General features: G+C 72.8%; 37 protein-coding genes (1 of these 37 running past the window's edge). 15 read left to right on the top strand and 22 right to left on the bottom strand.

The genetic code is table 11. The features are described 5' to 3' along the window. The 4 genes from smpB to ftsE all read right to left on the bottom strand — a co-directional run. Nucleotides 1-29, bottom strand: the beginning of a protein-coding gene (gene smpB / locus ABT118_RS31305; RefSeq protein ID WP_350677137.1) for an SsrA-binding protein SmpB. 451 nt of this gene lie to the left of the window's left edge; 29 of the gene's 480 nt are visible here — the first part of the coding sequence; the start codon lies at nucleotides 27-29; its stop codon lies off the left edge, out of view. A 277-nt stretch (nucleotides 30-306) separates the two neighbouring features. Continuing rightward, nucleotides 307-1,413, bottom strand: coding sequence for a S41 family peptidase (locus ABT118_RS31300; protein WP_350677130.1), 1,107 nt, complete (start codon nucleotides 1,411-1,413; stop codon nucleotides 307-309). Nucleotides 1,414-1,448: 35 nt separating this feature from the next. Beyond that, complete coding sequence (ftsX, locus tag ABT118_RS31295; protein WP_350677125.1) at nucleotides 1,449-2,354, bottom strand: permease-like cell division protein FtsX; 906 nt, start codon at nucleotides 2,352-2,354, stop codon at nucleotides 1,449-1,451. A gap of 60 nt (nucleotides 2,355-2,414) precedes the next feature. Further along, the gene (ftsE, locus tag ABT118_RS31290; RefSeq protein ID WP_184919059.1) at nucleotides 2,415-3,104 is read right to left on the bottom strand and encodes a cell division ATP-binding protein FtsE; all 690 of its coding nucleotides are present in this window, start codon (nucleotides 3,102-3,104) and stop codon (nucleotides 2,415-2,417) included. 439 nt (nucleotides 3,105-3,543) lie between these two features. On the opposite strand from ftsE, the gene ABT118_RS31285 reads away from it, so the two are divergent. Then, on the top strand, nucleotides 3,544-3,738 hold the full coding sequence (locus ABT118_RS31285; protein ID WP_350677118.1) for a hypothetical protein: 195 nt from the start codon (nucleotides 3,544-3,546) through the stop codon (nucleotides 3,736-3,738). Between the two features lie 61 nt (nucleotides 3,739-3,799). Here ABT118_RS31285 and prfB read toward each other — a convergent pair whose 3' ends face one another. The 3 genes from prfB to ABT118_RS31270 all read right to left on the bottom strand — a co-directional run bounded on the left by prfB (nucleotide 3,800) and on the right by ABT118_RS31270 (nucleotide 8,241). Next, entirely contained in the window at nucleotides 3,800-4,909 is a 1,110-nt protein-coding gene (prfB, locus tag ABT118_RS31280; RefSeq protein WP_350677113.1) for a peptide chain release factor 2, read from the bottom strand. Between the two features lie 9 nt (nucleotides 4,910-4,918). After that, a complete protein-coding gene (locus tag ABT118_RS31275) occupies nucleotides 4,919-6,217 on the bottom strand; it encodes a serine/threonine-protein kinase (RefSeq protein WP_350677109.1) in 1,299 nt (432 codons plus the stop codon). Nucleotides 6,218-6,408: 191 nt separating this feature from the next. Then, nucleotides 6,409-8,241, bottom strand: coding sequence for a serine/threonine-protein kinase (locus tag ABT118_RS31270; RefSeq protein WP_350677103.1), 1,833 nt, complete (start codon nucleotides 8,239-8,241; stop codon nucleotides 6,409-6,411). 262 nt (nucleotides 8,242-8,503) lie between these two features. On the opposite strand from ABT118_RS31270, the gene ABT118_RS31265 reads away from it, so the two are divergent. Further along, nucleotides 8,504-11,239, top strand: coding sequence for an FHA domain-containing protein (locus tag ABT118_RS31265; RefSeq protein ID WP_350677097.1), 2,736 nt, complete (start codon nucleotides 8,504-8,506; stop codon nucleotides 11,237-11,239). 142 nt (nucleotides 11,240-11,381) lie between these two features. Here ABT118_RS31265 and ABT118_RS31260 read toward each other — a convergent pair whose 3' ends face one another. The 5 genes from ABT118_RS31260 to ABT118_RS31240 all read right to left on the bottom strand — a co-directional run bounded on the left by ABT118_RS31260 (nucleotide 11,382) and on the right by ABT118_RS31240 (nucleotide 20,623). Then, the gene (locus tag ABT118_RS31260; RefSeq protein ID WP_350677092.1) at nucleotides 11,382-12,323 is read right to left on the bottom strand and encodes a CU044_5270 family protein; all 942 of its coding nucleotides are present in this window, start codon (nucleotides 12,321-12,323) and stop codon (nucleotides 11,382-11,384) included. Next, nucleotides 12,323-12,940 (bottom strand): RNA polymerase sigma factor, encoded by a 618-nt coding sequence (locus tag ABT118_RS31255; RefSeq protein WP_350677088.1) that lies wholly within the window; start codon nucleotides 12,938-12,940, stop codon nucleotides 12,323-12,325. The genes ABT118_RS31260 and ABT118_RS31255 overlap by 1 nt, the downstream gene beginning before the upstream one ends. A 97-nt stretch (nucleotides 12,941-13,037) precedes the next feature. After that, a complete protein-coding gene (locus ABT118_RS31250) occupies nucleotides 13,038-17,978 on the bottom strand; it encodes an NAD-glutamate dehydrogenase (protein WP_350677082.1) in 4,941 nt (1,646 codons plus the stop codon). A 273-nt stretch (nucleotides 17,979-18,251) separates the two neighbouring features. Beyond that, nucleotides 18,252-19,877 (bottom strand): L-glutamate gamma-semialdehyde dehydrogenase, encoded by a 1,626-nt coding sequence (gene pruA / locus ABT118_RS31245; protein ID WP_350677180.1) that lies wholly within the window; start codon nucleotides 19,875-19,877, stop codon nucleotides 18,252-18,254. Nucleotides 19,878-19,969: 92 nt separating this feature from the next. Then, nucleotides 19,970-20,623 carry an HAD family hydrolase gene (locus ABT118_RS31240; RefSeq protein WP_502884744.1) on the bottom strand — a complete coding sequence of 218 codons (654 nt, stop codon included), beginning with the start codon at nucleotides 20,621-20,623 and terminating at the stop codon, nucleotides 19,970-19,972. A gap of 267 nt (nucleotides 20,624-20,890) precedes the next feature. Between ABT118_RS31240 and ABT118_RS31235 the strand changes: the two genes are divergently transcribed. Continuing rightward, the gene (locus tag ABT118_RS31235) at nucleotides 20,891-29,854 is read left to right on the top strand and encodes a SpaA isopeptide-forming pilin-related protein (protein WP_350677078.1); all 8,964 of its coding nucleotides are present in this window, start codon (nucleotides 20,891-20,893) and stop codon (nucleotides 29,852-29,854) included. Nucleotides 29,855-29,919: 65 nt separating this feature from the next. On the opposite strand, the gene ABT118_RS31230 is transcribed toward ABT118_RS31235, so the two are convergent. Further along, nucleotides 29,920-31,041, bottom strand: coding sequence for a Dyp-type peroxidase (locus tag ABT118_RS31230; RefSeq protein ID WP_350677070.1), 1,122 nt, complete (start codon nucleotides 31,039-31,041; stop codon nucleotides 29,920-29,922). A 97-nt stretch (nucleotides 31,042-31,138) separates the two neighbouring features. On the opposite strand from ABT118_RS31230, the gene ABT118_RS31225 reads away from it, so the two are divergent. Continuing rightward, on the top strand, nucleotides 31,139-32,404 hold the full coding sequence (locus ABT118_RS31225; RefSeq protein ID WP_350677063.1) for a right-handed parallel beta-helix repeat-containing protein: 1,266 nt from the start codon (nucleotides 31,139-31,141) through the stop codon (nucleotides 32,402-32,404). Nucleotides 32,405-32,411: 7 nt separating this feature from the next. Here the strand turns inward: ABT118_RS31225 and ABT118_RS31220 are convergent, their stop codons facing one another. Beyond that, entirely contained in the window at nucleotides 32,412-33,131 is a 720-nt protein-coding gene (locus ABT118_RS31220; protein ID WP_350677057.1) for a hypothetical protein, read from the bottom strand. 282 nt (nucleotides 33,132-33,413) lie between these two features. Here ABT118_RS31220 and ABT118_RS31215 point away from each other — a divergent pair, with 282 nt between their 5' ends. Then, complete coding sequence (locus ABT118_RS31215) at nucleotides 33,414-35,363, top strand: alkyl/aryl-sulfatase (RefSeq protein ID WP_350677052.1); 1,950 nt, start codon at nucleotides 33,414-33,416, stop codon at nucleotides 35,361-35,363. A gap of 32 nt (nucleotides 35,364-35,395) precedes the next feature. On the opposite strand, the gene ABT118_RS31210 is transcribed toward ABT118_RS31215, so the two are convergent. Beyond that, entirely contained in the window at nucleotides 35,396-35,905 is a 510-nt protein-coding gene (locus ABT118_RS31210; protein ID WP_350677046.1) for a DUF6912 family protein, read from the bottom strand. 85 nt (nucleotides 35,906-35,990) lie between these two features. Next, on the bottom strand, nucleotides 35,991-36,995 hold the full coding sequence (locus tag ABT118_RS31205) for a patatin-like phospholipase family protein (protein WP_350677043.1): 1,005 nt from the start codon (nucleotides 36,993-36,995) through the stop codon (nucleotides 35,991-35,993). A gap of 282 nt (nucleotides 36,996-37,277) precedes the next feature. Between ABT118_RS31205 and ABT118_RS31200 the strand changes: the two genes are divergently transcribed. Continuing rightward, the gene (locus ABT118_RS31200; RefSeq protein WP_350677039.1) at nucleotides 37,278-37,748 is read left to right on the top strand and encodes an Rv3235 family protein; all 471 of its coding nucleotides are present in this window, start codon (nucleotides 37,278-37,280) and stop codon (nucleotides 37,746-37,748) included. A gap of 54 nt (nucleotides 37,749-37,802) precedes the next feature. Here the strand turns inward: ABT118_RS31200 and secA are convergent, their stop codons facing one another. Next, nucleotides 37,803-40,568, bottom strand: a complete 2,766-nt coding sequence (gene secA / locus ABT118_RS31195) for a preprotein translocase subunit SecA (protein ID WP_350677034.1) — start codon at nucleotides 40,566-40,568, stop codon at nucleotides 37,803-37,805. Nucleotides 40,569-40,837: 269 nt separating this feature from the next. Here secA and ABT118_RS31190 point away from each other — a divergent pair, with 269 nt between their 5' ends. Together ABT118_RS31190 and ABT118_RS31185 are read left to right on the top strand one after the other, a co-directional pair. Further along, entirely contained in the window at nucleotides 40,838-42,022 is a 1,185-nt protein-coding gene (locus tag ABT118_RS31190; protein ID WP_350677027.1) for a winged helix-turn-helix domain-containing protein, read from the top strand. Between the two features lie 99 nt (nucleotides 42,023-42,121). Then, nucleotides 42,122-43,912, top strand: coding sequence for a flavin monoamine oxidase family protein (locus ABT118_RS31185; protein ID WP_350677022.1), 1,791 nt, complete (start codon nucleotides 42,122-42,124; stop codon nucleotides 43,910-43,912). A 21-nt stretch (nucleotides 43,913-43,933) separates the two neighbouring features. Here the strand turns inward: ABT118_RS31185 and ABT118_RS31180 are convergent, their stop codons facing one another. Continuing rightward, nucleotides 43,934-44,665: a response regulator gene (locus ABT118_RS31180; RefSeq protein ID WP_502884743.1), complete on the bottom strand. Its 732-nt coding sequence runs from the start codon at nucleotides 44,663-44,665 to the stop codon at nucleotides 43,934-43,936. A 166-nt stretch (nucleotides 44,666-44,831) separates the two neighbouring features. Then, complete coding sequence (gene hpf / locus ABT118_RS31175; RefSeq protein ID WP_350677018.1) at nucleotides 44,832-45,524, bottom strand: ribosome hibernation-promoting factor, HPF/YfiA family; 693 nt, start codon at nucleotides 45,522-45,524, stop codon at nucleotides 44,832-44,834. A gap of 364 nt (nucleotides 45,525-45,888) precedes the next feature. On the opposite strand from hpf, the gene ABT118_RS31170 reads away from it, so the two are divergent. Further along, a complete protein-coding gene (locus ABT118_RS31170; protein WP_350677011.1) occupies nucleotides 45,889-46,584 on the top strand; it encodes a ComF family protein in 696 nt (231 codons plus the stop codon). Nucleotides 46,585-46,600: 16 nt separating this feature from the next. Here ABT118_RS31170 and ABT118_RS31165 read toward each other — a convergent pair whose 3' ends face one another. The 3 genes from ABT118_RS31165 to mtrA are packed head-to-tail and all read right to left on the bottom strand — an operon-like array spanning nucleotide 46,601 to nucleotide 51,240. Continuing rightward, on the bottom strand, nucleotides 46,601-48,466 hold the full coding sequence (locus ABT118_RS31165) for an LpqB family beta-propeller domain-containing protein (protein WP_350677008.1): 1,866 nt from the start codon (nucleotides 48,464-48,466) through the stop codon (nucleotides 46,601-46,603). Then, on the bottom strand, nucleotides 48,444-50,504 hold the full coding sequence (mtrB, locus tag ABT118_RS31160) for an MtrAB system histidine kinase MtrB (RefSeq protein ID WP_350677003.1): 2,061 nt from the start codon (nucleotides 50,502-50,504) through the stop codon (nucleotides 48,444-48,446). Before mtrB ends, ABT118_RS31165 begins: the two co-directional genes overlap by 23 nt. A 58-nt stretch (nucleotides 50,505-50,562) precedes the next feature. Continuing rightward, nucleotides 50,563-51,240 (bottom strand): MtrAB system response regulator MtrA, encoded by a 678-nt coding sequence (gene mtrA, locus ABT118_RS31155; protein WP_057236786.1) that lies wholly within the window; start codon nucleotides 51,238-51,240, stop codon nucleotides 50,563-50,565. 215 nt (nucleotides 51,241-51,455) lie between these two features. Here mtrA and ABT118_RS31150 point away from each other — a divergent pair, with 215 nt between their 5' ends. The 6 genes from ABT118_RS31150 to ABT118_RS31125 all read left to right on the top strand — a co-directional run bounded on the left by ABT118_RS31150 (nucleotide 51,456) and on the right by ABT118_RS31125 (nucleotide 57,563). Then, the gene (locus ABT118_RS31150; RefSeq protein WP_350676990.1) at nucleotides 51,456-52,604 is read left to right on the top strand and encodes a hypothetical protein; all 1,149 of its coding nucleotides are present in this window, start codon (nucleotides 51,456-51,458) and stop codon (nucleotides 52,602-52,604) included. A gap of 4 nt (nucleotides 52,605-52,608) precedes the next feature. Further along, entirely contained in the window at nucleotides 52,609-53,271 is a 663-nt protein-coding gene (locus ABT118_RS31145) for a DUF4129 domain-containing protein (RefSeq protein ID WP_350676985.1), read from the top strand. After that, nucleotides 53,268-54,470 (top strand): DUF4350 domain-containing protein, encoded by a 1,203-nt coding sequence (locus ABT118_RS31140; protein WP_350676978.1) that lies wholly within the window; start codon nucleotides 53,268-53,270, stop codon nucleotides 54,468-54,470. The genes ABT118_RS31145 and ABT118_RS31140 overlap by 4 nt, the downstream gene beginning before the upstream one ends. Before the next feature lie 71 nt (nucleotides 54,471-54,541). Further along, nucleotides 54,542-55,507: an AAA family ATPase gene (locus tag ABT118_RS31135; protein ID WP_350677170.1), complete on the top strand. Its 966-nt coding sequence runs from the start codon at nucleotides 54,542-54,544 to the stop codon at nucleotides 55,505-55,507. Nucleotides 55,508-55,534: 27 nt separating this feature from the next. Continuing rightward, nucleotides 55,535-56,845, top strand: coding sequence for a DUF58 domain-containing protein (locus tag ABT118_RS31130; RefSeq protein ID WP_350676973.1), 1,311 nt, complete (start codon nucleotides 55,535-55,537; stop codon nucleotides 56,843-56,845). A 106-nt stretch (nucleotides 56,846-56,951) separates the two neighbouring features. Then, nucleotides 56,952-57,563, top strand: a complete 612-nt coding sequence (locus ABT118_RS31125) for a hypothetical protein (protein WP_350676969.1) — start codon at nucleotides 56,952-56,954, stop codon at nucleotides 57,561-57,563. The last annotated feature ends 108 nt before the right edge of the window (nucleotides 57,564-57,671 follow it).

The raw sequence follows: 57,671 nt of genomic DNA, 5'->3' as shown, positions 1-57,671 counted from the left end.
ATCAGCTTCTTTCCTGTTTCCTTAGCCATAGCGCCGATCATTCTCGCATCCCGGACGACCGGTCGGCAGCCCCTTTACCGCCGGTGCGTCACGCCGCGGGCTCGAACGAGACCGTTACCGCCACCGGGCAGTGCGCCTCCCGGTCCCGCACCGACGGCGTGCTGCCGGTGACCACGGCCGGGCTCCGCCCCTCCGGGGCCGCCGCGCGGATCCGGAGGGCCCCCGCCCCGTGGTCTCCAGGGCGGAGCAGTCCACGTCCTTTGCCCCCGGCGTCGCCACGAACACGAACCGGTGCAGGGAGGGGGCTTATCCGCGGCCCAGGCCGGAGAGGACCGTGTCGGCCAGCCGGACGGTGTCGGCGGGCGTGCCGCCGGCCGGGCGGGGGACGTCCGGGGTGAGGCCGGTGCCGTCCGGGGAGCGGCCCGCCGGGGTGAAGTACCGGCCCACCGTCAGTTCGAGCACGGCGCCGTCGGCGAGGCGGCTGGGCTGCTGCACGGTGCCCTTGCCGAAGGTGCGGGAGCCGACCAGGACGGCCCGGCTGCGGTCCTGGAGGGCGCCGGCGAGCAGTTCGGCGGCGCTCATGGTGCCGCCGTCGACCAGCACCACCAAGGGGGTGGCGGTGTCCCCGCCGGGCGCGGCGGTGAGCTGGCGCCGCTCGCCGTGCTCCAGGTAGGAGCCGACCGGGCCGCCGTCCAGGAAGAGCCCGGCGGTGGCGGCGGCCTCGTCGACCAGGCCGCCGGAGTTGCCGCGCAGGTCGAGCAGGACGCCCCGGGCGCCCCTGGCGGCGGCGGCGACCTGTGCGGCCACCCCGGCGGTGAAGCCGTGCACGGCGATCCGGACCACACCGGGGCGCGGCTGGTCCACCGTCACGTCACGGGCCACCAGCTCGGCCCGGTGCAGGGTGAGTTCGCGCTCCTCGCCACCGGGCCCGCGCAGGGCCAGCGCGACGGTCGAACCGACCTCGCCGCGGAGCCCGGCCACCACCTCGGTGACCGGCAGCCGGTCGGCCGGAGTGCCGTCGACCCGCAACAGCCGGTCCCCCACGGCGATCCCGGCCCGTTCGGCCGGACCGGCCGGGGCCACCTGGGCCACCGTGGTGGCCCCGTCCGGCGCCCGGTCCACCGAGAGGCCGACCCCGCGGTACCGCCCCTTGGTGAGGTCGGTGTACTCCTCCGGGCTGTAGTACGCCGCCCAGCGGTCGTCCGCCCCGGCGAGCAACTGCTCGGCCTGCTGCCGGGACAGGTCCGCGCCGGCCAGCGCCCGCCCGCCCAGGGCATCCGACGAAGCAGCCGGACGGCCCTCCACCGGCGGCTCGCCCCAGGCACCCGTGGCGGCCCCGCCGAGCAGCACGGTGCCGAACACCAGCGAGAGCATCGCTCCCTGGCGTACCCCTCTGCGCAGCGTCACCGGCATGGCATCGGAGTCTAGGCGCCGCATCGGAGCGGGCGTCAGACCTTCAGGTACTTCCGCAGGGTGAAGAACGCCGCGATCGCGGCCATGCCCATACCGACCACGACCAGCAGCGGGATCACCGAGAGCACCGAGGAGAGCCCGATGAAGTGGATGAACTCCACCCGCTTGGCCAGGAATCCCTGCACGAAGAAGTGCCCGCCGACCAGCAGCCCGGAGGCCAGCGCGGCCCCCAGCAGCGCGGCGAACGCGGCCTCCGCGATGAACGGCATCTGGACGTAGAAGTTCGAAGCACCGACCAGGCGCATGATGCCGGTCTCACGCCGTCGGCTGAAGGCCGACACCCGGACGGTGTTGACGATCAGCAGCAGCGCGACGAAGAGCATCAACACCATGATCACGAACGCGGCCGTCTGCAGACCGTTCAGGAGCCCGAACAGGTTCTCCAAGATCTTCTTCTGGTCCTGGACGGACTTGACCCCTGGCAGGCCGGCGAAGGCGCTCTGCATCACGTCGTACTTGGTCGGGTCCACCAGCTTGACCCGCCAGGACTGCGGCATCGCCTCCGCGCCCACCGCGACGATCAGCGGGTTGTCCGGGTTGAGGTCCTTCCAGTGCTTGAAGGCCTCGGCCGAGCTCTCGAAGCTGAAGTTCTGCACCAGCGGCATCTTCTCCAGCTTCGCCTTCACGTCGGCGATCTGCTGGTCGGTGGCGGCACCGGCGGCGCACTGGGCGGACTTGGAGTCCGACTTGGTGCAGAAGTAGATGCTCACCTCCACCTTGTCGTACCAGTAGTCCTTCATCGAGTTGACCTGGTCACGGACCAGCAGGCTCGCCCCGGCCAGGGCGAGCGACAGCGCGACGCTGACCACGACCGCGATGGTCATGGTCAGGTTGCGGCGGAGACCGACGCCGATCTCCGACAGAACGAACTGGGCACGCATGGCTTTGTCTCACTCCAGGAGGTGTTGCGGTAGTGCGGACAGGCGGACGGGGCGTCAGGCTCAGTGCTGGTAGCCGTAGACGCCGCGGGCCTGGTCGCGGACCAGCAGCCCCTTGTCGAGCTCGATCACCCGCTTGCGCATCTGGTCCACGATGGCCTGGTCGTGCGTGGCCATCAGGACCGTGGTGCCGGTGCGGTTGATCCGGTCGAGCAGCTTCATGATGCCGACCGAGTTCTGCGGGTCGAGGTTTCCGGTCGGCTCGTCCGCGATCAGCAGCATCGGACGGTTCACGAACGCGCGGGCGATCGCCACCCGCTGCTGCTCACCGCCCGAGAGCTCGCCGGGCATCCGGTCCTCCTTGCCGCCGAGGCCGACCAGGTCGAGCACCTCGGGGACGACCTTGTTGATGGCGCTCTTCGGCTTGCCGATGACCTCCAGGGCGAACGCCACGTTCTGCGCCACGGTCTTGTTCGGCAGCAGGCGGAAGTCCTGGAAGACGGTGCCCAGCTGACGCCGCATGTGCGGCACCTTCCAGTTGGACAGCTTGCCGAGGTCCTTGCCCAGGACGTGCACCTCGCCGACGCTCGGCCGCTCCTCGCGCAGGCAGAGCCGCAGGAAGGTCGACTTGCCCGAGCCGGAGGAACCGACCAGGAAGACGAACTCGCCCTTCTCGATCTCCAGCGAGACGTTGTCCAGGGCAGGGCGGTTCTGCTTGGGATAGGTCTTGGAGACGTTGTCGAATCTGATCACGGCTGCATCACGGGGGCCATCCTAGGTGGAACGGCGACCTGTTCGGCCGAACTTCCGTGACCCGATCGTTACTTCGGGCCCGAAGGCTGGCCGGACGGCACCGTTCCTCGGTCGGTTCCACTCCCGCGACAGGCCGGAAGCGGACGGCGGAAGCAGCCGAGTGCCGCTTCTCCGGTCTCGGACCATACGCGAAGCACATCCGGGCCCGCAGGCCCAGCCCGCCGGTCCGCCTGAGAATTGGTGGTGAATGTTCTGCTTTGCCCGGATAAATGCGAGCCATGTCACAGACCTGCTTACGGTTGACCGGTCAGACCCCGCCACGCGCGGGCCGGATCGTCCGGAACCTGGCACAGTGGTAGCAGAGAGCGGCCGTATGGGGCAGCCGAAGGAACCGGAAGCCCACCCGGCGCGTTGCTGTAAGCAGCAAGGAGGAGATCGCATGACGTGCGACCATCTGGTGTGCGCCAACTGCAACGGCCGCGTGAGTGACGGCCGGTGCCCCGTCTGCCGCGCCAACCGGGCCCGGATGCAGGACCAGCAGGGCCCGTTCGCCGCACTGACACCCGCCACGCTGCTGGCGCTGCTGGTCGGCCTGCTGGCCGTGGCCCTGATCGCCCGGCAGGCCCTGGCCTGACCCACCGCGACAACGAGAAGGGCCCCGGGACGACGTCCCGGGGCCCTTCTCAGATGCCTGCCTACGCGGCGGCCTCACGCTGCTTGCGCCAGCGGATGCCCGCCTCGATGAAGCCGTCGATGTCCCCGTCCAGCACCGACTGCGGGTTGCCGACCTCGAACTCCGTCCGGAGGTCCTTGACCATCTGGTACGGGTGCAGGACGTACGAGCGCATCTGGTTGCCCCAGGAACTGCCGCCGTCCTTGAGCGCGTTCATCGCGGCCTTCTCCTCCTGCCGGCGCAGCTCGAGCAGCTTCGCCTGGAGGACGTTCATCGCCGAGGCCTTGTTCTGGATCTGCGAGCGCTCGTTCTGGCACGAGACCACGGTGCCGGTCGGCAGGTGGGTGATCCGGACCGCGGAGTCGGTGGTGTTGACGCCCTGGCCGCCGGGGCCGGAGGCGCGGTACACGTCGATCCGCAGCTCGCCCTCGTCGATGTCGACGTGGTCGGACTGCTCGACCACCGGGAGCACCTCGACGCCCGCGAACGAGGTCTGGCGACGGCCCTGGTTGTCGAACGGCGAGATCCGGACCAGGCGGTGGGTGCCCTGCTCGACCGAGAGCGTGCCGTACGCGTACGGCACCTTCACGGTGAAGGTCGCGGACTTGATGCCGGCCTCCTCCGCGTACGAGGTGTCGTAGACCTCGGTCGGGTAGCCGTGCCGCTCGGCCCAGCGCAGGTACATCCGCATCAGCTGCTCGGCGAAGTCGGCGGCGTCCACGCCACCGGCTTCGGCGCGGATGTTGACCAGGGCCTCGCGGGAGTCGTACTCGCCGGAGAGCAGGGTGCGGACCTCGAGCTCCTCGACCGCCTTCTGCACCGAGGTCAGCTCGGACAGCGCCTCGGCGAGGGTGTCCGCGTCGTTCTCGTCCTCGGCCAGCTCGAACATGATCGAGAGGTCGTCCACCCGGCCGCGGAGGGTCTGCACCCTGCGCAGCTCGCCCTGCAGGAAGGAGAGCCGGCTGGTGACCGCCTGGGCGTTGGCCAGGTCGTCCCACAGGTTGGGGGCGGCTGCCTCCTCCTCCAGGACGGCGATGTCGGCCCGGATCTTGTCCAGGTCGAGGACGGCCTCGATGGACCCCATGGTCGTTTCGAGGGACTTGATTTCTTCGGAAGGATCGACGGCTGCCACGCCACCAGCCTAATGGTTCGGGGCCGCCGACCGTGCATGGGTACCGGCGGCGGGCCCGGCCGGCCAGGCTGCGGCGGCCCCGGCCCTGCTCTCGGGACGGCCCGGGCGGTCGGCGGCGAAGGCCGAGTACGCAGCCGCGGCACCGGCCAGCAGCAGCACCACCGCGAGCAGCACCGCGTACAGCCGCCGGCGCCGGACCAGCGCCCGCCGTCCCTTCCGGTGCCCGCTCGCCGGGGCGGCCTCCCGGCGCTGGGCGTGCGACTCGGCCGCGTACGAGGCCAGCTCCTGGGCGGACGGGCGGCGCAGGCTGGTGTGGGTGTCCCGGGTGGAGTCCGGCGACGGGGTCGGGACCAGCGGGACGGCCGGGCCCCGGCGGCGGCGGTGCACGCCCGGGCCGGTGTCGGCCTCGGCGTAGACGGCCTCGCCCGGGGTGATCAGCTCCTCCGCCGGGGCCTTGCCCTGCGGCGGGACCGGCGAGGGCAGCCCGGCCAGGTACGGGAGCTGCTCGCGCAGCCGGTCGGCCAGCTCGGCGGCCCGCAGCCGGGAGGCCGGGGCCTTGGCCAGGCACTCGCCGATGATCCGGGACAGACCCTCGGGCAGCCCGGGGATCGGCGGGACGGTCTCGGTCACGTGCCGGCGCAGGACCGCGCCGGTGTGGCCGCCGCCGAACGGGGTGAAGCCGGTGAGCAGCTCGTACAGCACCGTGGCCAGCGCGTAGATGTCGACGGCGGCGCGCGGCTCCAGGCCCTCGATGATCTCGGGGGCCAGGTAGTCGGGGGTGCCAATGATCCGGGTCGCCCTGGTCCGGCGCGGGGCGTCGACCAGGCGGGCGATGCCGAAGTCGGTGAGCTTGGCCCGGGGGGCGCCGCCGGGACCGGGCTGGGCCCCCAGGTCGAGCAGCACGTTCTCCGGCTTGACGTCCCGGTGCACGATCCCGGCGGCGTGCGCCGCGGCCAGGCCGTCGGCCACGTCGGCGATCACCGAGACGGCGGCCATCGGGGTCAGCGCGCCGTCCCGCTCCAGCCGGGAGCGCAGGTCGGTGCCCTGCACCAGTTCCATCACCAGGGCCAGGTCGTCCCCGTCCACCACCATGTCGCGGACCCCGACCACCCGGGGGTGGTCCAGGCTGGTGAGTGCGGTGCGCTCCTGGATGAACCGCCCGACGAGTACCTGATCGGAGGCCAGATCCTCACGCAGCAGCTTGACTGCCACCGGCCCGTCCGGGCCCTCGCCGATCCAGACGGTCCCGGCGGACCCCCGGCCGATCACCTGGTGGACGGTGTAGCGGCTGCCGATCTTGCGTGCCAATGCTGCTGCTCCGTAGGCGGCGGGAGCGCGCTGTCGCGCCGCGCGCTCGGTAGGTCGGTCTTCAGCCCACCAACCTACGCGCCCGGGGGCCGTTCGGGGGACGCCGAAGGGCCCCGGAGCGCCACTGCACGCAGGAAAAATTCTGAATTATCGACAAAGAGTCTTTCCCGTCGGCGGCCTGGGCGCCCGGGCTACTGACCGCCCGTCAGGTTGCCGACCCAGTCGCTGGCCTGGCCGAACCAGTCCTGGACGTTCTGCCACCAGATCGGGAGGTCGGTGAAGTTCCAGAGCGCGACGGCGCCCACGGCCAGCACCACGATGATCATCAGGCAGCCCTTGAGGCAGCCCAGGCCCGGGATGTACATCCGGTTCCGGCTGCGGCGGCGGGGCTCCCTCGGCGGCTCCGGCTCGCGCTGCTGCGGGGCCGGGGGCTCCTGCCGGCGCGGGGGCGCGGGCTCGGGGCGCCGCGCCGGGGTCGGCGCGGGCGCCTGGGCCTGCTGGTACGGCTGCGGCGGGGGCGCCTGCCCGTAGCCCTGCTGCTGGTACCCCTGCTGGTACTCCGGGGGCTGCTGCCTGGCCTGGTACGGCGGCGGGGCCACCGGCGGGCGCTGGTTGTAGCCGCCGGGCGGCTGCGGGCGCTGCTGCCCGGGGTGCTGCTGCCCGGGCTGGGGCTGCCCCGGCTGGGGCCGGCCCTGCTGCGGGCGGTACGGCTGGTACGGCTGCGGCGGGGGTGCCTGCTGGTAGCCCTGCGGCGGGCGCGGGGGCTGCCCGGCCTGGTACGGCTGCGGGGCGACCTGCGGCTCGCCGAACTCGGCCGGGTCGAAGTACTGGGTCTGCTGGTTGCGGTCCCGGGCGGCCCGGAGCTGGGTCTGCCAGGGGTGCGGCTGCTCGGCCGCGGGCGGCGCCGGCGGGGCGGCCGGCGGCACCGGAGGCAGTACGGAGGTCCGGTCCGCGGCACCCTGAGGGGTCATCAACTGGGTGGCGGCGACCGCGTCGTACTGCCCCGAGGGCAGCACCTGGGTCGGGTCGGCACCGCCGAAGGCCGCGTCGGCGAACTGGGCCGACACCGGCACGCCCGGCTCGGTCGGCGCGGCGTACGCGGGGGTCGGCCGGGGGTCGGGGCGGAGCAGGTCGCCGACCGCGAAGGCGGCCTCGGCCTGGTCCGGCGAGGCGTGCACGCCGACGCCGGCCGCGACCACCCGCAGGGCCTGGGCCAGCGCCACCGCTCCGGGCCGCTCGGCCGGGTCCTTGCGCAGGCAGCGCTCGACCACCGTCCAGAGCGGCTCGGGCATGGTGCGCGGGCGCTCCGGGTCCTGCCGGAGGTGTGCCTGGAGGATCGCGATCGGGCTGTCGCCCTGGAACGGGGCCCGCCCGGTGACCAGCTCGTACAGCATGATCCCGGCGCCGTAGACGTCCACGGCGGAGGTCTGCGGGCGGCCGTCGGCGGACTCGGGGGCGACGTACGCCGGGGTGCCGACGAACTCGTGGGTGCGGGTGATGCCCGGGGAGTCGGCCAGCCGGGCGATGCCGAAGTCGGTGAGCATCGGGTGCATCTGCTCGGCGCCGTCCACGGTGTTGCTGGCGAGCAGCACGTTGGCGGGCTTGAGGTCGCGGTGGACGATCCCGTCCGCGTGGCTGACCGCCAGCGCGTCGGCGATCTGGGCCATCAGCAGGGCACCCGCGATCGGGCTGAACGGGCCGTTGCCGCGCAGGTAGCGGAACAGGTCGGGGCCGTCGACCAGGTCCATCACCAGGGCCAGCAGCTCGCCCTCGACCACCAGGTCGCGGACCCGGACGATGTTCGGGTGGGAGAGCCGGAGCAGGACGGAGCGCTCGCGCAGGAAGCGCATCACCACGTCCGGGTCGGCGGCCAGCTCCTCGCGCAGTATCTTGATCGCCACCGGGCGGCCGGGCTCGATCCCGGGCACCACGACGTCCTCGCGCACCCGGGCGCGCCAGACGGTTCCGGTGGCCCCGCGCCCGAGGGCCTCCTCAAGCAGATACTTGCTGCCGACTGGCCGCACCTACGACTCCTCGCGCCGCCGTGTTTTCGGCAACTCTAACGGTGCCCGTGCAGGTTTCCGAGGCATCCCGACCGCGTCTCCCGGGCATGCGTACGACCTGAGGAGGAGACGAGGTTGACCTGACGGTTCGTCGGCTCCACCATGGCGATCATCGCAAGATCGTCAAATCCGGTGCCGGGCGCGCGGTGTCGGTCCGGGGTGGCAGGATGACAGGCACCACTCTTGTGGCCCAACGGCATCACTGAAGGGGAGTGCGGGGGCGATGCAGATCCGGCTCACTGTCCTCCGACCGCGCAGCGGCCCGGCAGCCGCCGGAACGGCCACCGACGTCCTGGTCACGGCCCCGGTCGGTACGGCGCTCGGCGCAGTCGCGGGGGCGCTCGCAGGCGCCGTGGGCGTGCGCGGCCCACGCTCCGCGACCCATGTGCACCTGTACGCCGGTACCCGGCGGATCGACGAGCAGACCCTGCTCGGCCACCCCCCGCTGCTGGACGGCGCGGTGCTCTCGCTCAACGAGCCCGACCCGGAGGCGGGCGAGGACGGCCCGCCCGCCCCCGCCGAACTGCGGGTCACCGGCGGCCCCGACGCGGGCGGCGTGCACCGCCTGCACGGCGACCGGATCCACGTCGGCCGCTCCAGCGCCGCCGACGTCCCGCTCGACGACCCGGACGTCTCCCGGCTGCACCTCTCGCTCCACCTGGGCACCGACGGGCGGGTGACGGTCCGTGACCTCAACTCGACCAACGGCACCGTGCTGGACGGCCGGTTCCTGCGCGACGAGGCGGTCGAGCTGTCCGACGGCGGCCTGGTCCGGATCGGCGAGTCCACCCTCCAGGTGGTCCGGACCGAAATCGGGGAAATCTCAGGGTTGCCCGCCCGGACGGCCCCGGACGGCTCCGGCCACCTCAGGCTCACCGTCACCCCCTCGCCCCGGCAGGCCCAGGCCGTACCGCCCGAGCCGCCGGCCCCCGAGACGCCGGCCCCCGGCGGCCTGGCCCGCGCCCTGCTCTCCCGCCGGCGCGGCCGGACCGAGCCCACCGGCGCGAGCGCGTCCAGGCAGCACGCCGCCGTCCGGGCCCGGCAGGCCGCCGCCCAGCGCGAGCGCTGGCCCGACCTGGCCACCGTCCTGCTGACCGCCCTCGGCCCCGGCCCCAGGCTCTGGGAGCGCGGCCCCGCCCACCCCGACTCGCTCACCCTCCGGCTCGGCACCGCCGACCGGCCCGGCGGCCCCGGCACCGCCCCCGGCACGGTGCTGCCCGCCGTCCCGGTCACGGTCGACCTGCAGACCGCGGGCAGCCTCGGCCTGGCCGGGCCGCGCCCCCGGCTCGCCTCGCTGGCCCGCGCGGTGCTGGCCCAGCTCGCCGTACTGCACCCGCCGAGCGCGCTCAGCCTGGTGGTGGTCGGCGCCGAGCCGGAGCAGGCGGCCGACTGGGCCTGGTCGTTCTGGCTGCCGCAGCTCCGGCCGACGCACGGTCAGGCCTGCCGCCTGCTGGTCGGGTTCGGCCCCGAGCAGACCGAGGCCCGGCTCACCGAGCTGGCCGACGGGCCGAGCGACGGCCTGTCCGGCCCGCCCGCCACCGTGGTCCTGCTCGACGGCACCCCCACCACCCCCGAGGCCCGCAGCGCCCTCGCCGTCCTACTCGAACAGGGCCCCGCCCTCGGCGTCTTCCCGATCTGCCTGGCCGAGGACGCCACCGACCTGCCCGCCGGGCTCGGCGCCACCGCCGTGGTCACCGGCGAGGTCGCCACCCAGCTCACCCTCGACCGCCCGCTCGGCGGCGGCGGCCGCGAGCAGGTCGAGGAGATCGCCCTCGACGCGGTCTCCCCCGCCTGGGCCGAGCGGCTCGCCCGGGCCCTCGCCCCGCTCACCGAGGCCGCCCCGGTCGCCCGCGGCCCGCTGCCCGACCAGCTCCGGCTGCTCGACCTGCTCCGCCTCGACACCGTCACCCCCGCCAAGCTCTCCGCCCGCTGGGCCGCCCTGCCCACCGGCCCCGGCACCGCCACCGCACTGCTCGGCACCACCCGGGACGAGTCCTGCCTGATCGACCTCGCCGACCCCGACGAGCCGAACGGGCCGCACGTCCTGATCGGCGGCGCCCGGGGCACCGGCAAGACCGAGCTGCTGCGCACCCTGATCGCCTCGCTCGCCGTCTCCGAGCAACCCGAGCGGCTCCGGATCACCGTCGTCGAGGGCCGCGGCTCCGCCCCTGACGACCCGTCGAGTCTGCGCGGCTGCACCGAGCTCCCCCAGGTCACCGAGCACGTCGACGCCGGGGCCGACCCCCGCCGCGCGATGCTCGCCGCCGAGTCCCTGCTGGACGAACTGGCGCACCGCGAGGCGCTCTTCGGCGAGCTGGACTTCACCGGCTGGCACACCGCCCGCGCCCTCGGCACCCCCGTCCCGTCCCTGGTGACGGCCGGCGGCGGCGCCCCGCCCGCACCCGCCGCCCGGGTCGCCGCACCCCGCAAGGCCCCCGACGTGCTCACCGCCGTCCCGGCCCGGCTGGTCGTGGTGGTCGACGACTACGACGCCCTGCTCGCCCCCACCTCCCCGGCCGGCCGGCCGCTCGGCCGCGCCCTGGCCGCCGTCGCCGAGCGCGGCGGCCGGCTCGGCGTCCACCTGGTGGCCGCCACCGGCTCCCCCGAACAGACCGCCGGCACCGAGCTGGACGAGATCGCCCACCTGCGAATCGCCCTGCGGACGGCCGACTCCGCCGACTCGGACCAGCTGATCCACCTCGCCGACGCCGCCGCGCTGCCCGAGGACACCCCGGGCCGCGCCTACCTCCGGCGGCCCGACGGCGGAGTGACGGCCTTCCAGTCCGCCCGGGTCAGCGGCCGCATCCCCCGCACCGCCACCCTCCGCCCCACCGTCGTCGCCATCGACCCCGCCCAGCTCGGCACCCCGCCCACCCGCCGCCCCGTCCGCGAGCTGGGAAACGGCCCCACCGACCTCGCCCTCCTCGCCAGCGCCCTGCAACGGGCAGCCCAGGCCTAGGCACACGCTTCGGAAGACAGGGGCCCGGGGAACGGCGGCGCCGACCCCAGTAAAGGTCACACGTGCGTAAGTGGTCAGGCACTTTCGCCTTTGACCCGCACGCCAGACATCCTCGCCGTTCCCCGAGCCCCTGGTCGTACGGTTAGCGCTCCCCCACCCGGTCGACGAGGGCCTTGGTCAGCATGGCGCTCTGCCCGACCACCGCGCCCGAGCCGACCTCGACCGACCGCTCGCCCAGGAACTCGTAGCTGCCCCGGTCGAAGACCAGCTCCGTCCGGACGCCGTCGGCCGTCCGGGCCACGCCCCAGCCGTGCCGCCCGGAGGCGTCGACGGAGTCGTCCAGCAGCTCGACCCCGGGGATCCGCGCCGCCGCCCGGTACAGCGCGGCGGTGACCGCCGGCGGCGCGAGCTGGTCGGTCAGCAGGTCCCCGACCGTCTCGAACGCCCGCTGGTCGACCGGGAGCTGCTTGTCGCCCGACGGTGCGTCGTAGAGCCGCCCGAGCAGCACCTCGGGGTCGGTCGGCAGCCCCTCCAGGAACTGGTAGGTCGGGCTGTGCACCGAGGGCGTGGTGTTCGGCTCGGTCGGCCGGCTGCCGTCCGGGTTCGCCGGGTACGGGTCGCCCGGCTTGGTCTTCGTCGGGGCCTGCCAGCCCTCCTCCTTGACCAGGCCCGGCTTCGTGCCGTCCACCGCCTGCCAGGCCTCCCGCCGGTGCAGGGTGCCCGGCGTGGTCTCCCCGGTGGCGAGGTTCTCCGACCCGAAGGCGACCAGCGAGTCGACGTAGACGTACTTGCCGTCCGGCTGCGGCAGGCTCCGCGCCGCGGCCGCCGCGGCGGCCCGGTCCAGTACCTGACCCACCGTCACGGCCGCCGCCGGGGCGGCGCCCCCGCCGGTGTTCAGCAGGACGGTCAGCGCCAGCCCCCCGGCCAGCGCGGGCAGTGCCACCCATCCGTACCGGCGGACCGGACGCTTCCTCGCGGCGGTGTTCTCCGCGACGGTGTTCTCCCGGCTGATCTCGCTCATCAGATGTCCCCTCAACAGCTGGTGGCGGTCGGCGGGGAGCACCGGTTCGTGCTCACGGTTCATCAGTTCTTCCCCTGGTTCGACCGGACCGCTTCGACGCGGTCACTGACTACCTGTCCGGTGCCGCCGCCGGGTTCCACCAGTTCCGCCAGCGCCAGTTCGCGCAGCCTGGCCCGGGCCCGGGAGAGCCGCGACCGCACCGTCCCGACCGGTACGTCCAGCGCCGCCGCGGCCGAGGCGTAGTCGAGCCCGGCCAGCACGCAGAGCTGGAACACCTCCCGGTCCCGCCGCCGCAGCCGCTCCAGCGCCCGCCGGGCGGCGGCCAGCCGGGCGCTGTCGTCGAGCCGCCCGACCAGCTCGTCGGCGAAGTCGGGGACGACGTCCCGGGCCGGCAGCCGGGCCAGCGCGGCCCGGTGCCGCCGCCCGGCCCTGGCGGTGTTGCGCAGTACGTTGGTGGCGATCCCGAACAGCCAGGGCCGGACCGAGTCACCGTCCTCGTGCAGCGTGGCCCGCAGCCGCCAGGCCTCCAGGAAGGTCAGCGAGACGGCGTCCTCGGCGGCGGCCCAGTCGCCCAGGGTCCGTACCGCGTATCCGTACACAGCCTGTGCATGGTCATCGAAGAGCTCCCCGAACGCGCTCTGGTCGCCGGCGCGCAGCCGGGACCGCAGTGACAGTTCCACGCCCCTACCTGTCCGCTCGCGCCCCCGGGTTCCACCCGCGCAAAAGGCGAGGGCGGGACCGCCATGGTCCCGCCCTCACCTGCCTGCTGTCAGTCCGTCAGCGCGCGGCGCGCAGCAGCGTCCGGATCACCCGCATCGCGACCGACAGGCTGGACAGCTCGTACTTGTCCGAACCCCTTATGTCGTCGAGCGTGGTCTTGGCCCGGCTCAGCAGGGTGGAGTTGAGCTCCGCCCAGGCCGCGTACCGCTCCTCCGGCGAGGCGCCCTCGGGCCCGCAGGAGAGGATGTCGGCGGTGAGCGCCGCGTGGGCCGCGAAGAGGTCCTCGCGGATCGCCGCGCGAGCCATCGAGGACCAGCGGTCGGTGCGCGGCAGCTCGATGATCCGGTCCAGCAGGTGGGTGATCTGGAGCCGGTCGGCGAGGTCGTAGTACAGCTCGGCGACCTCGGTCACCTCGGCCCCGGAGCGGTCCGTGACCCCGACGATGTCGAGGGTCGGGAAGGCCGAGGAGAGCCCGGCGATCCGGCCGGCCAGCTCGTCGGGGACGCCCGCGCCGGTGAGCTCCTGCTGGATCGACTCGTACCAGGCCAGGTCCTCGCCGCGGAGCGGCTTGGGCAGGCTGTCCCAGACCTGGTTGACCCGGGCGCGGAAGAACGCGATGTTCTCGGCGATGTCCAGCGGCTGGCGCCGGTTGTTGAGCATCCACCGGGTGGCGCGCTCGACCAGGCGGCGGCTGTGCAGCCGCATCTTGGTCTGCACCCCGGCCGGGACGACGGTGTCGAGGGCCTCGATCTCGCCCCAGATCTGCTCCAGGCCGAAGACCGCGCGCGCCGCCGCGTGGGTGCGGGCGATCTCCTCCATGGTGGCGCCGGTCTCCTCGCGGAGCCGGAACGCGAAGGTGCAACCGCCGCGGTTGATCGTGTCGTTGACGATCAGGGTGGTGATGATCTCGCGGCGCAGCGGGTGGTTGTCGATCGCCTCGGCGAACTTCACCCGGAGTGCGGACGGGAAGTACTCGTGCAGCGCGCTGCGGAAGTACGGGTCGTCCGGCAGCTCGGTGGCGAGCAGCTCGTCGGCCAGGGTGATCTTGGTGTAGGCGAGCAGCACCGACAGCTCGGGCTGCGAGAACCCGCGCCCGGACTGCTGGCGCTCGCGGATCTGCCGGTCCGTCGGGAGGAACTCGATGCCGCGGTCGAGCTGGCCGTCGGCCTCCAGCCGGTTGATCACCCGGGCGTGTACGTCGACCATCGAGACCGCCTGGGCGACCGCGTTGGCCAGCACCACGTTCTGCGCGTAGTTGTTGCGCAGCACCAGGTGGCCGACCTCGTCGGTCATCTCGGCGAGCAGCTTGTTGCGCTGCTTGACCGTCATGTCGCCGTCGGCGACCACCTGGTTGAGCAGGATCTTGATGTTGACCTCGTGGTCCGAGGTGTCCACGCCGGCCGAGTTGTCGATGGCGTCGGTGTTGATCCAGCCGCCGGTGCCCTCGGGGCCGCCGGTCGCCGCGTACTCGATCCGGCCGAGCTGGGTGCAGCCGAGGTTGCCGCCCTCGCCGACCACCCGGGCGCGGACCTGGCCGCCGTTGACCCGGATCGCGTCGTTGGCCTTGTCGCCGACCTCGGCGTTGGTCTCGCCGGTGGCCTTGATGTAGGTGCCGATGCCGCCGTTCCAGAACAGGTCCACCGGGGACTGCAGGATCGCCTTCATCAGCTCGGCCGGGGTCAGCTTGGCCTCGGTCAGGCCGAGCCGCTCGCGCACCTGGGCGGAGAGCTGGATCGACTTGGCGCTGCGGGGGAAGACCCCGCCGCCGGCCGAGATCAGCGACTTGTCGTAGTCGTCCCAGGAGCTGCGCGGCACGTCGAAGAGCCGGCGGCGCTCGGCGTAGGAGACCGCCGCGTCCGGGTTCGGGTCGAGGAAGATGTGCCGGTGGTCGAAGGCGGCCACCAGCCGGATGTGCTCGCTGAGCAGCATCCCGTTGCCGAACACGTCACCGGACATGTCGCCGATGCCGACCACGGTGAAGTCCTCGGTCTGGGTGTCGACGCCCAGCTCGCGGAAGTTGCGCTTGACGGACTCCCAGGCGCCGCGCGCCGTGATGCCCATGCCCTTGTGGTCGTACCCGGCCGAGCCGCCGGAGGCGAACGCGTCGCCCAGCCAGAAGCCGTAGGACTCCGCCACGCCGTTGGCGATGTCGGAGAAGGTCGCGGTGCCCTTGTCGGCGGCGACCACCAGGTAGGTGTCGTCCTCGTCGTGCCGGACCACGTCGACCGGGTGGACGACGTCGCCGGCCTTCAGGTTGTCGGTGATGTCGAGCAGCGCCGAGATGAAGGTCTTGTACGAGGCGATGCCCTCGGCGAACCAGGCGTCCCGGTCCACCGACGGGTCCGGCAGCTGCTTGGCGACGAAGCCGCCCTTGGCGCCGACCGGCACGATCACGGTGTTCTTGACCATCTGGGCCTTGACCAGGCCGAGGATCTCGGTCCGGAAGTCCTCACGCCGGTCGGACCAGCGCAGACCGCCGCGGGCGACCTTGCCGAAGCGCAGGTGCACGCCCTCGACCCGGGGCGAGTAGACCCAGATCTCGAAGGCCGGGCGGGGCGCGGGCAGGTCCGGGATGGCCTTCGGGTCGAACTTCATCGACACGTAGGAGTGCCAGTCGCCGTCCTCGGCGTGCTGGAAGAAGTTGGTCCGCAGGGTGGCCCGGATCAGGTGCAGGAAGGAGCGCAGGATGCGGTCCTCGTCCAGCGAGACGACCTCGTCCAGGGCGCCGCCCAGCTCCTCCAGGATGCCCTCGGTCAGCTCGGCCGAGCCGAGCTGGTGGCCGGGGCTGAGCCGGGCCTCGAAGAGGTTGACCAGCAGCCGGGTGGAGTGGATGTTGTTGCGGAGCGCGTCCTCCATGTAGTCCTGGGAGAAGGTGCTCCCGGCCTGCCGGAGGTACTTGGCGTAGGCGCGCAGCACCACGGCCTGACGCCAGGTCAGCCCGGCGGTGAGGATCAGCTCGTTGAAGCCGTCGTTCTCCGCCTTGCCGGTCCAGGTGGCCGCGAAGGTGTCCTGGAAGCGCTCGCGGGCCTCCTCGGTGAGGGTGGTCGCCTCGCGCAGCTTGAGGCCGAAGTCGTAGACCCAGGCCTTGGAGCCGTCGTCCCGGGTGAGCGCGTACGGGCGCTCGTCGAGCACCTCGACACCCAGGCGCTGGAGCACCGGCAGGACCTCGGTGAGCGAGATCGGGCCGCCGACCCGGTAGATCTTGAAGCGGCGCTCGTCGTCGCCCGCGCCGACCGGCTGGTACAGGTTCAGGCGGAAGTCGCCCTCGCCGCTCAGCGACTCGATCTGCTTGAGGTCGGCGACGGCGGTGCGCGGCGGGAAGTCGGCGCGGTAGCCGTCCGGGAAGGCGTTGCCGTAGCGGCGGCCGAGCTCGGCGGCGCGCTCCTCGCCCAGCTCGATGTGCAGCTGGTCGTTGAAGCCGTCCATCCAGAACCGGGCGGCGTCGGCCAGCTTGGCCTCGATCCGCTCGACCTCGGCGTCGCTCAGGCTGGGCAACTCGCTGCCCTTGGCGACCCGGACCACGAAGTGCAGGCGGGTCAGCACCGACTCGGTGGACCAGACGCTGTACTCGATGTTGTCGCCGTTGAGCTCCTGCTTGAGCAGCTCCATCAGGCGGAGCCTGATCCGGGTGGTGTAGCGGTCGCGCGGCAGGTAGATCAGCGCGGAGAAGTAGCGCCCGTACTCGTCCTGGCGGAGGAACAGCCGCAGCCGGCGGCGCTCCTGGAGGTAGAGCACGCTGGTGGCGATGGAGAGCAGCTGCTCGGCCGGGGTCTGGAAGATCTCGTCCCGGGGGAAGGTCTCCAGGATCTGGAGCAGGTCGCGGCCGTCGTGGCTCTCGCCGGAGAAGCCCGAACCGGCCAGCACCTCCTGCACCTTGCGGCGCACCACCGGGATCCGGACGACCGACTCGGTGTACGCGGCGGAGGAGAACAGGCCGAGGAAGCGGCGCTCGCCGACCACGTTGCCCTGGGCGTCGAACTTCTTCACGCCGACGTAGTCCAGGTACGCGGGGCGGTGCACGGTGGACTTGCTGTTGGCCTTGGTGAGGACCAGCAGCTTCTTCTCGTGCGCCTTCGCCCGGACCGGGGCGGTCATCCGGCCGAAGGCCTCGGAGACCGGGTGGTGGTCGGTGTCGTGGCTGAGCGGGTCGGAGCGCAGGATGCCCAGGCCGGTGCCGGGGACGGCCCGCAGCACCTCCTCGCCCTGGTGCTCGGCCAGGTCGTACTCGCGGTAGCCGAGGAAGGTGAACTTGTCGTCGGCCAGCCAGCGCATCAGCTCCCAGGCCTCGCCGACCTCCTGCTCGGACAGGTGGGCCGGGGGCACCTCGGCGAGCTCGTCGGCCAGGCGCAGCGCGGAGTCGCGCATCTTGCCCCAGTCCTCGACCACCTCGCGGACGTCGCCCAGCACCCGGCGCAGACCGGTCTCGATCGCGCGCAGGTCGTCGCGGTCGGTCTCGCGGTCGATCTCGATGTGCATCCAGGACTCGACCGTGGCGTCGGCGGGCCACTCGGTGCCGGCCGCCTGGCTGCGCGAGCAGGCGTCCAGGTCGAGGATCTCCAGCAGCTTGCCGGTGATGTCACGGCGCACTGCGAGCTGGGGGTGGATCACCACGTGGATGCCGCGGTCCTGGCGGGTCAGCTCGTTGGTGACCGAGTCGACCAGGAAGGGCATGTCGTCGGTGACCACCTCGACCACGGTGTGGCCGCAGGACCACCCGTTCTCCTCGACGGTCGGGGTGTACACCCGGACCTCGGCGGTGCCCTGGGGCCGCTTGAGGCCCAGCCGGTACTGCGAGGCCGCCGCACCGTAGACGTCCACCGGGTCGCGGTCGACCAGGTCCTCGGGGGCGGTGTGGAGGTAGTAGTGGTGCAGGTACGCGGCCAGAGCGCCGTTGCTCAGACCCTCTCCTGGCGCCGCTCCCCCCACCTGGCTGTTCTCAGCGGCTGCTGCTGCCTTGGTCAGCAGTTCTGCCTTGGCTGCGTCCAGCTTGGTCTGCATGGCTCTTTGGCTCCTGTCGCGCGCCGTTGCGTGACTCGGTGACGGTTCGGGTCCATCGTCGCGCCTGCCCGCAATCCTCCCGTATCCACCGGAAGAAACCCGCTCATGGCACGCATGAAGCGACCTTCGTCCGGGTACTAGGGATGTTTGGCCTGCGACCGGAACCCGACGACGCCAGTCAGCCTAACCGGAGGAAACGAAGGTGTCAGGCGACATGGAGGCACAATCCCGGAGGAAGATCGGGCCGTCCTGGACAGGACGTCCAATCCGGGCTCAGCCCATGTGCGGATAGCGGTACTCCGTCGGCGGTACGAAGCTCTCCTTGATCGACCGGGCCGAGGTCCAGCGCAGCAGGTTCTGCGCCGCTCCCGCCTTGTCGTTGGTGCCCGAGGCCCGGCCGCCGCCGAACGGCTGCTGGCCGACCACCGCGCCGGTCGGCTTGTCGTTGATGGAGAAGTTGCCCGCCGCGAACCGCAGCCGCTCCATCGCCTGCACGATCGCGTACCGGTCGGTGGCGATCACCGCGCCGGTCAGTCCGTACGGCGCCCCGCCGTCGACCCGGTTCAGCACGTCGTCCCAGCGCGCGTCCTCGTAGACGTGCACGGCCAGCACCGGGCCGAAGTACTCCTGCTGGAAGATCTCGTTGCGGTGGTCCGAGCAGACCAGCACGGTCGGCCTGACGAACCATCCGATCGCGTCGTCGTACTGGCCGCCGGCCGCCAGCTCCACCGTCGGGTCCGCCACCGCGCGGTCGATCGCGGCGGTCACCCGGGCGTACGCCTTCGCGTCGATCAGCGCGCCCATGAAGTTGGACAGGTCGCTGACGTCCCCGACCGTGAGGGCGTCCACCTCGGCCAGGAAGTCGTCCTTGATCCGCTGCCAGAGGCTGCGCGGGAGGTAGGCCCGGGACAGCGCCGAGCACTTCTGGCCCTGGTACTCGAAGGCACCCCGGAGCAGCGCGGTGCGCAGGATGTCCGGGTCGGCCGAGCGGTGCGCGAGCAGGAAGTCCTTGCCGCCGGTCTCGCCGACGATCCTCGGGTAGGTCCGGTACGAGCCGATGTTGGTGCCGATGGTGCGCCAGAGCGACTGGAAGACGGCGGTCGAACCGGTGAAGTGCAGCCCGGCCAGCGCCGGGTCGGCCAGCGCGACCTGGGACAGCGCCTGGCCGTCGCCGGTGACCAGGTTGATCACCCCGGGCGGCAGTCCGGCCGCCTCCAGCAGCCGCATCAGGTGGTACGCCGCCAGGCTCTGGGCGGGCGCGGGCTTCCACACCACGGTGTTGCCCATCAGGGCCGGTGCGGTCGGCAGGTTGCCCGCGATGGCGGTGAAGTTGAACGGGGTGACCGCGTAGACGAACCCCTCCAGCGGGCGGTGGTCGGTCCGGTTCCACACCCCGGGCGAGGACCTCGGCTGCTCGGCCAGGATCTGCCGGGCGAAGTGCACGTTGAACCGCCAGAAGTCGACCAGCTCGCACGGCGCGTCGATCTCCGCCTGCTGGGCGGTCTTGGACTGGCCGAGCATGGTGGCCGCCGCCACCGTCTCCCGCCACGGTCCGGCCAGCAGGTCGGCGGCGCGCAGGAAGACCGCCGCCCGGTCGTCGAAGGAGAGCGCGCGCCAGTCGGCCGCCGCCGCGAGCGCCGCGTCGACCGCGAGCCGGGCGTCCTCCCGGGTCGCGTTGCCCAGCAGGCCGAGCTTCGCGCTGTGGTGGTGCGGCTGCACCACGTCGATCCGCTCGCCGGAGCCGAACCGCTGCTCACCGCCGATGGTCATCGGCAGCGGGATCTGCTCCGCCGCCAGTTCGTCCAGCCTGCGCTCCAGCCGGGCCCGCTCGGGGCTGCCCGGGGCGTAGTCGTGCCCGGGCTCGTTGACCGGCTCGGGGACCTGGGTGACTGCGTCGATCGGCATGTCGGGCTCACTCTCCTCGGCTCAGCCCCCAGCCTGACCACCCGTCAACCGAATCACCGCAGCTGACACGCGGTGGGCGGAGTGGCTCACGCCACGATCCGCCCGGCCAGCTCCACCGCCTCGGCCAGGCTGTCCACCACCGGGACGCCCAGCGGCTCCAGCTTCTCCCGGGTGTGCGACCCGCCGGTGTACAGCACCGCGCGGGCGCCGACGTTGAGCGCGGCCACCGCGTCGTCGGCCGCGTCCCCGATCAGCACCGTGTGCGCCGGGTCGGTGCCGAGCGCCACCAGGTGCCGCCGCAGGTACTCGGTCTTGCCGGTCCCGTACGACTCGCCGACCCGGCCGTCCACCCGGACGAAGTGCGGCTCGATCCCCCGGGCCCGCACCTGCGGGACCAGCCGGTGGTGCTCGTGCATCGACAGCAGCGACTGGCTGCGGCCGCCCGCCGACCAGCCGGTCAGCAGCTCGGCCGCGCCCTCGGTCAGGCCGCAGGCGTCACTGAGCTCCTGGTAGCGGTCCTGGAAGGCGGCGTCCAGCACCAGCCACTCGTCGGTGGTCGGCTCCCGGCCGAGCAGCAGCTCGTAGAACTTCGGTATCGGGAAGCAGTACAGCTCCCGGTACTGCTGCACGGTGATCGGCGCCACCCCGAGGGTCGCGAAGGCGGCATTGCTGGCCTCGACCACTGCTGCCATGTCGTGCAGCAGGGTGCCGTTCCAGTCCCAGACGATGTGAGTACGCACCCGGGAACGGTACCCGAGGGGCGGGCGGGCGAAAAGATTGCGCCATCAGAATTCGTTCCGTTTATCTTCTTAATTCGCGCGGGTGCGCTGAGCGGATGAAATATCCGGGACGCCCTGTCGATTCCGAGGCGTATCCGACTAACGCCAGTCATGAAAGTCGTAGAAATCGTTCCGGGGGCAGTCGAATGGAGCGATGTGAGGACCATGCCGCAGAGGCCGCCCGGCCACCGGAGACCGACTCCCCTCCGGTGGCGACCGCTCGCCGCGGTGACCGCCCTGGCGATGACCGCCTCGGTCGGGGTCGCGGTGTTCGGACCGGCCTCCCGGGCCGCGACGGGTGACGGGGCGGTGACCGTCCAGGTCGTCCGCGAGGTCAACGCGGACGGCACCTGGAACGGGGCCGCGCTGGAACCGGGCATGAGCGGCGTCACGGTGACCCTGACCGACGACGCCGGTGCGACCATCACCGGCACCACGGCCGCCGACGGCACGGTCACCCTGCGCCCGGCCGCCACCGCGCTGGCCGGCGGCAAGTACCGGGTCCAGGTGATCAACCCCAAACCCGGCATCCTGTACTCGGCGTTCGCGGCCCGCGACACCTTCACCGCCACGGCGAACCGGCTGAGCAGCACCGAGGAGTTCGTCGACCTCTCCGGCGGCAAGAACGTCTCGTACACCACGGCTTTCTGGAATCCGGCCGACTACTGCCAGAAGAACGCCCCGCTGGTCACCGCGTGCATCAGGAACGACGCCGAGGCGACCACGCTGCGGACCCTGGTGGAGTTCCCGTACAACGCGCGCGGTGTCGACAACCAGACCACCGACCTGGCCACCAAGGCGCAGACCGGCGCGGTGTACGGGATCGGCTACAGCAAGCAGAAGAAGTGGATCTTCAGCGGCGCACACGCCCACCGGAGCTCCCCGTACGGCCCGTCCGGGCAGGGCGCCGTCTACCTCACCGACCGGGCGACCGACGTCACCACCCTGTTCACCACCGTGCCCTCCGCCGGGACCACGGCGCACGCCTTCGCCACCAACACCGACGTCGGCTTCACCCCCGTGGTGGCCAAGGAGGCGCTGGGCGACGTCGAGGTCTCGGAGGACGGCAACGACCTCTACGTGGTCAACCTGGCGAACCGTCAGCTGTACCGCTACGACGCGACCGCGAAGACCGCGACCGCCGCGAAGGCCGTGTACCCGATCCCCGGCCCGACCACCGCCTGCCCGGCGACCGGTGACTGGCGCCCCTACGGCCTCGGCTTCCAGGACGGCGTGCTCTACGTCGGCGGCGTCTGCTCCGGCGAGTCGACCCAGCTGAAGTCCGACCTGCGGGCGATCGTGCGGACCTTCGACCCGGTGGCCGGCACCTTCGGTCCCGTGGTGATGGACCAGCGGCTGGACTACCCGCGCGACATCTCGTTCGAGTCGGCGATCTGCAAGGGCGCCTCCTGGTACCCGTGGAACGACCAGATCCCCGCCACCCAGGACGGCAAGGCCTGCCCCGCCGGGTACTACGCGAACCCCGAACCGATCCTCGCCGACATCATCGTGGACACCGACGGCTCGCTGATCCTCGGCTTCCGCGACCGCTTCACCGACCAGGTCGGCCACCTGCAGACCATCGCGGTCGGCAGCGGGCTCTACCAGCCGGCCTCGGGCGGCTCGCTGAGCCGGGCCTGCCTCGGCACGGGCACCACCTTCGTGATGGCCGAGAACGGCGGCTGCGGCGAGACCGGCCGCGGCAACGGCGCCTACTACAACCGGACGTACTGGGAGCACGGCAACGGCCTCTTCGCGGGCAACGCGCTCTCCAAGGTCGAGAGCACCATCGCCAGTTCGGCGGTCGACCCGACCGGGACCATCTTCAGCGGCGGCACCGCGTTCGCCAACCGCGACGGCTCCGAGAGCCCGCGCGACGCCACCCACGGGAACCGGCTGACCACCACCTTCGGCAAGGGCGGCTCGATGGCCGACCTGGAGGTGATGTGCGACGAGGCACCCCTGCAGATCGGCAACCGGGTCTGGTACGACGTCGACCGGAACGGCATCCAGGACCCGAGCGAGAAGCCCGTGGTGGGCGCCACCGTCCGGCTGTACAACGCGGCCGGCACGGTGGTGGGCACCATGAGGACCACCGCCCGCGGTGAGTACTACTTCGACGACTCCAACGTCACGGGCGGGCTGAAACCCCGCACGCAGTACACCATCAAGGTCGACAACGCGGCGGACTACCAGACGGGCGGCCCGCTGTTCCAGTGGATCGTCACCAAGAACGACGCCGGCAGCAACGACTTCATCGACAGCGACGGGAAGGTACCGCCCGGCGGCACCTACCCCGAGCACACGATCACCACCGGCGGACCCGGCCAGGACAACCACACCTACGACTTCGGCTACGTCCAGCCGGAGGGCCAGGTGTCGGTCCTCAAGCAGTCCAAGGAGAACGCCGCACCGCTGCCCGGCGCGGTCTTCCAGCTCTGGCGGGAGACCAACAGCACCCCCGGCCTCCAGACCACCGGCACCACCCCGGACACCAAGGTCGGCGCCCCCTGCACCACCCCGGCCACCGGGATCTGCACCGCCACCGTCCCGTTGGGGACGTACTACTGGCAGGAGACCCAGGCGCCCGACGGCTACCTGCTCCCCGCCACGGCCGTCTTCGGACCGCTGGTCCTGACCATGGCCAACTACACGCAGGGCGTCACGACCACCGCCGTCAACGAACTCGGCACCGGCGCGGTGAGCGTCCTCAAGCAGGACCAGAACGGCGCAGCGCTCCCCGGTGCCGTCTTCCAGCTCTGGCGGGAGACCAACGGCACGGCCGGGCTCCAGGCCGACGACACCAAGGTCGGCACCCCCTGCACCACCCCGGCCGACGGCAAGTGCAGCTCCACCGTCCCGCTGGGCACCTACTACTGGGAGGAGGCCCAGGCACCCACCGGCTACCTGCTCCCCTCCCCCGCCGTGTTCGGACCCCTCGTCCTCACGATGGCCAACCGCACCCAGGGCGTCAGCACCACCGCCGTCAACCAGTTGGCAACCGGCGCCGTCACCGTGGTGAAGCGTGACGAGGCGGGTGGTGCGCTCGCAGGCGCGGTGTTCCAGCTCTGGCGCGAGACCAACGGCACGGCCGGGCTCCAGCCCGACGGCACCACCCCGGACACCAAGGTCGGCACCACCTGCACCACCCCGGCCACCGGGATCTGCACGGCCACCGTCTCGCTGGGGACGTACTACTGGCAGGAGACCCAGGCACCCACCGGCTACCTGCTCCCCGCCACGCCCGTCTTCGGGCCTCTCGTGCTGACGATGGCGAACCGTACCCAGGGCGTCAGCGCCACCGCCGTCAACCAGCTCGCCACCGGCGCGGTCACCGTCCTCAAGCAGGACAGCACGGGCAACGCCCTGGCAGGGGCGGTGTTCCAGCTCTGGCGGGACACCAACGGCACGGCCGGGCTCCAGCCCGACGACACCAAGGTCGGTGCCACCTGCACCACCCCGGCCTCGGGCGTGTGCACGGCCACCGTCCCGCTCGGCACGTACTACTGGGAGGAGACCCAGGCACCCCCGGGCTTTCTGACGCCCAGTCCGGCGGTCTTCGGGCCGGCCGTACTGACGATGGCCAACCGGACCTTCGGCGTCAGCGTCACGGCGGTCAACCAGCAGATCACGGGCGCGGTCCGGGTCCTGAAGCAGGACCCTGCGGGCAACGCCCTGGCGGGAGCGGTGTTCCAGCTCTGGCGCGAGACCAACGGCACCCCCGACCTCCAACTGGACGGTGCCACCCCGGACACCAAGGTCGGCGCCACCTGCACGACGGCGGCGAACGGCTTCTGCTCCGTCACCGTCCCACTGGGGACGTACTACTGGCAGGAGACCCAGGCACCCACCGGCTACCTGCTCCCCTCCCCGGCCGTCTTCGGACCGCTGACCCTCACGGCCGCCAACAGCCTGCTGGGCACCAGCGTGACGGCGGTCAACGAACTCGCCACCGGCGCGGTCACCGTCCTCAAGCAGAACAGCGCTGCAACTCCCTTGGCGGGCGCGGTGTTCCAGCTCTGGCGGGAGACCAACGGCACGGCCGGTCTCCAGCCTGACGGTGCCACCCCGGACACCAAGGTCGGCACCCCCTGCACCACCCCCGCCTCGGGCGTGTGCACCGCCACCGTCCCGCTCGGCACCTACTACTGGCAGGAGACCCAAGCACCCCCGGACCACCTGACCCCCAGTCCGGCGGTCTTCGGACCCCTCGTGCTGACCATGGCCAACCGAACCCAGGGCGTCACCACCACCGCCGTCAACGAGCTCGCGATGGGCAGCGTCAGCGTGCTCAAGCAGGACCAGAACGGCGCAGCGCTGGCCGGGGCCGTCTTCCAGCTCTGGCGCGACACCAACGGCACCGCCGGCCTCCAGACCGACGGCGCCACCCCGGACACGGCAGTGGACGCGCTGTGCACCACCCCGGCGAACGGCACCTGCAGCCGGACAGTCCCGCCGGGCACCTACTACTGGCAGGAGACCCAGGCCCCGACCGGCTACCTCCTGCCCAGCCCCGCCGTCTTCGGACCGCTCGTCCTCACCACCGCCAACTACGCACAGGGCGTCACGACCACCGCCGTCAACGAACTCGCCACCGGCGCGGTCAGCGTGCTCAAGCAGGACCAGAACGGCGCAGCGCTCCCCGGAGCCGTCTTCCAGCTCTGGCGGGAGACCAACGGCACGGCCGGGCTCCAGGCGGATGACACCAAGGTCGGCACCACCTGCACCACTCCGGCGACCGGCCTCTGCTCGGCCACCGTGCCACTCGGGACGTACTACTGGGAGGAGACCCAGGCACCCACCGGGTACCTGCTCCCCTCCCCCGCCGTCTTCGGACCCCTCGTCCTGACGATGGCGAACCGCACCCAGGGCGTCAGCACCACCGCCGTCAATGAGTTGGCGACCGGTGCCGTCACCGTCCTCAAGCAGGACGCCACCGGCACCGCGCTGGCCGGAGCCGTCTTCCAGCTCTGGCACGAGACCAACGGCACGGCCGGCCTCCAGGCCGACGACACCAAGGTCGGCACCACCTGCACCACCCCGGCGACCGGCCTCTGCTCGGCCACCGTCCCGCTGGGGACGTACTACTGGGAGGAGACCCAGGCACCCACCGGGTACCTGCTGCCCAGCCCGGCCGTCTTCGGGCCGGTGGTCCTCACCATGGCCAACCGCACGCAAGGCGTCAGCGTCACCGCCGTCAACGAACTCGCCACCGGTGCGGTCACCGTGCTCAAGCAGGACAGCGCGGGCAAGGCCCTGGCGGGAGCGGTGTTCCAGCTCTGGCGGGAGACCAACGGCACGGCCGGCCTCCAGGCCGACGACACCAAGGTCGGCACCACCTGCACCACCCCCGCCACCGGGATCTGCACCAGCACCGTCCCGCTGGGGACGTACTACTGGGAGGAGACCCAGGCACCCACCGGCTACCTACTCCCCTCCCCGGCCGTCTTCGGACCCCTCGTCCTGACGATGGCGAACCGCACCCAGGGCGTCAGCACCACCGCCGTCAATGAGTTGGCGACCGGTGCCGTCACCGTCCTCAAGCAGGACCCCGCCGGCAACGCCCTGGCCGGAGCCGTCTTCCAGCTCTGGCAGGACACCAACGGCACCGCCGGACTCCAGCCCGACGACACCAAGATCGGCACGACCTGCACCACCCCTGCCACGGGCCTCTGCTCGGCCACCGCCCCGCTGGGGACGTACTACTGGGAGGAGACCCAGGCACCCACCGGGTACCTGCTGCCCAGCCCGGCCGTCTTCGGACCCCTGGTCCTGACGATGGCGAACCGCACCCAGGGCGTCAGCACCACCGCCGTCAACGAGCTCGCCACCGGCGCCGTCACCGTCCTCAAGCAGGACACCGGCGGCAACCCGCTGGCCGGAGCCGTCTTCCAGCTCTGGCACGAGACCAACAACACCCCGGGCCTCCAGATCGACGGGTCCGTTCCTGACACCAGGTCAGGCACCCCCTGCACCACCCCGGCCACCGGCCTCTGCTCGGCCACCGTGCCCCTCGGCACGTACTACTGGCAGGAGACCCAAGCCCCCGACGCCTACCTGCTGCCCAGCACGCCGGTCTTCGGACCCTTGGTGCTGACGATGGCGAACCGCACCCAGGGCGTCAGCGTCACCGCCGTCAACGAACTCGCCACCGGCGCGGTGACCCTGCTGAAGCAGGACGGTACGGGCAAGGCCCTGGCCGGAGCGGTGTTCCAGCTCTGGCGGGAGACCAACGGCACGGCCGGACTACAAGCCGACGACACCAAGGTCGGCACCACCTGCACCACCCCGGCCGACGGCAAGTGCAGCTCCACCGTCCCGCTGGGCACCTACTACTGGGAGGAGACCCAGGCACCCACCGGCTACCTGCTCCCCTCCCCCGCCGTGTTCGGACCCCTCGTCCTCACGATGGCCAACCGCACCCAGGGCGTCAGCACCACCGCCGTCAACCAGTTGGCGACCGGCGCCGTCAGCATCCTCAAGCAGGACCCTGCGGGCACCGCGCTGGCCGGAGCGGTGTTCCAGCTCTGGCAGGACACCAACGGCACCGCCGGAATCCAGGCCGACGACACCAAGATCGGCACTCCCTGCACCACCCCCGCCACCGGGATCTGCACCAGCACCGTCCCGCTCGGCACGTACTACTGGCAGGAGACCCAAGCCCCCGACGGCTACCTGCTCCCCGACCCGGCCGTCTTCGGACCGCTCGTCCTCACCATGGCCAACCGCACCCAGGGCGTCAGCACCACCGCCGTCAACGAGTTGGCGACCGGTGCGGTGAGCATCCTCAAGCAGGACTCCGCCGGCACCGCGCTGGCCGGAGCCGTCTTCCAGCTCTGGCGCGACACCAACAACACCCCGGGCCTCCAGGCCGACGACACCAAGATCGGCACCACCTGCACCACCCCGGCCACCGGCCTCTGCTCGGCCACCGTCCCGCTCGGCACCTACTTCTGGCAGGAGCTCCAGGCCCCGCCGGGCTACCTGCTCCCCGACCCGGTCGTCTTCGGACCGGTGGTCCTGACGATGGCCAACCGCATCCAGAGCGTCAGCGTCACCGCCGTCAACGAACTCGCCATGGGCAGTGTCAGCGTGCTCAAGCGGGACCAGAACGGGACGGCACTGCCCGGCGCGGTGTTCCAGCTCTGGCGCGACACCAACGGCACCGACGGTCTCCAGACCGACGGCGCCACCCCGGACACCATGGTCGGAACCCCCTGCACCACCCCGGCGGCCGGGCTGTGCAGCAACCACACCACCGTCGGCACCTACTACTGGCAGGAGACCCAGGCGCCGACCGGCTACCTGCTCCCCGACCCGGCCGTCTTCGGACCGCTCGTCCTCACCACCGCGAACTACGCGCAGGGGGTGAGCACCACCGCCGTCAACACGCAGGCGACGGGCGCGGTGAGCATCCTCAAGCAGGACGGCAGCGGCAACCCGCTTGCGGGCGCGGTGTTCCAGCTCTGGCGCGAGACCAACGGGACCACCGGCCTCCAGGCCGACGACACCAAGGTCGGCACCCCCTGCACCACGCCGGCCGACGGCAGGTGCAGCGCCACCGTCCCGGTCGGCACCTACTACTGGCAGGAGACCCAGGCCCCTGACGGCTACGCTCTGCCCGCCCCGGCGGTGTTCGGACCGCTCGTCCTGACCATGGCCAACTACGCCCAGGGCGTCAGCACCACCGCCGTCAACGAGTTGGCGACCGGCGCCGTCACCGTCCTCAAGCGGGACACCGGCGGCAACCCGCTGGCCGGAGCGGTCTTCCAGCTCTGGCGGGAGACCAACAACACCCCCGGCCTCCAGACCGACGGCGCGACCCCTGACACCGCGTCAGGCGCCGCCTGCACCACCCCGGCCACCGGGATCTGCACCGGCACCGTCCCGCTCGGCACCTACTACTGGCAGGAGACCCAGGCACCCACCGGGTACCTGCTCCCCGACCCGGCCGTGTTCGGACCGCTCGTCCTCACCACCGCCAACTACACCCAGGGCGTCAGCACCACCGCCGTCAACGAACTCGCCACCGGCGCGGTCTCCGTGCTGAAGCGGAACCCCACCGGCAGCTCGCTGGCCGGAGCCGTGTTCCAGCTCTGGCGGGAGTCCAACGGCACCGCCGGTCTCCAGACCGACGGCGCCACCCCGGACACCAAGGTCGGCACCCGCTGCGTCACCTCGCTCGCCGGGCTCTGCACCAGCACCGTCCCGCTCGGGACGTACTACTGGCAGGAGACCCAGGCGCCCCCCGGCCATCAGCTGCCCCCCGTCACCGTCTTCGGACCGCTGGACCTCACCATGGCCAACCGGACCCAGGGAGTCAGCACCACCGCCGTGAACGAGCCGCTGACCGACGTGCTCATCATCGAAGGCGAGGTCACCGTCCTCAAGCACGACCCGGCCGGGAAGCCACTGGCCGGCGCGGTGTTCCAGCTCTGGCAGGAGAGCAACCGGACCCCGGGGCTCCAGGCCGACGACACCAAGGTCGGCGCGCCCTGCACCACCCCGGCCACCGGCGTGTGCCGGGCGAACGTCCCGGTGGGCGCCTACTACTGGCAGGAGACCCAGGCCCCGGCCGGGTACGTGCTGCCCGATCCTGCGGTCGTCGGCCCGCTGGTCCTGACGGAACTCAACCTGACCCAGGGGGCGAGCGTCACCGTGGTCAACCGGCCGAAGACGGCGGACCTCCACCTGCTCAAGCGGAGCGAGCAGGACGGGCGGCCGCTCCAGGGTGCGATCTTCCGGCTCTGGCAGGAAACCAACGGCGTCGACGGGCTCCAGCGGGACGGCGCCTCCCCCGACCGGTCGGCCGCCGTCGCGTGCACGACCGACGCCCAGGGGCTCTGCCCCTTCCCGGCGCTGCCGCTCGGCGCGTACTACCTGGACGAGACCCGGGCACCCGACGGCTACGTCCTGCCGGCCCAGCCGGTGAGCGGTCCGTACCTGCTCGGTGAAGGGGACGTCGGCCGGACGGTCGAGGTGGTGCGGCTGAACGCACCGAAGCCGCCCACCCCCAGTCCCTCGCCCAGTCCGAGCCCCAGCCCGTCGCCGTCCACGCCGCCGAAGCCGCCGACCCCGCTGCCCTCGACCGGCCTGGCCGTGCTGGGCGGCCTCTCGCTCAGCCTGCTGGTGATCTGCTCGGGCGTACTGCTGCTGGCCTTCCGCGGCCGCCGCCGGAAGGCCGGTGACTGAGACCGGACCCGAGTGACCGTCAGGGGCCGGACCGCCGTGAGGGCGGTCCGGCCCCTGTCCGTCTCCTACGGCCCGCCGAACAGCGCGGAGCCCAGCGGGCGGCCGGGCAGCGCGCCCGGCAGGATGTGGAAGACAGCCGAACCCCGGTGCTCCAGATAGGCGTTCATCGCGTCCGCACCGGCCAGCCGCTCCTGGACCCGGACGAACAGCGCCGGGTCGCGCATGAACGCCAGGAACACCAGCCCCTGCTCCTCGGGCCCGTCCGCGTACGAGTAACCCCGGCGCAGCATCCGGGCGCCGCCGTCGAGCCGCGAGTGGGCCAGCCGGACGTGCGAGTCGGCCGGCAGCAGGTACCGGCCGTCGGCGGCCTTGGCGAACAGGTCCGGCTCCTCGTGCTCGGCGCTCCGGCCGAGCGCCGCGCCGCTGTCCAGCCGGCGGCCGACCACGGCCTCCCTGCGGTCGCCCGGCAGCCGGGCGAACTCCTCGGTCAGCATCCTGATCTGACGGACCACCAGGTAGGTGCCGTCCCGGTCGGGGCCGTCGGTGAGCCAGACCCAGCGTTCGCGCTCGCCCGGGTCGGGGTTGACGGTGCCGTCCTTGAAGCCGAACAGGTTGCGGGGCGTCTCCCCCCGCGCGACCGGCTGCTGGAAGCCGGACCGCCGCCAACGGACCGTCAGCAGACCCCGGACGGCCCGGTCGAACCCGGCGGCGGCGGTCACCACCGTCCAGACGTCGGGGGCGCAGAGCTGGACCACCAGGTCACCGCCGCAGCGGGCCGGATCGAGCCGGTCCCCGGGGAAGGCGGGCAGCTCGGCCAGACCCTCCGGCGTCCGCAGTCCGAGCCGCCCGGGCAGGGCGGGGCCGATCCCGACCGTGGCGGTGGCCCCGATGACCGGCGGCCCGCCCGGCCACCGGGCCAGCAGCTCCCGCAGCCGCCCGGCCCCCTCGGGCCCGGCCACCCCCGGGGCGAGGTCGTAGGCGGCGAGCAGCAGGCTGTCCGGCTGGGGAGTGGTCACCCCGGCCTGCCGTCCGGGCCGTTCCGGGTAGGGGCCGGCCGCATCCCCGACCGCATCCCCGGCCGGTTCCGCGACCGGTTCGGCGACCGGCCCGCACCCGGCGGCCGCCGCCAGCAGGACCGCGCCGGACAGCAGCCCGCGCCGGGACGGGCCGGGAGGGGCAGCGGGCACGAGGTCTCCGTCCGGCAGCTGGGCGCACGCGCCGGATTGGGCCATTCGATACCACGCCGTGCGCACGGTGAGTCGCGGATACGATACACAGGGCGACATGCCCAGCCATCACGCCCGCCCCCGCCACCGTCTCGCCGTCCTCCTGGTCGGGGCCGCCCTGCTGGCCGGCTGCTCGGGCCCGGCCGACCGGACGCCGCTCGCCCCGCCGGGCGCGCCCGGCGTGGTCCGGGTCCCGCAGGACGCCCCGTCGATCCAGCGCGGGGTCGACGCCGCCCGCCCGGGCGACGTGGTGCTGGTCTCCCCCGGCGTGTACCGGGAGAGCGTGCTGCTGGCCAAGCCGCGCGTGGTGCTGCGCGGGGCGGACCGCAACGCCGTGGTGGTGGACGGCGAGTTCCGCCGGGTCAACGGCATCACCGTGACGGGGGCGGAGTCGGCGGTGGAGAACCTGACGGTCCGCCACCACCTGGCCAACGGGCTGCTGTTCACCGGGGTGACGGACGAGCGGCTGCAGGGCCGGGGCGCGGGCGGCTCCGGGTACGACCCGCTCGACACCGAGCGGTTCCCGCCGCTGCAGGGATTCCGGGCCTCCTACGTGACGGCCTACAACAACGCGCTGTACGGCATCTACGCCTTCGACTCCAGGTCGGGGGTGATCGAGCACTCGTACGCCTCGGGGCAGGCCGACTCCGGCATCTACGTCGGCCAGTGCCGCCCCTGCGCGACCGTGGTGCGGGACAACCTGGTCGAGCACAACGCGGTGGGCATCGAGGTCACCAACGCCTCCGAGCAGCTCTGGTTCCTCGGCAACCGCGCCGTGCACAACCGGGTAGGGGTGACGGTGAACTCCAACGACTTCGAGGCGCTGGCGCCGCAGCACGGCGCGGTGATCGCCGGGAACACCGTCACCGACAACAACGACGACCGCAGCCCCGAGCAGGCGGACGGCGGGTTCGGCATCGGGATCGGGATCGGCGGGGGCAGCACCAACACCGTCACCCGCAACCTGGTCCGGGGCAACGCGGCCGCCGGGCTGCTGCTCCGCGACGTCCAGGGCTACCGGGCGGGCGGCAACACCGTCGACGGCAACCTGGTCCGGGGCAACGGGGCCGACCTGGTCGCCACGGCGGCCGACCCGGGCAACTGCGTCGGCGCCAACTCCGGTGCCCCGTCGGCATCCTGCACCCCGGGGCCGGTCGCGACCGAGCCCGCCCGGGCGGCGGTCCCGCCCGGGGTCTCGTTCCGGACCCTGCCCGCGCCGCCCGCGCAGCCGCAGCTGCCCGGCGGGGCGGACGCCCCGGTGCGTCCGGCGGTCGGGCTGCCCGGGGCGGTCGACCCCGACGCGTACCCGCTGCCGACCGGCTGAGGGGGCGTCAGCCCAGGGTCCACGGGGTGCCGGGAACCGGGTCGGCCGGTCCGCCGGGGAAGTCCACCGTGACCAGGCGCTCCAGCCCGGCCACCCGCATCGTCACCCGGCGCAGACCGCCCTCGCCGTCGACCCAGTACGTCAGCGGCGACTCGCCCCGGTCGGCGGCCGACCGGGGCCGGGGGCCCGAGAAGACGTCGTAGGACCGGGCGTCGATCCGCTCGCCGCGCAGCCACCGGGGGCCCTGCTCGGCGAGCACCTGGGCGTTGTCCGGCCGGTCGGCGGCCAGCCGCAGCACCAGGTTCAGCCCGACGTCGAACGGGTCCGAGCTGAAGGCCCGCGGCGACCAGGCGGCCCGCGGCATGGTCGCCGCGGCCGACAGCGCCGGCGGGCCGCCCGGCCCGGCGGCGGGGGCGACGCCGACACCCTCCCGGTCCCAGGCGAGCAGACCCGGGTCCGCGCCCGGGATCCGGTAGCTGCCGACGGCGTGATGGCTGCGGAAGTCGACCAGACCGTCCACCACACTGTCACCGTCCCGGCCCTGCACGGTGATCCGGACCCGGGCCGGGCTCTTCTCGTACGTGGTGAAACGGGCCAGTGCGAGCCGCCCCGCCTCGTCCAGGGTGATCGCCCTGGACGCCGGGTGCCCGGTCGGCCAGGCCCACCCGCCGATCCCGGCCAGCAGCGCGACCGCGACTGCGGCCACCACCGGCCACCGCCCTGTCATCCGACTCCGCCGATCGGCCATGGTCGCCCTCCCTCGCCTGGGGTCGGCCCATCATCGGCTCCCGGCCGCCACGGGCGGCCGACGCCGGACCCGCAGGCCGGGGAAGACCACCCGCACGGCGGACCGCCGGGTCCGGCGGCGGATGTGCAATGGGACCGCTCACAGCCTCGGCCCGGCCCGCGCAGGGAGCCCTCCCAATTCCGCCGCCCGCCATTGACCGGCACCCGGCCGGGCAGCAGGGTCGGCGTCAACGCCCGCCCCCTTCGTGCTGTGAGGTACCCCATGAGCCCGCTCGACCGTCGCGGCTTCGTCGCCGCCACCGGTGCCGCCGCCGCGGCCCTCGCCCTCAACCCGCTGAGCGCGGCGGCGACCGGGCGGTCCGACGGCCGGGACGGAGCCGACGGGGAGAGCGCGACCGGCACCGGCGCGCTGCCGTACGGCGACCGGACCGACTTCGCCGACGCCGAGCGGGGCTTCATCGGCGCGCTCACCCCCGGGGTGGTGAAGAACGCGGCCGGCCAGGTGGTCTGGGACAACGACGCGTACGCCTTCCTGAACGGCCCGGCACCTAAGACCGCCGACCCGAGCCTCTGGCGGCAGAGCCAACTGACGGCGAAGCAGGGCCTGTTCAAGGTCACCGAGCGGATCTACCAGGTCCGCGGCCTCGACCTGTCGAACATGACGATCGTCGAGGGCGACACCGGCATCGTCGTGATCGACCCGCTGATCTCGGCCGAGACCGCGGCCGCCGCCCTCGGCCTGTACCGGGCCCACCGGGGCGACCGGAAGGTCACCGGGCTGATCTACACCCACCCACACGTCGACCACTTCGGCGGCTGCCGGGGCGTACTGCCGAACGGCGCGGGGAGCGTCCCGATCCTGGCCCCCGAGGGCTTCATGGAGCACGCCGTCTCGGAGAACGTCTACGCCGGCACCGCGATGACCCGGCGGGCCTCGTACATGTACGGCGCGCAGCTGCCCAAGGGCGCCGCCGCGCAGATCGGCTGCGGCCTCGGGCAGAACGTCTCGGTCGGCACCATCGGCCTGATCCCGCCGACCGGGTACGTCTCGAAGACCGGTCAGACCGAGACCCTGGACGGCGTCCGGATCGAGTTCCAGCTCACGCCCGGCACCGAGGCGCACGCCGAGATGAACTTCCTCTTCCCCGACCTGCGGGCCGTCTGCATGGCCGAGAACGCCACCCACACCATGCACAACATCATCACCCTGCGCGGCGCCCAGGTCCGGGACGCCCGGCAGTGGGCGCTCTACCTGGGCGAGTCGGCCGAGCTGTTCCGGGGCAGGGTGGACGTGGCCTTCGCCTCGCACCACTGGCCGACCTGGGGCGGTGAGCAGATCACCACCCTGCTGGAGCACCAGCGCGACCTGTACGCCTACCTGCACGACCAGACGCTGCGGATGATCAACCAGGGCCTGACCGGCCACGAGATCGCCGAGCAGCTCCAACTGCCGCCCGCCCTGGACGCGGTGTGGGCCAACCGCGGCTACTACGGCTCGCTCAGCCACAACGTCAAGGGCATCTACCAGCGCTACCTGGGCTGGTTCGACGGCAACCCGGCGCACCTCTGGGAGCACCCGCCGGTGGAGGAGTCCAAGCGCTACGTCCGGGCCATGGGCGGCCAGCGGCTCGCCACCGCCACCGCGCTGCGCTTCGTCCACGACGGCGACCTGCGGTTCGCCGCCACCCTGCTCAACCACTGCGTCTTCGCCGACCCCGCCGACCGCCGGGCCAGGAACGAGCTGGCCAAGGTCTACGACAGCCTCGGCCGGGCCACCGAGAACGCGGTCTGGCGCAACTTCTACCTCACCGGCGCGATGGAGCTGCGCGAGGGCGTGAAGCCCGCCACCGCCTCCACCACCGGCGCCGACATGCTGATGGCGCTCACCGTCGAGCAGCTGATCGACTCGGTGGCGATCCGGGTGAACGGCCCCCGGGCCTGGGACCTCGCCCTGACCATGGACTGGAACCTGCCCGCCCTCGGCCGGGTCTGGCACCTCCGGCTCGCCAACGGCGTGCTGACCTACCGCAGCAGCACCGTCCCGGCCGCCGACGCCGGTGTGAGCCTGACCCTGACCAAGCCCCAACTGCTCGGCCTGCTGGCCGGCAAGGGCTTGGACGGCGTCACCGTCACCGGCGACGCCACCCTGCTGCCCAAGCTGCTGGCGGTGCTCGACAAGCCGGACCCGAACTTCGCCATCGTCACCCCCTGAGCCGACGGCCAGGGCATCAGGGCAACGGGGCGTCAGGCCAGCAGGGCGGGGATCTCCTGGGTCGCGAACCAGAGCAGCTCGTGGTCCTCGGCGCCGTCCACGGTGAACTGCGCGTCGTCGTCGCCCTTGTCCGCGGCCTCGATCACGGCGGCCGCGGCGGCGATGTCCGCCACCACGTCGGCGTCGGCCACGTCCGCGTGCACCGCGGCCGCCTTCGCCAGCGGCAGCGGGCCCTTGAGCACCACCCGGCCCAGCGACGCCTGGTCCTGGTACTCGTCCCCGACGAACGGCCCCACCCCGGAATCGGCCACCTCGACCGCCACCACCACCCGGCGGCGAGGGGCCGAGGGGTCGGCTGCGAGCAGCCGCAGCGCGGCCTGCGCAGCGCGGTTGAGGGCCGCGTACTCCAGCTCCTCCAGGTCGTCGCTGACGTACCACTCGCGCAGCGCAGGCGTCACCGCGTACGCCACCGACTGGTCCAGCGCTCCACCGGGGTACGCCGCCGCCAGTCCGGCCAGGGTCGTGGGCACGTACACGCGCATCGGGAGCACTCCGGTTCTTCGGCGGGGCAGGGAAAGCCAGACCCAACAATACGCACCTCCCGCACCCCGCCAGGGGCCCGGAGGGCTACCGCAGCGCCCGCGCCGTGGTGTGCAGCGCCGTCTCCAGCGTCTGGCCCCGGCGGGCCGGGTCCATCATGTTCGGCCCCATCGCCGCCAGGTCCTCCAGCGTCGGCGCCAGCAGCTGCACCCGCACCCCGCCTGCCCGCAACTCCCTTGCCTCCCGCATCAGTTGACGGGTCACCGCACGCCGGTACCGGCTCACCAGCTGCGCCAGCACCCCGCGCGGCCGGTCCCGCTGCCGCCACTCCCGGACCGCCGCGAGCGTCCCCCGCTCCACCACCCGCCCGTCCGGCCAGGACGGCCGCAGGGCCATCGGCGCGAGCACGTACACCTCGTCCAGGCCCCGGCCCGCCATCAGGTCGGCGTTGGTCGCCGACCAGCAGCCCCCGTCGACGTACCGGCTCCCGTTCACCTCCACCGGGGCGAACCAGCCGGGGATCGCGCAGGAGGCCATCACCGCCCGGTCGACCGGCACCTCCGGCGCACCGGGGTCGCCGAAGGCCACCCGCCGCCCGGTCCGGTAGTCCACCGCCGCCACCCGCAGGCCGGAGCCGGCCGGCCAGCCCCCGTCGCCCACCAGCCCCCGGACCAGCTCACCCACCGGTGCCACCGAGCCCCGCCCGGTCGGCACGGCGGCCGAGACCATGGTCAGGAACGGGTACTCGCGCGGGTGCCGGACGGCGTCCCGCAGCAGGCCGGGCGAACCGATCCCGGGGCGGGGACGCGGCGGCAGCGCGCCGCCCACCGCCGTGTCGTAGTCGAAGTCGACGCCCGCCAGCGGGCCGGTGGTGATCTCCAGGCCGCGCTGATGGTCCCTCAGCTCGGCCGCCCCGACCCCGGCCGTCAGCAGCGTCCCCAGGATCGAACCGGCCGAGGTGCCCAGCACGATCTCGGCCGAGCCCGGCCGCCAGCCGGTCGCCTCCTCCACCGCGCACAGCGCACCGATCGTCCAGGCCGCACCGAGCATCCCGCCGCCGCCGAGCACCAGGCCCCGCCGCACCTCGCCCACCTCGCCCACCTCCGCCCCCGATCCTCCCCCGCCCACCCGCCGGGCGGCCGACGCCGCTCCCGGGCGCCGTCGGGAACGTCCCCCTTCGAGCCCCGTCCCACCCCTCGGCCCGTCAACCGGACGCGCCACCCCGGGCCGTACGGATCCGCTGCCCGCAGTGCATCTCACCCGGATAGGTGACACCGCGGGCCGCCGCCGACACGCTCGGGCCCGTCGTTGTCCGCCCCCCGCCGCACCGGTACCAAGGACCTGACCGCACCCGACGAACGAAGGGCGCCCGCCTTGACCGCTCCCGCACCCCGCGTCCGCGCCCTGGTCCACCCGGTCCACCCGCACCCGCGCCGCCCGGACCGGGTGCCCCGCCGCCCGCACCCCGTCGGCGAACTGACGCCCCGCCACCCCCGGGCGGCCTGCTCCCCGGCCCGTACGGCGCAGAGCCAACTGGCGGCGCGGTTCGCCCACCGGCTGGTCGAGGTGCTCACCGGCCACCGCCCGGCCGGACAGCTCCAGCGGCACACCTCGCTGCCCGGCTACCAGCAGCTCACCGCCCTGGTCCGGTCCGGCCCGCTCCGCCCGCGCGGCCGGCTGACGGCGCACCGGCTGGGCCGGGTGTACGACTCCGCGCCCACCGCGCGGGCCCTGGAGGTCTGCGTCCGGGTCGAGTTCGGGCCCCGGCACCACATGGTGGCGTTCCGGCTGGAGCGGCACCGCAGGACCGAGCAGTGGCAGTGCACCGCCGTGGAGTCCCGCTGAGAACGCCGAAGGCGCGGAGCGATCAGCTCCGCGCCTCCGATCGAACGAACGGCCTTACTTGCGGCGACGGCCCTTCGCCGCCCGAGCGGCCTTGCGGCGCTCGGCCCGGGTCAGCCCGTCGCCGTCCTCGCCGCCCAGGGTGTCGTCGAAGTCGCCCTCGACCACGGTCTCGTCGCCGTCCACCGACGGGGCGGTGTAGTGCAGACGCTGCGGCTTCGGGGCCTCCAGGCCCTTGGCCTTGATCTCCGGACGGGCCGCGGCGGCGTCCTTCTCCAGCCGGGCCAGGGTCTCCTCGGCGTCCGCCAGCGGGACCTCCTCGACCTGCTGCTCGACCTGGACCTCCAGGTTGAACAGGTAGCCGACCGACTCCTCCTTGATGCCCTCCATCATGGCGCCGAACATGTCGAAGCCCTCGCGTTGGTACTCGACCAGCGGGTCGCGCTGGGCCATCGCCCGCAGGCCGATGCCCTCCTGGAGGTAGTCCATCTCGTAGAGGTGCTCGCGCCAGCGGCGGTCCAGCACCGAGAGGACGACCCGGCGCTCCAGCTCGCGCATGATCTCCGAGCCGAGCTGGTCCTCGCGGGCACCGTACTGCGCCTGGATGTCCTCCTGGAGCACCCGGGTGAGGAACTCCGCGGTCATCCCGGCCGGGCCGCCGGCCTCCTCCTCCAGCTCCTCCAGCTCAAGGGTGAGCGGGTAGAGCTGCTTCAGCGCGGTCCACAGCTTCTCGAGGTCCCAGTCGTCCTCGAAGCCCTCGCCGGTCGCGGCGCTGACGTACGCGGCGACGGTGTCGTCCATGAAGTGGCCGACCTGCTCCTGCAGGTCCTCGCCCTCCAGGACCCGCCGGCGCTCGCCGTAGATGACCTCGCGCTGACGGTTCAGCACCTCGTCGTACTTGAGCACGTTCTTGCGGATCTCGAAGTTCTGCTGCTCGACCTGGGTCTGCGCCGAGGCGATCGCCCGGGTGACCATCTTGGACTCGATCGGCACGTCCTCCGGCACGTTGGCCATCGCCAGCACGCGCTCGACCATGCCGGCCTTGAAGAGCCGCATCAGGTCGTCGCCGAGCGAGAGGTAGAACCGGGACTCGCCCGGGTCGCCCTGGCGGCCGGAGCGGCCGCGCAGCTGGTTGTCGATCCGGCGGGACTCGTGCCGCTCGGTGCCGAGCACGTAGAGGCCGCCCAGCGACTGGACCTCCTCCTGCTCCGCCTTGACCGCGCCCTTGGCCTTCTCCAGCGCGGCCGGGAAGGCGGCCTCGTACTCCTCGGGCGTGTCCAGCTCGGTCAGGCCGCGCTGGGCCAGCTCCGCCGCCGCGAGGTGGTCGGCGTTGCCGCCGAGCATGATGTCGGTGCCGCGGCCGGCCATGTTGGTGGCCACCGTGACGGCGCCCTTGCGGCCGGCCTGGGCGACGATCTGCGCCTCGCGCTCGTGGTGCTTGGCGTTCAGCACCTCGTGCGGGACACCGCGCTTGCGCAGCTCCTGGGAGAGGTACTCGGACTTCTCCACCGAGACGGTGCCGACCAGGATCGGCTGGCCCTTCTCGTGCTTCTCCACGATGTCCTCGACCACGGCGGCGAACTTGGCCGGCTCGGACTTGTAGATCAGGTCGGGCTGGTCGATCCGGAGCGGGGTCTTGTTGGTCGGGATCGGCACCACGCCGAGCTTGTAGATCTGGTGGAACTCGGCCGCCTCGGTGGTGGCCGTACCGGTCATGCCGCCGAGCTTGTCGTACAGCCGGAAGAAGTTCTGCAGGGTGACGGTGGCCAGGGTCTGGTTCTCGTTCTGGACCTCCACCCCCTCCTTGGCCTCGATCGCCTGGTGCATGCCCTCGTTGTAGCGGCGGCCCGCGAGCATGCGGCCGGTGTGCTCGTCAACGATCATGACCTCGCCGTTCATGACGACGTAGTCCTTGTCGTTCTTGTAGAGCTCCTTGGCCTTGATCGCGTTGTTCAGGAAGCCGACCAGCGGGGTGTTCACCGACTCGTAGAGGTTGTCGATGCCGAGGTAGTCCTCGACCCGGCCGACGCCCTCCTCCAGCACGCCGACGGTGCGCTTCTTCTCGTCGACCTCGTAGTCGCGGTCGCGCTTGAGGCGCTGGACCAGCTTGGCGAAGTCGGCGTACCACTTGGTCGCCTGGTCGGCCGGGCCGGAGATGATCAGCGGCGTACGGGCCTCGTCGATCAGGATCGAGTCGACCTCGTCGACCACCGCGAAGTTGTGGCCGCGCTGCACCAGCTCGTCCTGCGACCACGCCATGTTGTCGCGCAGGTAGTCGAAGCCGAACTCGTTGTTGGTGCCGTACGTGATGTCCATCGCGTACTGGCGCTTGCGCTCGGCGGGCGACATGTTGCCGAGGATCACGCCGACCTCGAGGCCGAGGAAGCGGTGCACCCGGCCCATCCACTCCGAGTCGCGCTCGGCGAGGTAGTCGTTGACCGTGATGAGGTGGACGCCCTTGCCCGTCAGCGCGTTCAGGTACGCGGGCAGCGTGCCGACCAGGGTCTTGCCCTCGCCGGTGCGCATCTCGGCGACGAAGCCGAGGTGCAGCGCGGCGCCGCCCATCAGCTGGACGTCGTAGTGGCGCTGGCCGAGGACGCGCTTGGCGGCCTCGCGGACCGTGGCGAAGGCCTCGGGGAGGATGTCGTCCAGGGTCTCACCGTCGGCGACGCGCTGCTTGTACTCGTCGGTCAGGGCGCGCAGCTCGTCGTCCGTGAGGTTGACGAAGTCCTCTTCGATGGAGTTGACCTGGGCGGCAATCCGCTGCAGCTTGCGAAGGGTCTTACCCTCGCCGGCGCGCAGGATCTTGTCGAAGACGGACACTTGGGCGGGCTCCTTGCCTGGATCGGCTCTGGACGACTGCACGGTGGGTCGACCCCACCGCACGGGCCATCGTATGCGAGGAGGCCAATGCGCCGGGAGGTGCGTCAGCACGGTAATACCGTGTCACCCGTGGGAGCACAACCACCGATAGCACTCCGGTCCGGACAAATCGGTCCACCGTCCCTGCCCCTCGCGCTCGTTGTTACGTACAGGACGAGTGGTTGGTTCCCGGCTCCCGGTTGTCGGACCGAGGTTCTACGCTGCCGGGCATGACCGCCCCGACCTCCTCCGCCCCGACCCCCGCCCCGGCCGTCGAGCTCTCCGCCGACGAGGCCCGCCGGATCGCGCTCCGCGCCCAGGGCCTGCTCGGCGCCCCGGACAGACGCGGCGGTGTGCGCGGCGTGCTCCGCCACCTCGGCGCGGTGCAGCTGGACACCATCTCGGTGCTGGCCCGCTCGCACGAGCTGATCCCGTACGCCCGGCTCGGCGCGGTCGGCCGCCCGGCGGTCGAGTCGGCCTACTGGGGCTCCGCCGGCACCTTCGAGTACTGGTCGCACGCGGCCTGCATCCTGCCGATCGAGGAGTGGCCGCTGTTCGCCTTCCGCCGCCGGGGGTTCCGCAACCGGGGCCACCTCTGGGGCGGCGAGGTCACCGAGGAGACCTACCTGCGGGTGCTCGACCAGCTGCGCGCGGAGGGCCCGCTGACCTCCACCGAGCTGGGCGGCGCGAAGCGGACCTCGGAGTGGTGGGACTGGTCCGACACCAAGATCGCGGTGGAACGGGCGCTCGCCTTCGGCGACGTGGTCTGCACCGAGCGGCGGAGCTGGAAGCGGGTCTACGCGCTGGCCGAACAGGCCATCCCCGCCGAGCTGTTCGAGCAGGACCTGACCGACCAGGAGTGCGTCCAGCGGCTGATCGCCCAGGCCGGTGCCGCGCTCGGGGTGGCCACCCGGGCCGACCTGATGGACTACCACCGGCTCAAGGCGAAGCACTTCGACGCGGCGCTGCCCGAGGCCGGCCTGGTCCCGGTCACGGTGGCCGGCTGGGGCGCACCGGCCTGGGCCGACCCGGCGGCGCTGGCGAGCACCCCGCGCGGGCGGCACCGGACGACCCTGCTCTCCCCGTTCGACTCGCTGGTCTGGGACCGCCCCCGGACGGAGCGGATCTTCGACATGGCCCACCGGCTGGAGGCGTACACCCCCAAGCACAAGCGGGTGCACGGCTACTTCGCGATGCCGCTGCTGGCCGGCGGCCGCCTGGTCGGCCGGGTGGACCCGGCTCGGGAGGGCCGCACCCTGGTGGCCCGTCAGGTCTCGCTGACCTCGCCCCGGCACGTCGGGGCACTGGCCGAGGCGCTCCGCGAGGCGGCCTCCTGGGTCGGCTGCACGGACGTCCGGGTGGAGGCGCTGCACGACGAGGCGCTGCGCCCGGCGGTGGAGAAGCTGCTGTCCTGACGGTTGGTCGGATCGGGTGATCTTCACCGGCCGGGCGTGTCATCGGTGATCACCCGCCGTTGCCCCGTGGTGTCCGCACCACGACCGTTTGGAGCAACGATGGGTCCGACCACCGCCCGATCACGGTTCAGCCGCCGTGCCCTGCTCGGCACGGCCGCCGCCACTGCCGCCGCCGGCGCCGCCGGGTTCGCCCCCCGTTCGGTGGCGGCGCCGCAGTCCCGGGCCGACGCGGCGGTCAGCCGCGACCTGGCCCGCAAGATGCTGATGGTCGCCGACGACGAGCGGACCGACCTGACGCTCGAGTACCTGCGGATCCTGATCGACGGTCAGCTCCCGCCCGGCCCCGCCACCACCGGCACCCGGCGCAAACGCGTCCTGGTGGTCGGGGCCGGCGTCGCGGGGCTGACCACGGCCACGCTGCTCAAGCAGGCCGGGCACGAGGTGGTGGTGATCGAGGCCAACGGCAGCCGGGTCGGCGGCCGGATCAAGACCTTCCGCGGCATGTTCGCCGACTCCCGGCTGTACGCCGAGGCCGGGGCCATGCGGCTGCCGGACTTCCACCCGCTGGTGCTCGCGCTGGCCGACAAGCTCGGCCTGCGGCGGCAGTTGTTCTACAACGCCGACATCACCCCGGGCACCCGGCCCGTCGGTGCGGTGCCCCCGGTGACGTACCGCTCGTTCACCGGCGAGACCTGGAGCAACGGCCCCGAGCGGGAGTTCCGCCCGCCGACCGCCAACTTCCGCACCTTCCTGGCGGTCAACGGCCTGCAGACCACCAAGGCCGCGTACAACCGTTCCCCCGCCGAAGTGAATCGTTCCTTCGGGGCCCGCTTCGACACCACCGCCGCCCAGGCCGTCGACCGGGCCTTCGCGAAGGTGACCCCGGCCGGCGACCTCGGGCAGCGGCTGGACGGCTGGACCGAGGTGTTCCAGAAGTACGGCTACCACTCCACCCGCCGCTTCCTGCACGAGGAGGCCGGCTGGGACCCGGCCTCGGTGCAGGCCGCGGGGACGCTGGAGAACCTGACCTCCCGGCTGCACTACTCACTGGTCCCGACCCTGATCGACCACGCCGTGATCAGCCCCACCAACCGGTACTGGGAGCTGGCGGGCGGCACCGACACGCTCACCGCCAAGCTCGCCGAGCCGCTGGCGGCCGAGCTGCGGATGGGCCGCCGGATGACCCGGCTGACCCAGCAGGCCGGCGGGGTCAGGATCGAGACGATGGCCGAGAGCGGCGACGAGGAGTCGCCCGACGGCGCGCCGATCGACCCGACCGAGGTCTTCGAGGGCGACTACGCCGTCGTCACCATCCCGTTCAGCGCGCTCCGGTTCTGCCGGATCGAGCCGCTGATGTCCTACCCGAAGCGCCGCGCGGTGACCGAGCTGCACTACGACTCGGCCACCAAGGTGCTGCTGGAGTTCAGGACCAGGTTCTGGGAGACCGGCCCGGGGGGCTTCACCGGCGGCGGCTGCGCCTCCGACAGCGCGAGCCGGTTCACCTACTTCCCCTCGCACGCGCCGGACGGCGCACCGGGCGGCGTGGTGCTGGCCTCGTACACCTGGGCGGACGACGCGATGCGCTGGGACTCGCTGACGCCCGGCGAGCGGTACGCCTTCGCGCTGAACGACCTGGAGCGGCTGTTCGGCCCGCGGGTCCGCCGCGAGTTCACCGGCGTCGGCGTCACCCAGTCCTGGGCCCGGGCCCGCTACGCGCTCGGCGAGGCGGTCATCCCCACCCCCGGCCAGCTGCACGAGCTCCACCCGGCCGCCCGGCTGCCCGAGGGCCGGGTGCACTTCGCCGGCGAGCACACCAGCCTGAAGCCCGCCTGGATCGAGGGCGCGCTGGAGTCGGCCGTCCGCACCTTCCTCGAGGTCAACGCCCGCTAGCCGGACTCCTGGAGGTCGGCCTCAGCCGATCTCCAGGATCTTCTCCCGCATCGCGTAGACCACGGCCTCCATCCGGGAGTGCAGCTGCAGCTTCTCCAGAATGTTCCGGACGTGGTTCTTCACCGTGTTCTCGCTGATGAAGAGCTCCTTGGCGATCTCCCGGTTGTTCATCCCGGTGGCGACCAGCTTGAGCACCTCCAGCTCACGGTCGGTCAACCGCGGCGCGGGCACCAACTCCCGGTCGTCCGACTTCCGTTGGATCATCGACTTGAACTCGGTGAGCAGCTTGGAGGCCATCGCCGGGCTGATCTGCGACTGCCCGTCGGCGACCGCGCGGATCGCGGTGGCGACCTCGTCGGTGGAGATCTCCTTGAGCAGGTAGCCGGTGGCCCCCGCCTTGATCGCCTCGTAGAGGTCGGCTTCCTCGTCGCTTATCGTCAGCATGATGATCTTGGTGCTGGGCACCACGTCCTTGATCGCGGTGCAGGCCTCGATCCCGCTCCGCCGGGGCATCCGGACGTCCATCAGGATGATGTCGGGCAGCAGGTCGGCCGCCTTCAGCACCGCCTCGGCACCGTCCCCCGCCTCGCCGATGACCCGGATGTCCTCCTCCTCGGCCAGCACGATCTCCAGGCCTCGGCGGAACAGGGCGTGGTCGTCGACCACCAGCACCCGGATCGGTTCGGCCCGGCGCGGCGGGTACTCAGCCGCCTCCCGGACCTGTTCGGCCTCGCGACCGAATCGCTCCCCCATCCGTGCCTCCCCGTCACCGGTCAGTGTCCGGCCATCATTCCACGAAGCGCCGCGTCCTGATCACCCTCCGCCGTCGGCCCGGCCCAGCTGGGTGACCCCCGGCGGCCTGGGCCGCCGGGGGTCACCCGTTCATCGACTGCTGTCGTGCTGTCCGACCAGCGCCCGGTCAGTCCTCGTCCGGGCCGCCGATCGCGCCACCGGCGCCGCCCACCTCGCCCACGGTCGAACCGTCCGTGGTCAGGTGGATCACGCCGTAGTGGTAGCCGTGCCGCCGGTAGACCACGCTCGGCAGGCCGCTGTCCTTCTCGACGAAGAGGTAGAAGTCGTGGCCGACCAGCTCCATCTCGAACAGCGCCTGGTCCAGCGCCATCGGCGCGGCGCCATGGGTCTTCTCGCGGACGACGAGGGGGCCGTCGCCCTCCACCTCCAGGGATCCCATCATGGTCTTCCGAACAGCGCCGTTGGTCCCGGCGCTCGGCTGCTCCTCCACCGGGAGCGCGGCGAGCGCGGCCGTCGCCTCGGCGACGCTGATCGGGGTACGGCCACTGCCGCCCTTGTGCACCCGGCGCCGGTCGGCGGACTTGCGCAGCTGCGCGTCCAGCTTGGCCGAAGCCAGGTCGAGCGCCGCGTAGGGGTCTGCGGCGGCGGCCTCGGCCCGGATCACCGGGCCACGGGTACGGAGGGTGATCTCGACCCGCTCGGAGCGGTCGGCCTGGCGCGGGTTGTGTTCCTTGGACACCTCGACGTCGAGGCTGATCACCTTGTCGTCGAACTTCTGGACCTTCTCCAGCTTCTCGGCCACGTGCTCGCGGAACCTCTTGGGCACCTCGGTCTTGCGGCCCTTGACGACGATGTCCACGCAGAACTCCGATCCCTTGTGCTGAAACGCCGATCCGGAGTGCTCACCGAACCGGACTGAGACCCAGCCGGACCAGCCTCTCTGCCACCGACCCCGCAGTTCGCCGGGAGCGGCGAGCGCGACTGGCCCTCACCTCACTTCCTCCCCACCAGGAACGCTTGAAACCCCTTGGAGCCTTATCGAACACCTCACACCGGGATTTCGCCTCCCCAGTCTTGTGCCGGTCGAACAACGTAGTGGCGCAGGGCTGGCGGTACAGCTGTTCTCCCCTGTTTACCCCCCTGCGGGTGAAACATCGGTAAACGTCTGGACAACACCCCCAGGGCGGACCACCGTTTGGCGCAGCCGCACCGAGGAGGCAGCGATGGCCGTCCACCTCCTGTTCGAACCGACCGGGCTGCTCGACCTGCTGCTGCCCGCCCGCTGCGCCGGTTGCGGCGCGGGCCGCAGCCAGCTCTGCCCCGGCTGCCGGGCCGCCCTGACCACCGCCCGGGCCGGGCCGGCCGGGCCGCAGCCGCCACCGGCCGGGCTGCCCCCGGTGCACTCCGCCGCCCCGTACGCCGACCCGGTCCGGCGGCTGCTGATCGCCCACAAGGAGCGCGGCGCGCTCCGGCTGGCCGGCCCGCTCGGGCAGGCGCTGGCCCGGGCCGTCGGGCCGGTGCTGGACGGGCGGCCGGTGCTGCTGGTGCCGATGCCCTCCACCCGGCGCTCGGTCCGGGCCCGGGGGCACGATCCGACCCTGCGGCTGGCCCGGGCCGCCGCCGGGGAGCTGCGCCGGGCCGGCCACCGGGTCCGGGCGGCGCCGGTGCTGCGGCACGGCCGCGCGGTGGCGGACCAGTCCGGGCTGACCGCCGCGCAGCGCCGGGCCAACCTGCACGGCGCGCTCGTCCTGCGGCCAGGCGCGGGGCGGCTGCTGACCGGCCGTCAGCCGGTGCTGGTGGACGACCTGGTGACCACCGGTGCCACGCTGGCCGAGGCGGCCCGGGTGCTCACCGCGCACGGGCACCCGCCCCGGGCCGCCGCCACCGTCGCGGCCGCGGTCCGCAGGCGGCCGGGGTGACCCGGGTGACCGGGGGTCAGCCGGGGTAGCTGAAGGACCACGCCTTCGGCTTGCCCTGGACCTCGCGCCACTGGTTGCCGACCAGCCGGTAGATCTGCTGCTGGCCCGAAGTCGCCAGCACCGAGGGCGCCTTGTCCAGCTGGGGGCCCCGGGCCTCGGTCGCGGAGACCGAGGTCATCGAGTCGCCGCCCTGCAGCACGAAGTCCGAGCTGACCGAGCCGTCGGTGCCGAAGTAGTGCAGCTGCTGGAGCTTGCCGTCCTCCTTGCCGAGCACCAGCAGCTGGTCGGTGTCGGCCCAGGAGACCGACACCACCTCGCTCAGCACCGTGCCCACCGGCCGCAGTTCGGACACCGTGGCGGTCGGCTCGGCCGGGGTGCCGCCGTGGCCGATCAGACCGATCATCAGGGTCTGCGGCCGGTTCGGCTCCGTCACCACGAGCGCGATCCTGGTCCCGTCCGAGGAGACCTTGAGCGAGCGCACGGTACGTCCGTGCAGGCCCGCGATACCGACCGGCACCACGGTCTGGCCGCGTACCACCAGCACCCTGGGTGCGGCCGGGTTCCGGTCCACCACCCAGAGCGAGCCGCGCCCGTCCCAGCTCGGCGAGGCCAAGCCCTGCTCGGGCTGGGCGGCCTGACTGATCGGTATCCAGGCACCGAGCTTCTCGGTGTCGGCGGCGATCCGGGTGACCGAGAGCGAGCGGCCGTCGGCGCTCACCAGGGCCGCCTCGGTGCCGTCCCGCCGGACCGCGAAGTCGGCGGGCCTGGGCGTGCGGGCCAGGCCGAGCGCGCCCGGTACCGGTGCGCCCTTGGCCTGGCCGGCCAGGTCGTCCGGGGCCTGCACCAGCTGCGCGTTCTCCAGCAGGTAGTACTGCTGCGTCCCGGCCCCGCCGCCGGCCAGCGCGCCGGGCGCGATCTGGGCGGTGCGGGTCGCGTCGGTCTGGCAGCCGCCCCGGTCGCCCACCAGGTCGAGCCGCTGGAGCTGCGACTTGCCCTGCAGGTCGGAGAGGGTGTGGAAGAGCTGGGCGGCCATCTGCTGGCAGAGCGGCTGGCGGCCGCCGAAGTCCGGCACGGTCACCTTCACGGTGGCGACGCCGTTCTCGCTCACGGTGACGCCGTCGCGGATCCTGGTGGAGTCGTCGAAGACCCGGTCGACCGCCTTGGCGAGCCAGCCGGACGGGCCCTCCACCAGCGCCTTGGCGGCGGAGGTGAACGGGTCTATTCGGCGCCGCAGGAAGACCGGGTCGGGCACCAGGACGGGGTTCTGCGGCCGGTCCGCCCACGGGTCCGCGGCGGACGGGTAGTACAGGTGCACGGCGCGGTAGCCGTTCTTGAACTTGGTCTGGTCGATGATCAGCCCGTCCGGGAGCTGGTCGATCCGCCACTGGCCCTTGTTCTTGCCCTCGGTCTCCTTCACGAAGGTGAACTGCTTCTCGAACGGCGCGCCGCTCACCGCCCGGTAGGTGCGCTTGGCGTCCAGCACGGCGACCTGCTCGCCCGTCACCCTGACCTCGGCCCGGCCCTCGTCCACCGAGCCGACCGTGCGCTGCGGGGTGCTGCGGAGCACCACCACGCCCTCCTCCGGCTTCCACCGCTTGACGGCCGCGGCGGTCAGGTAGTCGGAGGCGGTGGAGTACAGCGCCTCGTCCGCGTTGGCCGCGTCGAGGAAGCCGGCCAGCAGGCTGTCCGGCCCGTCGCCGACGTGCGGGCCCACCGGGAAGACCCGGACCTGGAGGTTCTCCGAGCCGCCGGCCAGCGGGAGCTCGACCCGCTCCGGCGGCCCGTCGGAGGGCATCGCGACGCACCCTGCGGTGAACAGCGAGACGACCACCGCGCCGAACGCGGCCTTGGCCCGTCGGTCAGTCCTGTCCGTCCTCGGCACGCCCGGCCCCCTCCGTCTCGCTCTGCTCGGCGTCGTCGCCGGACGCCGTCGGCGCGGTGGGCGGCCGGACCGCCGAGCGGTCCACCACCACGTGTGCGCCGGTCGCACCGTACCCCGCCGCGGCGGCCCTGACGTCCGAGGGGTCGGAGACCGGCGCGGTCGGCGCCTTGCCCAGCCCCGGGCCGATGCTCAGCACACCGCCGAGCCCGCTGCCGAAGCCGCCGGTGGGCGTCTCCGGGGTCTCCGGGACCTCGCCGCCGGGCTCCCCGGCCACGGTCAGTGCGGTCGCCCCGGCCGGACGGGCCCGCCGGTACGGCGCACCGGTGGAGCTCAGGCCGCGGTTGTGCCGGGAGTCCTCCGGCTCCAGCCGGAACGGGGCCCGGCTGATCTCGCCGCCCCGGGTCCGGGGCAGGGTGAGCCGGAAGTGCGAGCCGCCGCCGGGCTCGCCCCAGGCCTGCAGCCAGCCGCCGTGCAGATGGGCGTCCTCGACCGCGATCGAGAGCCCGAGGCCGGTGCCGCCGGTGGTCCTGACCCGGGACGGGTCGGCCCGCCAGAACCGGTGGAACACCCGGGACGCCTCGCCGGGCTTGAGCCCGATGCCGTAGTCCCGGACGCCGACCGCGACCGCGCCGCCGGCCGAACCGAGCCGGATCACCACGTCCCGGCCTTCGCCGTGCTCCAGTGCGTTGACCACCAGGTTCCGCAGGATGCGCTCGATCCGCCGGGAGTCCACCTCGGCGAGCACCGGCTCCTCGTTGCCGCGGATGATCACCGCACTGCCCTTGGCCTGGGCCAGCGGGTCGGCCGCCTCGACCACCCGGCCGACCACCTCGCGCAGGTCCACCGGCTCGGCGTCCAGGATCGCCGCGCCCGCGTCGAACCGGCTGATCTCCAGCAGGTCGGCGAGCAGCGACTCGAACCGGTCCAGCTGGCCCTGCAGCAGCTCCGCCGAACGGGCCGCCATCGGGTCCAGGTCGTCCCGGCTGTCGTAGATCAGGTCGGCCGCCATCCGCACCGTGGTCAGCGGGGTGCGCAGCTCGTGCGAGACGTCCGAGACGAACCGCCGCTGCACCCGGGAGAGCTCCTCCAGCTGCCGGATCTGCGCCTGCAGCGCGTTGGCCATCCGGTTGAACGATTCGCCCAGGCGGGCGATGTCGTCCGTCCCGGTGACCTTCATCCGCTCCTCCAGGTGCCCGGCGGCGAGCCGCTCGGAGATCCCGGCGGCCATCCGGACCGGGGTCACCACCTGTCGGACCACCAGCCAGGCGATCCCGCCCAGCAGCATCACCACGAACAGCCCGGCGGTCGCCAGGGTCCCGGTGACCAGGTCCAGGGTCTTGCTCTCCTGGCCGAACGAGAAGACGTAGTAGAGCTGGTAGTCGGTGTTGTCGGGGCCGGTGAAGTGCTTGCCGATGACCAGGCCCGGCTCGGTGTACGGCGCGCTGTCGCGCTTGATCTCGGCGGTCTGCTCGTGCGGGATCGACGGCTCGGCCGCCACCCGGGCGCGCAGCTCCGGCGAGATCGAGCTGGGCAGGATGTCACCGGAGTAGTACGCGCCGCGCAGGCCCGCGCTGGCCGCGCTCTGGACCTCGTTGGTCGTCGGCACCAGGGCGATCACCGAGTAGACCCCGGTGCCGCCGCTGGCCAGGTCGGAGACCTGCTTGATCAGCCAGGTGCTGCTCTCCTCGCGGGTCGGGTCGTTGTTCGCCCCGACCTTGGCCTGCAGGTTGATCGCTTCGTCGATCTTCTCCTGCTCGATCTCGAAGCCGCCCTTGGCCTGGCCCTGGGCCGAGTGCTTCTTGGCGTCCAGCAGCCCGGTCCGGACCTGGGCCACCACCACCACGCCGAGCACCAGCACCACGGCCAGCGACAGCAGCAGGGTCGCGGCCACCACCCGGACCTGGATCGAACGGCGGTAGAGCGCCAGCAGCCGGTGGACCGGCCGCCGGAACTGACGGGCCACCAGCGCGAGCAGTGCCACCGGACCACGGCGGGACCGGTGTCCCTCGGTGGTCGAGCTCAGCACGTCCCCGCGCACAGCGGACTCCCCGCCGGCGTTGGAGCCCGACGGGGAGTCGTCAGCCTGGTACGTCACGTCAGCTGGGCCCGGCCTTGTATCCGACGCCGCGGACCGTCACGACGATCTCGGGGCGCTCCGGGTCCTTCTCGATCTTCGAGCGGAGCCGCTGGACGTGCACGTTGACCAGCCGGGTGTCGGCGGCGTGCCGGTAGCCCCAGACCTGCTCCAGCAGCACCTCGCGGGTGAACACCTGCCAGGGCTTGCGGGCCAGCGCGACCAGCAGGTCGAACTCGAGCGGGGTCAGCGGGATGCCCCGCCCGTCCCGCTTCACCGAGTGGCCGGCCACGTCGATCACCAGATCGCCGATGGTCAGCTGCTCCGGAGTGGGCTCCTCGGCGCGGCGCAACCGGGCGCGAACCCGGGCCACCAGCTCCTTGGGCTTGAACGGCTTGACGACGTAGTCGTCGGCACCGGACTCCAGGCCCACCACGATGTCGACGGTGTCGGTCTTCGCCGTCAGCATCACGATGGGCACACCGGACTCCGACCTGATCTGCCGGCAGACGTCGATTCCGTCCCGCCCGGGCAACATCAGGTCGAGGAGGACCAGATCAGGCTTGGTCTCCCGGAACGCGGCTAGTGCCTTGTCCCCATCCGCGACGAAAAACGGCTCAAAACCCTCACCACGCAGCACGATGCCCAACATCTCGGCCAGTGCGGTGTCGTCATCGACGACAAGGACGCGTCCCTTCATGGGTCCATCCTCTCATTACCGGATTGTGACCTGCCGCACAGCCGTGCCATTCTGGCGCGCCTTGGCCCGCCAAGTCGGTCATTTCGTAGCAAAGTTCACTGCTCTTGTCCCGGCGGCCGAGCGTCCACGACCCACGCCCGGACAAACCTGCGAACGTACATCGCCACCATGGCACGATGGGCGCCACAGAGTACCGATTCCGCCAGGGAGCCGTGATGACCGACACTCCGGGCTGGGCCTCGCCCAGCTCGCCCGAGCCGCCCCGAGAGGACGCCGGCCCGTCGGCAGCAGCTCCCCCCGCCCCAGGTCCCAGCCCGTACGCCGGTGCCTACGGCCAGCCCGGGGCACCCGGCTGGGGACAGCCCGGTCCCGGCGGTCCCGGCTGGGGGCAGCCCGGTTGGGGCCCGCCGCCCAGCCCGAAGCCCGGCGTGATCCCGCTCCGGCCGCTCGGCGTCGGCGAGATCCTCGACGGCGCCTTCAGCACCGTCCGCAAGTACTGGCGCACCACCCTGGGCCTCAGCCTCGGCGTCGCCACGGTCGAACAGGGCCTGGTGGCCATCGCCCAGTCCTGGCTGTACGCGCAGCCCGGCTCGGTCGGCCCGGTCATCATGCTCGGCCTCGCCTACCTGGTCAGCCCGCTGCTCGGCATCGTGGCCACCGCGCTGCTCACCATGGTGGTCAGCAAGGCGATCCTCGGCGAGCCGGTCTCGATCGGCGCCGCCTGGTCTGCCGCCAAGCCGCAGCTGCTCAAGGTGATCGGGCTCACCCTGATCACCGGGCTGGTCCTGTTCGGGATCATGGCGCTGTCCGCGGTACCGCTGATCATCGCGGTCGCGACCGGCGCCTCCGGCGGTGTGATCGCGCTGCTGTTCCTGCCCCTGCTGGTCGGGATGGCGGCCATGGTCTGGATCGCGGTCCAGCTGAGCCTCGCCGCACCCGCCCTGATGCTGGAGAAGCAGGGCGTGTTCACCGCGCTGGCCCGCTCCCGGCGGCTGGTCAAGGACGCCTGGTGGCGCACCTTCCTGATCACCGTGCTGGTCCAGATCCTCGCCGGGGTCGCGGCCATGATCATGGTGGTCCCGTTCAGCATCATCGGCGCCCTGTTCGCGTTCAACAGCGACGCCCCCGCCCCCGACAGCTTCGGCTCCTTCGGCGCGGCCGGCCCGCCCGCCACCATCGTGATCGTCTCGATCGGCGCGATCCTGGCGTCCTGCCTCACCGTCCCGGTGCTGGCCGCCGTCAACGTGCTGCTCTACGTCGACCGCCGGATCCGCCGCGAGGGCCTCGACATCGAGCTCGCCCGCGCCGCCGGGCAAAACGTGCAGGCCCCCGTCCCGCCCCAGTACGGACCGCAGGGGACCTGAGCCGATGCCCAACTGGGGGGAGTGGGCCCCGTCGGCCGACGGGGCCCCGGTCACGGTCGAACGCGACCCGGCCCGGGACGCGGCCAGGACCGAGCTGCTGAACCCGGCGTACCACCACCACGATCCGAGCCTGCTGGAGCGCATCCGCGACTGGCTGCTGGAGCAGGTCGCCAAGGCACTCGGTACGGTCGGGATCCCCACCGGCGGAATGACCAGCACCGTCCTGTTCCTGGTGGTCGCCGCCGTGCTGGCCGCCGTGCTCTGGTGGCGCTTCGGCGCCCCCCGTCGTGCCGGCCGGACCGCCGCCCAGCTGTTCGACCGCACCGACGGCCCCACCACGGCCGCGGCCCACCGCGCCGCGGCCGCCGCCCACGCCGCGGCCGGCGCCTGGGACGACGCCGTCCGGGAACAGCTGCGCGCCCTGATCCGGGGCCTGGAGGAGCGGACCCTGCTCGACGTCCGCCCCGGCCGGACCGCCGACGAGGCCGCCGCCGAAGCCGGCCGGGTGCTGCCCGACCACGCCGAGGCGCTCCGCCGGGCCGCCCGCACCTTCGACGACGTGGTCTACGGCGAGCACGCCGCGGACCAGGCCGCGTACCTCTCGCTGCTCGACCTCGACCGCGCGGTCGGCACCGCCCGGCCGACCCTGACCGGAGCCGCCGGATGACCACCTCCACCCCGGTCGGCGTCTTCCCCGGCTGGCTGCACATCTGGCACCGCACCCGCTGGTTCCTGGTCGCGGCCGTCGTCCTGCTGATCGGCGCGCTGCTGATCTCCGGCCTCGACAACCACCGCGAGTACCCCCCGCTCGACCCGCGCGACAGCGACCCGCACGGCACCAGGGCAGCCGTCCACCTGCTGGAGCAACGCGGTCTGACGGCCCGTACGGTCGCCACCGACGCCGAGCTCACCGCCGCACTGGCCGAACCCGGCAGCACCGTGGTGATCCCCTTCAACGTCCCGCTGAGCACCCGTCAGCTCGACCTGCTCGGCGCACAGCGCCGGGGCAGCGACAGCCGCCTGGTCCTGATCGGCCCCGACCCGGCCGCGCTGGCCGCGCTCGCCCCCGGCGTCTCCTCCGCCACCGAGCCCGGCGAGCCCACCCCCGGGTACGCCAACCCGCGCGCCACCGACCCCGGCTGCACCCTCCCCGAGGCCACCCGGGCCGGCCGGGCGGAGCTCGGCGGCCTGCTCTACCGGCCCGGTCCCGGCGACGTCGGCTGCTACCCCGTCAGCGGCCGCCCCAGCCTGGTCCGGCACACCGACACCGGCTCGCGCGAGACCGTGGTGCTGGGCAACGGCGAGGTCCTCAGCAACGACCGGCTGGACGAGCAGGGCAACGCCGCCCTCGCCCTCGGCCTGCTCGGCTCCCGCCGCCACCTGGTCTGGTACCTCCCGGACTACAGCAACGCCGCGACCCTCGAAGCGCCCAAGAGCCTGACCGACTTCATCCCGACCGGCTGGAACTGGGCCGCCGTCCAACTCGGCATCGCCGCCCTGCTCGCCGCCCTCTGGCGGGCCCGCCGGCTCGGCCCGGTGGTCACCGAGGAACTCCCCGTCGTGGTCCGCGCCGCTGAGACCACCGAGGGCCGCGCCCGGCTCTACCACCGGGCCAAGGCACGCGGCCGCGCCGCCGACGCGCTCCGCCGGGCCGCCCGGCACCGGATCGCCCCCACCCTCGGCATCCCGCTGAGCACCGGCGAACCGGACCCGACCGCCCTCTGCGACGCCGTCGCCGCACGCGTGGACCGGCCCACCGCCGACCTCCAGGCGCTGCTGTACGGCACCGCCCCCACCGACGACGCCGCACTGCTGCGGCTGACCGACCAACTCGATGCCCTGGAAAGGCAGGTACGACAGCCGTGACCGAGCAGGCCACCACTCCCCTCACCAAGGCCGACCCGGCCCCGGCCCCGGTCGACGCCGTCGCCACCACCGTGGACACCCTCCCGGCCTCCGACGCCCGCGCCGCGCTGACCGCGCTCCGGGCCGAGATCGCCAAGGCCGTGGTCGGCCAGGACGCCGCCGTCACCGGACTGGTGGTCGCCCTGCTCTGCGGCGGCCACGTGCTGCTCGAAGGCGTCCCCGGCGTTGCCAAGACCCTGCTGGTCCGCACCCTCTCCACCGCGCTCAGCCTGGAGACCAAGCGGATCCAGTTCACCCCCGACCTGATGCCCGGCGACGTCACCGGCTCGCTCGTCTACGACGCCAGGACCGCTGAGTTCTCGTTCCAGCCCGGCCCGGTCTTCACCAACCTGCTGCTCGCCGACGAGATCAACCGCACCCCGCCGAAGACCCAGGCCTCGCTGCTGGAGGCGATGGAGGAGCGCCAGGTCACCGTCGACGGCACGCCGCGGATGCTGCCCGAGCCGTTCCTGGTCGCCGCCACCCAGAACCCGGTCGAGTACGAGGGCACCTACCCCCTCCCCGAGGCCCAACTCGACCGCTTCCTGGTCAAGTTGATCCTCCCGCTGCCGACCCGCGAGCAGGAGTTCCAGGTGCTCGCCCGGCACGCCTCCGGCTTCGACCCGCGCGACCTGGCCGCCGCCGGCGTCCGCCCGGTGGCCGGCCCGGCCGACCTGGCCGCCGCCCGCGCCGAGATCGCCGAACTCACCGTCTCCCCCGAGGTGCTGGCCTACATCGTCGACCTCTGCCGGGCCACCCGGCAGTCGCCCTCGCTCTCCATCGGCGTCTCCCCCCGCGGTGCCACCGCCCTGCTCAACACCTCCCGCGCCTGGGCCTGGCTGGCCGGCCGCGACTACGTCAGCCCCGACGACGTCAAGGCCCTCGCCCTGCCCACCCTGCGGCACCGGGTCCAGCTCCGCGCCGAGGCCGAGATGGAGGGCGTCACCGCCGACTCGGTCATCCAGGCTGTCCTGGCCCAGACCCCGGCCCCGCGCTGACCCCTCGTCACCCTAGGAGCGTCACCTATGGCCCTGACCGGCCGAACCGCCCTCATCGCCGCCCTCGGCGCGCTGGTCGTGGGCTTCCTGCTGCCCTCCTGGGCCGGGATCGGCGCGGTCATGGGCCCGCTCCTGCTCGCCGTACTGACCGACCTCGCGCTCGCCGCCCCGGTCCGGACCCTCCGGTTCGACCGGAGCGGCGACACCACCGTCCGCCTCGGTGACCCCGCCCTGGTCAAACTGTCCGTCACCAACCCGTCCACGCGCGCGCTTCGAGCCCGGGTCCGGGACGCCTGGGCGCCCTCCGCCTGGGCCCCCGGCACCGCCGTCGCCGGCTCCCGGCACCGCCTCGCCGTCCCGGCCGGCGAACGCCGCCGGATCAGCACGGCACTCGCCCCCACCCGGCGCGGCGACCACCACGCCCACCGCGTCACCGTCCGCTCGCTCGGCCCGCTCGGCCTGGCCGCACGGCAGGGTTCGCACCAAGTCCCCTGGACGGTACGGGCGTTGCCGCCGTTCGCCAGCCGCAAGCACCTGCCGTCCCGACTGGCCAGGCTGCGCGAGCTCGACGGCCGCACCTCACTGCTCAGCCGGGGCCAGGGCACCGAGTTCGACTCCCTGCGCGAGTACCTGCCCGGCGACGACGTCCGCTCCATCGACTGGCGCGCCAGCGCCCGCCGCAACACCGTCGCCGTCCGCACCTGGCGCCCCGAACGCGACCGCCACGTCCTGATCGTGCTCGACACCGGCCGCACCTCGGCCGGCCGGGTCGGCGACGCCCCCCGGCTCGACGCCGCCCTCGACGCCGCGCTGCTGCTGGCCGCCCTCGCCACCAAGGCAGGCGACCGGGTGGACCTGCTCGCCCACGACCTGCACACCCGCCGCAGCGTCCTCGGCCGCTCCGCCGCCGACGTCCTGCCCAGCTTCACCAACGCGATGGCCACCCTGGAACCCGCCCTGGTCCAGACCGACCTGCGCGCCCTCACCTCCGCCACCCTCCGGCTGGCCCCGCACCGCTCCCTGATCGTGCTGCTCACCGGCCTCGACGCCGGCCCGATCGAAGAGGGCCTGCTCCCCCAGCTCCCCCTGCTCACCAAGCGCCACGAAGTCGTCCTCGCCTCGGTCGCCGACCCCCGCCTGGACGAACTCGCCACCACCCGCGGCACCGTCCAGGACATCTACGCGGCCGCCGCCGCCGAACAGACCCGCGCCGACCGCACCCGCACGGCCGGCCTCCTCACCCGCCGCGGCGTCACCGTCCTGGACGCCCCACCGGCCGCCCTCCCCCCGGCCCTCGCCGACACCTACCTCGCCCTCAAGGCCGCCGGCCGCCTCTGAGCGGCCCTACCTGAGGCGTACGACCGCGGTACTTCCGGCGTATCCCCTGACCGGCTCCCCGATGATCGAATGAACTCGATCATCGAACGCTCCGGGGGAACACGATATGAAGCGCAGGAAATTCGTCCTGCTCGGCGCACTCGGCCTGTCACCGCTGGCCCTGCTCGTCCGGCCCAGCGGCGAGAAGCCCGCCAAGTCCGCAACCAATCCGGTCATCGAGGCACCCGAGGTCTTCACCGACCTGGAGCCGGTACGCCGCTCTCTGGCCCGGCTCGGCCCGGTGATCTCCACCCACTGGACCGAGACCTCGTCCCGGCGGCCCAACGACCGCTTCCCCATCGGCCCCGCCGACTTCCTCTACGACATCCGCGCCCAACTCCCCCCGGGCCAGGTCACCGCCCTCCTCGGCGCCCGTCCCACCACCCCGGCCCAGCTCCCCCCGGTCCAGCACTACCCCGCGCCGTACGACCAGCGCGCCCCCGACACCATCCCCGCACCGCTGCTCCCCCATCTCCCGCCGGCCGCCGCCTGGCTCGCCTGCCCGTCACTCGACGGCCTGCTCTCGGCCAGCCGCGGCACCATCCTCTTCGACCGCGCCTCCGACACCGTCTACGTCCAGGCGGCCAACCTGGGTGACCCCACCAAGCCCCAGGTCATGGTCGACGTCCACGGCACGAGCAGCACCACCACACCCGTCCCGCTCCCGCCGCTGCCCTGAACGAAAAGGGTCTGGAAATGCGAAAAGGCCCCCCGGCATAAGCCGGGAGGCCTTCTCTGAATGATTGTTCGGCGGCGTCCTACTCTCCCACAGGGTCCCCCCTGCAGT

Source organism: Kitasatospora sp. NPDC002040, from assembly GCF_040296785.1.
In the GTDB taxonomy this organism is placed as follows: Bacteria; Actinomycetota; Actinomycetes; order Streptomycetales; family Streptomycetaceae; genus Kitasatospora.
This window is presented reverse-complemented; position numbering and strand designations above follow the sequence as displayed.

What these genes read in the sequence shown, in the direction of transcription:
- ABT118_RS31300 (WP_350677130.1), bottom strand. Translation starts at nt 1,413, where the DNA reads ATGCCGGTGACGCTGCGCAGAGGGGTACGCCAGGGAGCGATGCTCTCG.
- ftsX (WP_350677125.1), bottom strand. Translation starts at nt 2,354, where the DNA reads ATGCGTGCCCAGTTCGTTCTGTCGGAGATCGGCGTCGGTCTCCGCCGC.
- ABT118_RS31285 (WP_350677118.1), top strand. Translation starts at nt 3,544, where the DNA reads ATGACGTGCGACCATCTGGTGTGCGCCAACTGCAACGGCCGCGTGAGT.
- ABT118_RS31265 (WP_350677097.1), top strand. Translation starts at nt 8,504, where the DNA reads ATGCAGATCCGGCTCACTGTCCTCCGACCGCGCAGCGGCCCGGCAGCC.
- ABT118_RS31260 (WP_350677092.1), bottom strand. Translation starts at nt 12,323, where the DNA reads ATGAACCGTGAGCACGAACCGGTGCTCCCCGCCGACCGCCACCAGCTG.
- ABT118_RS31250 (WP_350677082.1), bottom strand. Translation starts at nt 17,978, where the DNA reads ATGCAGACCAAGCTGGACGCAGCCAAGGCAGAACTGCTGACCAAGGCA.
- ABT118_RS31225 (WP_350677063.1), top strand. Translation starts at nt 31,139, where the DNA reads ATGCCCAGCCATCACGCCCGCCCCCGCCACCGTCTCGCCGTCCTCCTG.
- ABT118_RS31220 (WP_350677057.1), bottom strand. Translation starts at nt 33,131, where the DNA reads ATGACAGGGCGGTGGCCGGTGGTGGCCGCAGTCGCGGTCGCGCTGCTG.
- ABT118_RS31215 (WP_350677052.1), top strand. Translation starts at nt 33,414, where the DNA reads ATGAGCCCGCTCGACCGTCGCGGCTTCGTCGCCGCCACCGGTGCCGCC.
- ABT118_RS31210 (WP_350677046.1), bottom strand. Translation starts at nt 35,905, where the DNA reads ATGCGCGTGTACGTGCCCACGACCCTGGCCGGACTGGCGGCGGCGTAC.
- ABT118_RS31190 (WP_350677027.1), top strand. Translation starts at nt 40,838, where the DNA reads ATGACCGCCCCGACCTCCTCCGCCCCGACCCCCGCCCCGGCCGTCGAG.
- ABT118_RS31185 (WP_350677022.1), top strand. Translation starts at nt 42,122, where the DNA reads ATGGGTCCGACCACCGCCCGATCACGGTTCAGCCGCCGTGCCCTGCTC.
- ABT118_RS31180 (WP_502884743.1), bottom strand. Translation starts at nt 44,665, where the DNA reads ATGGGGGAGCGATTCGGTCGCGAGGCCGAACAGGTCCGGGAGGCGGCT.
- ABT118_RS31170 (WP_350677011.1), top strand. Translation starts at nt 45,889, where the DNA reads ATGGCCGTCCACCTCCTGTTCGAACCGACCGGGCTGCTCGACCTGCTG.
- mtrA (WP_057236786.1), bottom strand. Translation starts at nt 51,240, where the DNA reads ATGAAGGGACGCGTCCTTGTCGTCGATGACGACACCGCACTGGCCGAG.
- ABT118_RS31150 (WP_350676990.1), top strand. Translation starts at nt 51,456, where the DNA reads ATGACCGACACTCCGGGCTGGGCCTCGCCCAGCTCGCCCGAGCCGCCC.
- ABT118_RS31145 (WP_350676985.1), top strand. Translation starts at nt 52,609, where the DNA reads ATGCCCAACTGGGGGGAGTGGGCCCCGTCGGCCGACGGGGCCCCGGTC.
- ABT118_RS31140 (WP_350676978.1), top strand. Translation starts at nt 53,268, where the DNA reads ATGACCACCTCCACCCCGGTCGGCGTCTTCCCCGGCTGGCTGCACATC.
- ABT118_RS31130 (WP_350676973.1), top strand. Translation starts at nt 55,535, where the DNA reads ATGGCCCTGACCGGCCGAACCGCCCTCATCGCCGCCCTCGGCGCGCTG.
- ABT118_RS31125 (WP_350676969.1), top strand. Translation starts at nt 56,952, where the DNA reads ATGAAGCGCAGGAAATTCGTCCTGCTCGGCGCACTCGGCCTGTCACCG.